The sequence below is a fragment of the Acinetobacter calcoaceticus ANC 3811 genome, assembly GCF_000399665.1.
GTDB classification, from domain to species: Bacteria; Pseudomonadota; Gammaproteobacteria; order Pseudomonadales; family Moraxellaceae; genus Acinetobacter; species Acinetobacter calcoaceticus_B.
Genome location: NZ_KB976986.1, coordinates 2,834,300 through 2,891,970 on the forward strand (window position 1 = coordinate 2,834,300; position 57,671 = coordinate 2,891,970).

Here is a 57,671-nt window from a genome sequence, read left to right on the forward strand (position 1 = left end):
TGCAAAGCTTCCAGTGGGAAACTCATCTGAATATCAGCAAACGAAAAATCACCTGCGAAATATTCATGCTCTGCCAAATAGTTTTCTAAAAAACTAATATGATCTTTCATACGTGGGCGAACAAAATTTGCCTTCACCCCTTCCGTGATTTTTTTTGCTACTGGTTGAATTAACCATGGTACATGCTTGTTTACACTATTCATGACCAAAGTCATGACTAATAGTGGCATAAGTGAGCCTTCAGCATAGTGCATCCAGTAAATATACTGCTGTAAATCTTGGGGCTGTGTAGGTTTAAATTGCTGCTTCTGATCGTAACGCTGTTGTAGATACTCCAAGATCACAGCCGACTCTGCGATGACTTGGTCATCATCTGTCAAAATTGGAGCTTTACCTAAAGGGTGAATACATTTCAATGTTTCTGGAGCGGAATAGTTAGGTAAGCGTTGATAATAATGAATATCATAATCTAAGCCTAATTCTTCTAAAGCCCATAAAATTCGAAACGATCGCGAACATTCCAGGTGGTGTACACTAATCATGTTATTGCCTGCTTTTATTTTTCTTTTTACATAAAAAACAGCATGTGAACATGCTGTTTTATTCCATTTGTGGGATGGATATAAAATCATCCACCTCAACAAAATAGCATTTTTAAACTGTAACAAGCACAGTATGAATGTCTAAACTACGTAACAAAGTTTTAGTGACTGGCGTTTTACCACATACCGTTAAGATTTTTTGCTGAAGTTCTTCATCTGGCAAGTCTTTAAAAACAATACGACGTTCTATATGTTCTTCATGCTCTCTATTAGTATGAAAATCAATTTCAACCGAGAACTCACCCAAATCATAATCTTTATGCTTTGCATACATTCTTAAAGTAATGAGCGTACACGCGGCTAAACTTCCAGTAAGTAAATCATAAGGTGCTGGGCCTTGATCTTGCCCTTCAAGCTTTTCAGGCTCATCACAAAAATATTGATGGCGACCACTGGTGATTTCGCCCTTCCATTGCTCAGCAAGAGGCTTTGCTTTACTACTTGCGATTACTGCTGTCATTTTGATGCTCTCATTTGATCTGGAAGAACAGGGGCTTCTAAACGTGCACCCACATAATCTGGAATTTCACCAAAACGCGCATCATGGTTAATCCATTGCTCACGCGCTTCTTTTAAATCATCCATAGTACGTGCAACAAAATTCCACCAGAGTAAAATTGGCGTTTCAAAAGGTTCACCGCCAATCAAAAGAATACGATTGCCTTTTTTTACTTCAATCTCAATTTCACTCAGTCCAGTATCTAATACAACCATGTTGTCAGCAGTTAACTCATGACCATTCACATGGGCACTACCCTCTAATGCCATAAAACCATATTCATAATTAGGATTTAATGGAATACGAGTTTTAGTATCTTCGATAGCAATTAAGTCGACGCCAACTAATGGTGTATGTACCACTACTGGAGAAGTAGTTGCCAAATATTCACCCACAAGAACAGTAAATTCTAGACCATCTTTTTCAACAACAGGTAACTCTGGGTAATGTTCAAATTTCGGATCCATATTGCGCTTATGATCTGGCAAAGCAATCCAGAGCTGCGCAGCGTGCATTTGAGTTTCTGTGTCAGGTGCAACTTCTGTATGTGAAATGCCATGACCTGCCGTCATTAAATTAACTTGCTTAGGACGAATCAGTTGTTTTGAACCTAAGCTATCAGTATGCATCATGGTTCCTTCAATCATCCAAGTGAAGGTTTGCAAACCAATATGAGGATGAGGGCCAACATCTAAACCATCACCCGCTGGAAAAGACACTGGACCTGCATGATCTAAGAAACACCACGCACCAATCATTCGCTTTTGTCGGCTAGGTAAAGCCCGCTTAATGACTGTCCCTTGTCCAATTTCAGCAGAGCGAATTGGAAATTCCTGAAGAAACTGATTGGCAAATTTCTCACAATCCTTTGAATCAGAAATATCGTAATCATTATTATTGCTCATGATATTACTCTCTTTTACCTATGCTTTTGCAATGAGTTGTTTTAGTGATCTTAACAATACACTCATTATTCAATATAGTCTTTTAGTAATACACAGGGTGTTATGAATGAGACAATAATTTTTTAATTATAGAAAAATCAAGGCTGCATGAAAAATACTTAAGCAGATTGATCTTTCACGAGCTGTTTTAAATTTTTCATGAATTGTCCAAATTGTGGGAAAAATTCTTGAAATAGAGGATGATCTCGATTTTCCAACATAACCTCGCTAAAAAGCTTTAGCCCAACTCCAAAAGATTTTGTAGTTTCATCATCAAAAAAATCTGCTTTTTTTAAGCGCTCGACAATTTCAAAGATATCGTCATGATTTCCCGTATAGAACTCAAGACGTTCCGTATAGGTAGAGGCTTCTCCTTTCGCATTTTTTAGATGTTGTACAGTGACATGATATTGATGTTGTTTCATATATAAATTCTCTATTTAAAATTAATGACTTTGAATAATTTCAACCTGTTTAAGGTCGACTTGAAACTCTGTAAACACTGACTGTAAAGACGCTAAAAATTCCTCTTGTTTAGCGGCCGTTAAATCTGTACAGCGAATTTGCAATAATTGATTATTCTCGACTGTTGGCAGATTAAATTTAGCTTCGTCCCGTTGCGGCTGCCGATTTGAAATTAAACCTGCTTCTACTAAGTCATTCACCACCCGATAAACTGTGGCTAAACTTAATTTCTGTTTTTGTGCATATAACTTTTGGTAAATCTGTTTGACGGTCAGATCTTCTGTTTGTTGCTGAATTAAAGACAAAACAGCAAGTCTTGGATGAGTGACTTTTAGGCCCGCTTCTTTGATTTTATGCTGTAGCTCCAACATTCCACTTCCCCACTTATAATCGTCCAATCGCAACCGCAGCTTGATCAATTTTTTCAGCAATTTGATAAATCTGCTCTTGCTGTAAACCTGCCGAGTTCAATTTCAAACGTAAGGCAGTTTTTAAGTTTTCCATTGCACGGTGAATTTCGATTAATTCATCATTACTGTGGATTTCCCGCCTTAAGCGTAATTTTTCTAATAACTCTGTTAACTTGTCTTGTTGCTCAGTTAAGTAAGCTTCACCGATTTCAGTGATCTGATATTGCTTACGCTCTACATCTAGCAAATTAATCAAATTCATTTCTTCAAGACTGGTTAACGTTGGATAAATTGTTCCAGCACTCGGCGTATAGCCATCACCCACCAAGTCACTTATTTCTTTAATAATTTCATAACCATGCTTAGGACTTTTCTGAATGAGATGAAGTACTAAAAGTTTCATACGACCTGCTTCAAAAAGTCTTCCACGGCGCCCTGAACGGTGATGCTCGTTGTGTTCAGCATGATGATGTTCTGATTGTTGTTTCATCTTTTAAAACCTAAAAATGATCAATTTATAATTATTAAGATATATCTTAGTATATCTTTTATCAAGTATAAGTAATAAAAATAGATTTATCACCCTGATAATTATTAAAATTAATTTCCATCTTTAAAAGTTAAGTAATAAAAAAGAGTGCTTAAGCACTCTATCTACTAACAATACTCAACAAATATATTTATAAAACAACCAAATTATTTCGAATGCCACCTTTGTTCTTTTTCAGTATCCTGATAAGCCTATGACTATCTGAAAAATAATAATTTTAAATTCAGATATCAACCATTATGTTAAATGTGATGATTTTCTTCGATTAGCATATATACCAAATCAAGCTCAGGACAATCATATCCCATTGAGGTTAGGGCTACGGTGACTTGTCCTCTGTGATGAGTTCCATGATTAAAAACATGTAATAGTGTTTCAGCATATGGCAGGCTCATCTCTTTACCAGTAGATGTTTTGTACTGTAGATCATATTTAAATTTTTCAATATCAACACATTTTAAAAAACTTATCCAATTACTAGCCTTATCTTCTAACTGAAATATCAACTTGTCTTTATCATTCTCTATGATGGTATTTAGCTTTAATATCGGTGAAGGTTTACCTAAAAAACGAGGAAACCAAAGATAGTGTTCACCAACAAGTAAATGATTTAAAGTTCCGGCGATACTTTTGAAATAAAGTCCGCATTCAGCATTGAAGTCGTCATTAGAAACATTCCTCAAAACCTGATTTAATTTTTGAGTAGACCAAACGTTGTATCGAGCTAATAATTCAAAAGTATTTAAATCCATTAATAAAGAACCTGTTATTAATTTGCCTAAAATTAACATAACACGGCTTATATGAAATTAAGTTAAAGCCTTTAGTAAAAATCAAATATTTAAAACTTTCACTTCATTGTAAAACAGCAAAAAGCCGACTTTTCTAAGTCGGCTTTTTATTAATTCATTCTAGAAACTTTTCTACCGCGAGCATTTTGCACTTTACTTAAAACAATGCTTTAAGTTCGTTCATGGCATAAATTTAGCTAAAAGCTACTGCTTTTAGAGAAACCTCTGCCGCGAGCATAGCTCTTGGCGTAAAATCGGCCAAATGCATTGCATTTTGAAACTCCGATTCTACTCCCACTCAATCGTTGCTGGTGGTTTAGATGACACGTCATATACAACACGTGATACATCTTTAATTTCGTTCATAATACGAGTTGAGATTTTATCAACCAATTCGTATGGTAAATGTGCAAAACGAGCTGTCATAAAGTCAACTGTTTCAACTGCACGAAGTGCGATCACCCACGCATAGCGACGACCATCACCTACTACCCCAACTGACTTAACAGGTTGGAATACAGCAAATGCTTGAGCTGTTTTGTCATACCAACCACTGTCGCGAAGCTCTTGCATAAAGATGTCATCAGCAAGACGAAGAATATCTGCATATTCTTTTTTCACTTCACCCAAAATACGAACACCTAAACCAGGGCCCGGGAATGGATGACGGTAAATCATGCTGTGTGGCAAGCCAAGCGTTGTACCTAATTTGCGTACTTCATCTTTAAACAAGTCACGTAAAGGCTCAACCAATTCAAATTCTAAATCGTCTGGTAAACCACCCACATTGTGGTGAGATTTAATAACGTGCGCTTTACCTTGTTTGCTTGCAGCAGATTCGATCACGTCTGGGTAAATCGTACCTTGTGCCAAGAATTTCACGCCATCAAGTTTACGTGCTTCTTCGGCAAAAACTGCAATAAACTCACGACCAATGATTTTACGTTTTTTCTCTGGATCAACTTCACCAGCCAATGAAGTTAAGAAACGTTCTTCAGCATCTGCACGAATTACACGGATACCCATGTTTTCAGCAAACATTTGCATCACTTGGTCACCTTCATTTAAACGAAGTAAACCGTTGTCAACAAATACGCATGTTAACTGGTCACCAATTGCTTTGTGCAAAAGTGCAGCAACTACAGATGAGTCAACACCACCAGAAAGACCTAAAAGAACTTTTTCATCACCAATTTGTTTACGCAGCTGTTCTACACGTAAGTCGATGATGTGTTCAGGTGTCCAAAGACCACCACATCCACAAATTTTATGAACAAAATTTGCAATTAATTCTTCACCTTTTGCCGTATGCGTTACTTCTGGGTGGAATTGCACACCGTAGAAACGGCGTGTTTCGTCACTTACAGCAGCAACTGGACAACTTGGCGTGCTTGCAGTAATGCTAAAACCTTCTGGAATCTGGCTCACTTTGTCGCCATGGCTCATCCAGACATGAAGTTGGTCTTCACGGTCTTGTAAGTTGCCAATCAGTTGGTCACGTTTAACGATATCAACTTCGGCATAACCAAACTCATGTACAGTACCCGGCTCAACTTTACCGCCTAACTGTTCAGACATGGTTTGCAAACCATAGCAAATACCCAATACTGGAACACCCAACTCAAACACCACTTGCGGTGCACGTGGGCTGCCTTCTTCATGCACACTCTCAGGTCCACCTGACAAAATAATGCCATTTGGCTTAAAAGCGCGAACGTCTTCTTCAGACATATCAAAAGCATACATTTCAGAGTAAACACCGGCTTCACGTACACGACGTGCAATGAGCTGGCTATATTGAGAGCCGAAATCCAGAATCAGGATACGATCTTCAGTAATTTGAGTATTGGTAGTCATGACAAACCACTAAATGGCAAAAGAATTAAGCGCGCCATTTTAACATTTTTCACGCTTCGGCGCACCGCAAATCATCATATATCTTATTTTTTTCATTTTTGAATCATTTCTATTGTTGAATTCTTTGACACAAATCAATATTTAACTATATTTATCAATCATCTGGATTAGTCTTAAAAACTTCACACGTATTGATAAATTCATCACATTCTATTCAACATCACCATGAATTTGATGTTAAGATGAGCCGATAAAACAGGCATTACCATGGAAAGGTAAATACCATAAGCGATATTTGTCTGTGCTTAAACAATTATCCATTTTTATGGCTTGTTGCCCCCTATCAAAATCAATAGAAATCCAAGGAACAACAATGCTTCAAACTATGATTGCAGATTTCCAGCAACATTTTTGGTTGTATATCTCTATTCCTTTTATGAGTGGTTTAATTGGCTACATCACCAAGGTGATTGCCATTCAAATGATGTTTTCGCCACTTGAATTTAAAGGCATTAAACCATTTCTAGGTTGGCAAGGCATCGTGCCACGCAAAGCCGAGAAAATGGCAACAATTGCTGTTGAGCTCATGACAGCCAAACTCATTAAACCTGAAGAAATTTTTGCACGCCTAGATCCTAAACGTATTGCCAAAGAAATAGAAAAACCACTGCTTGCGGCAGCTGAAGATATTACCCGTGATGTTGCGCAAGAATATCAGCCGGGGTTATGGGAAGGCATGCCAGAGTTTGCGCGTCAAAGACTCATTCGTCGTGTGCAATCAAAAGCGCCCGAGATTGTTGAACACATCATGAGTGAAGTACAACGTGATGTGAACCGATATTTTGATATTAAACATCTTGTTATCAGCAACTTACTCAAAGACAAACGCCTACTCAACAATATTTTTAAGCGAGTAGGAAAACAAGAATTTAAGTTTTTCAGTAATGTCGGATTTTTCTTCGGTTTCGGTATTGGTGTAATTCAGATGCTGTGCTGGATTGTCACGCAAGGTAAATACCCTTGGATGCTGCCAATGTTTGGCGGTTTTGTGGGTTTTTTCAGTGACTGGATTGCATTACAAATGATGTTTAGACCACTTTATCCTAAGAAAATATTAGGTTATACGTGGCAAGGTTTGTTTATTAAACGTCAAAATGAAGTTGCAGCCGACTACGCAGCTTTAATTTCAAAACAACTTTTAACTTCACGACACATGATGGAAGAGTTATTTTCTGGTACACATTCTGCGCGTGTTATTGATCTGGTTAACCGTCATGTTAAACAAGAAATTGATATGCAAGCAGGTGTTATTCGCCCATTAGTTGTATACGCAATTGGCGGAGAAAAATATCAAGATATGAAATCGCAAGTTGCTGAACGCATTCTGCAACGACTTCCAGAGACGATGAAATACGTAGAGTCTTATGCAGAAGATGCTATGAACATTCGCAGTACCTTAATTGAACGTATGCAAAAATTAACACCATCTGAATTTGAAGGTATGTTACGTCCTGCGTTTAAAGAAGATGAGTGGGCACTCATTGCAGTAGGTGCAATACTTGGTTTTGTTGTTGGGGAATTACAAATTCAGTTCATGCTCTAATTTTACAATCCTGGAAATAAAAAAACCGGATGAATTGATCATCCGGTTTTTATTTTGTCTTGAATATTATTTCTCGATTGCATGATCCAGACTAATACGTCCAGCGCCATGAAGCATCAGGAAGAATAAACCACCCGCCATTGCAAGGTTTTTCATGAAATGGATGCCATTGTTATATTGTGCTGCCGCATCGGCACCACCTTGGTGGAATAAAAATGCAGTAAGAATACTAAAGATTCCAAGCCCAAAAGCTGCAAAGCGCGCTTGGAAACCAAATAACAAGGCTAAACCACCACCAAATTCAACCAAGATCACTAAAGGAAGAATTCCCGCTGGAACCCCCATTGCTTCCATATATCCAGCAGTTGCTGCATAACCAGTAATTTTCCCCCAACCCGCAACAAGGAAGATATAGGCGATAAGAAGACGCGCAACGAGGCTAATAAAACTATCTGCGCCTGATTGCGTTACGATATTTTTGACCACTACATTTGGATTAAACATATTGCCACCTTTATTTAAATACTTATTTATTGATGAGCTCATTCTAGGTTTAGGACATTGATAATTAAATAGTCAAAATCCATATATATCGTTGCATAAACGAGATGATCAATTTGTATTTTTTTGATGTTTTATACTGACTTTATATAGGCTCACTGCTAGGATTTGAGCACGGTTTACCACTTGCTCTTATCATGGAACTTCTTGATTTTATTCTACACGTTGATCAACATCTCGCCGAATTTATTATAAATTACGGGACGTGGATTTATGGCATTTTATTTTTAATTATTTTTGTTGAAACCGGTTTAGTGGTTATGCCCTTCTTACCGGGAGATAGTTTGCTATTCGCAGCTGGGGCTTTAGCTGCATCTACAGGTGCGATGGATCCATGGGTATTGGGTACTCTACTCTTCATTGCTGCCGTTTTAGGTGACACGGTAAACTACCATATTGGACGCTTTATTGGTCCACGTGTGTTTGAAATGAATTCCCGATTCATCAATAAACAGCACTTAGTTAAAACTCAAGAATTCTTTGCGCGCCATGGTGGAAAAACCATTATCTTCGCGCGTTTTGTTCCATTTGCCCGTACCTTTGCACCCTTTGTTGCTGGGGCTGGTAGCATGAACTATAAGTTCTTCCTAACTTATAATTTGATTGGAGCACTCTGTTGGGTCGCTTCTTTTGTAACTTTAGGCTACCTATTTGGAAATATGCCAATCGTTAAGGATAACTTTACCCATCTTATTTTCGGCATCATTATTATTAGTGTTTTACCAGGCATCATCGGATTTATACGTGAAAAACTCAAAAACCGAAAAGCCAATGTTCGAGACTAATTAAAAGAAACGGAATACCACCGGAAGCATACATAAAATGAGTAACATGGCCGATCCTTTATATAAATGATCGGCTTTTATTTTTTTAATTGGTCCCGCTAACAATGCCCGTCCAAAAATCATCCAGAAACTGGCAGCTGGAATTAGGATTAATGTAAAAACACCAAATACCATAAGAAAATTTTCAGGTGAATTCCATGCTTCAGCAGGAAAGATGCCAGCTGCAAACAGCAAAGCTTTAGGATTTTTTAAGGTTGATAAGAATAATTGACGAGGGCGAATATTGCGGTGACTTTGACTGAACTGTTGTAAATGCGTGTTCTTCCATAAGTGAAAAGCAAGCCAGAATACATAGAACACACTCGTAATATGCAAAATGAGCAGTAATGCTGGCCAAATTGGAGCAGCCAAATGAATAAATACAGCCCAAAAGCTAATACCGTAGGCATAGCCTAACCATTCCATTGGGATAAGCCAGAATGCTTTAGATAAACCTTGAGAATGAGCAGCGGTTGCAAGTAAAGCATTTGTCGGCCCCGGAATGAGCAAAACAGCCAACATTGCCAATACAAAAAACCAACTCTCAATCATAAAATTTCCACAACATCCAAGATGGGGCCACCTTAAACGAAATAGGCAAAATATAGCAAGTTTGTGAGGGCTTTTGATTATAGAAAATACAAGATTTATTAAGCTTTAAAATTTAAAATACATTGATTTATATTAATTTTATTATGAAACATTTTGCTAAACTTTATTCATCACAATATGCCTTCATTAGCATATTGTGATGCAAAATCGACTACTAATTAGTCTTTTTCCGTACAATAATTGGGCAATTCTTAAACTGAGCAGCCTGAACTATGGCTTCTTGCTGACCTAAAACACGTGAAAGTTCGGTATTTTTCGTTGAAGAAGATTGTCCCATATTTACAGAGATAGATGGACCGAATCCCCAACCGCCTCGTCCCCAACCACCGCCGAGTCCAAGTCCAACACCCATACCGGTACTTTTCGGAGTTTGTACGCCATTATCGATATATTGTTGGATACGGTTATATTCACTTTGTAGCTGCTGACAGCCCAAAGATTGATATTGAGTCGGAGACACGTAAGTCGGTTTTACTGTCGTAGCACAAGCGCCTAGCAATAAAGTGGCTGCCACCAAAGGCGCAATATATAAGCCTTTCATCATTTTTCTCTTATCGTTTTGGCTCAATTTCACCAAACAATGTCTCATAAGCTTGAGTCAATTTATGTTCTGGTGCCAAATGAGCCAAAGGTAAATTTTTCTGATGCGATTCTTTCATTAAAACCGAAGGCGGTAACATGCTATTAAGTACAGGCAACCCTTCATCTTTTAACTGCTGAACCACTTCCCGAGGTAATTTTGCTTGAGCTTGAAATTGGTTGACGACAATTCCTTCAATTTCCAAGCGATCATTATGATCATCTTGCGTTTCGAGAACATTTTCAATCAATGTTTGTAACGCGCGCTTTGAAAAGACATCACAATCGAAAGGAATTAAGACTTTATCTGCTGCTATGAGTGCCGATAAAGTAAAAAAGTTAAATGCAGGTGGTGTATCTATATAGATACGATCATATCGTCCAATTAAGTTTTGAATTGAATCACGTAATTTATAAATTTTATGTTTACTTTCAAGTGCATGCTCAAGAGCACCAAGTGTAGGGCTAGCAGGAAGCACATCTAATTTTGCAAAGGGAGTTGAGTGTACAAAGCTATCAATATCTTTATTTCGTGGGGCTTTTAAAATCGAACCTAATGCATTACCGATTAAACTCTTTTGTTGATTGTTTCCCAACACATCATCAAAGAAATTTTCAATATTTGGTTCTAAAATTGATTTTTCAGCAGAATAAGTTGCGTCATCCCCTAAAAGGTACTGACTAGAGTTGGCTTGAGGATCAAGATCAATGACCAGTGTCCTGAAACCATGTTTGGCACTAATTGCGGCCAAATTTACAGTAATACTTGATTTCCCTACACCGCCTTTTTGGTTAAACACCACACGAGTTAACATGTTTCCCTCTGCATATTTTTTTACTGTACGCAGTTTAACCTAGAGCTTAAGCAAAAAGGCAAAGAATGTAGAACAATTAAGCAAAAACAGGCTTCATAATCACTAAAATAATAATAGCAATAAATGCGATAGCGCTAATCATTAAACCCGCCCTACGCTGTGCCAATGAAAGAGTGTCATCTTTTTTAAAGGCTTTCATCAGAGAAGATAACAAGACTAAAAATAGAATAATTTTAGCGTAAAACCACGGCTGTACCTGAAAGTCTTTCATGACCAATAAAATTGCGCCAGTAATAAAAACTACGGTAAATGATAGATGCTGTAAGGCAACTAATATTTTGCGTCCCGCCGGATTTGGTTGCTCCCCTTGCACGCCCACAAACAGAGTTGAAGCGCGTAAGATAAAAACCATAAGTGCGGCAGCCACCGCAGTCATATGAATAATTTTAGTGAGTAAATGTGCATCCATGAAATTAGCCCTTAGCTTTTAGGTGCATGTGCACATTCTGGGCTAGCAGGTGCCTGACCTTGCCACTCACTTGGTAAATAAGCATGAATTGCTAAAGCATGAATTTGACCTGGATTCATTAAGTCGGAAGCTAAGGCATAAACTTTTTGATGGCGTTGAACTAAACGCAACCCGTTAAATTCTTCACTCACTACAATCACTTTAAAATGTGACTCTTTACCTGGGAAATAACCTCCATGTCCAGCAGACTCATTGATGACTTCCAAATGGCTGGGCGCAAGGGTTTGTAACCGTTCAATCAATTGTTGTTCAAGGCTCATAGCTTTTCCTTTACGATTATTCGTATATTTGAACCTAGTATACCCTGTCTACACACAAACAAAAGTTGCTCTTGTACGCTTTGACTCCAAACAAAATGTCTATTTATTCGGCAACTTAACGATAAAAATACATCTAATTGCTCATTTCTGTTTTTATTTTATGCAATCAGCATATTTATTTGCATAAAGTTGTTGACCCATGTTTCGCTTAATGTATTATAAGCGGCACGCGGGAATAGCTCAGTTGGTAGAGCATAACCTTGCCAAGGTTGGGGTCGCGAGTTCGAGTCTCGTTTCCCGCTCCAAATTGGTTTTTTTTTGAGAAAGTTTTCGTAAAAACTGCTTATATATGCGGGAATAGCTCAGTTGGTAGAGCATAACCTTGCCAAGGTTGGGGTCGCGAGTTCGAGTCTCGTTTCCCGCTCCAAATTGGTTTTTTTTTGAGAAAGTTTTCGTAAAAACTGCTTATATATGCGGGAATAGCTCAGTTGGTAGAGCATAACCTTGCCAAGGTTGGGGTCGCGAGTTCGAGTCTCGTTTCCCGCTCCAAATTTAAAAAGCCCTAGTCGAAAGACTGGGGCTTTTTTCTTTTTATTGATTCTTAATTTTTGCGATCTATGTATTCACAACATACTTTATTGAGAATGGCTCAATTCAAGGCCAAGTATTTCATTACTAGATTCACATTTTTAAATCATCAGTTATAACGATTCAATCTAGCTATATTTACAAGGCATTGGGGGTTATTTGATGCTTAGATATAAAAGGTAATAATTGAAAGCACTCCAAACTAAATCTTTCTAGGCTACTACTTTGTTGTAAACAAATAGAAAAGATGAAGTTAGAATCATATATATAACTTTCAAAATAATACTCTTCTGTCTTTTGAGCATCATTGGTTGAATCGAGAAACTGTATATGTTCAGGCAAGATATGAAAGTTGAACATTTTTAAATGACGGCTCATTCCTTCTCCAGTACATTTGATATAGGCTTCTTTTAATGTCCATATTTGAAAAAATCGCTGGTATACACTGGATGAATCAGTGAGTTCTTTCTCTTTAATCCATTCAATTTCACTTAGTTGTAACACACTATCGACACGCCTCCACTCGAACTCAGGATCCACTTGTTCAATATCGACTCCTATTTCCCCTTCTTCAGTCACAGCAAGAATAATAACGTCCGCTGAGTGAGTAAGATTAAAATACACAGCCTTGCTGCCTTGTACAAAAGGCTTACCGTTGGGATGTAATTGGAGCTTGATCTCGTAGGGTGAGATGCCTAGCTTATCCGCCAAGACAGTCTTCACTAACACACGAGAGATCAAGAAAAGACGAGCCGCCTTAGGGTGATATTGATCATATCTCAGCTTCTCTGCCGAACTGAGAAAGCCGAGATAATGACTCAATACCAAATGGTCTTGTGGTACCCGTGAAACTGGGCAGACATAAACCTGCACTTGGGCACGATCAGACATTAAGAAGCTGTGGTGCTGTTGTACTTCTTCAGAACTGGTGCGAGGTAGTCAGAAACCGCGTCTACATGTGTAACGTGTGGATTATGGCCTGCGCCTGCAATGATATGTACAGGGATATCTGAGCTTATTGTGGTAACAATTGGGTCGTTCTCCCCCACAATGATTTCAACTTTAGATCGAAGCTCATTTAACAAAGCTGTTTGAATTGCTCGCTGCTGCGGCAAACTAATGCGGTGCATATACTCACTAATATGCTTGGCTACCGACACTCGACGTAAAGAATCCATCGCATAACCAACAGACGGATTTTGTTGTCCATCTGGATGTAGATCTTTAGCAATCATATCTTTAGGCACAAAACGGAAAATCAGATTAGATATAGTTTTTATCTGAAACATTTTAGCGGCCTGCGCCTGAACAAAATAAGGCGATATTAAAATAAGGCGTGCAACTTTATCTGGATATTTCTTTGCAAGATTCAACGCAAAAAGACATCCTAACGAGTGTGCAACAACAACACTATTTGGCGCTAAAAGCTTTGAAGCAGCATCGATAAACTGACGGTTGTTATCTTCCATCACCTCATAACTACCTGAACGTCCAAGTCCCGGTAGGTCCATCATAGCGAGCTGATCATTTGTAATTTTATTGATGATTGGAGACCAACATGCGCTATCAAATGGAATCCCATGTAAAAATAATGCAGATGAGGTATCAGAACTAACCGGCTGTTTAGTATAGATTTCTGACCAATATCGATTCTGATAGCTGAAATGACTAGGTGTTGGTACTTGCATACGACCAAATCGTGTAAGCACTAAACGATCAATCCAGCGAGAGTAATAGGGACTGATATTGATTAGGTCCGCGATACCCATTTTCGCTGCCATCGCCTCTGCCCCAGCGACATTGTAGTGCTCGGTAGAAATGAAAGAGAGTTGCTCTTTGGAACCGTCAAGCAGTACCTCAGGCAATTTCTTTAATAGACCTTTGGGTAGTTGTAAATGTGGTGCGCTGACTCCTAAGTGCTCGGCAGCTAGGTGAACTAAGCTATGAAACTTGGGTGTCGCCGGATCAAGCAACATATACTCCTGAGCGATGGTCTCAGGATAAGACATCGTTCGGATCAGAAAGCTTACGATATACTGCATATTGCACAGTGGCAGGAATGTATCACGACCACCTGGCAATGCCAGCAGACGTCCCTGATATAGCTTATCAATCATGTCAGCGACACCAATATATTGCATGTCGCCATATGTATAGAAACCATCAATAACTGTCGCCGGATTTATTGCAGTCCATGGCACATTTAAACGCTTACAGGCCTCAATGAAAGCTTGATGACCCAAAATTTTTGAAGCTTCATAGCCACCGTGTTTGCAATACAACTCATCAGCCGACTCTTGTGGCGGAGCAGCCACACGATATCCACCAATCCAGATAAATCGCTCAAGCTGCTTCAATGTTGCAGCCCATTCAATCAAAGCGAGTCCTGACTTAATATTGGTACGCTCAGCTTCAGCTTTGCTAATGCCCCAATTAAAGGATGCGGCAAGATGATAAATCACATGGATCTTTGCCTGAGCATCGGCGAGCAGAGAGTCCAGTTTAAAGTCTCGGCTTAAATCATATTCGACAAACGAAATAGATGGATCAACCAACCCTTCTGTTGCAATAAAGCCTAACAGCTTATCTTTCTTGGTTGTGGCATTACGCAGCGCAGCAATCACTTGATGACCTTCACGCAGAAGATCAACGATCAACCTACTGCCAATAAAACCTGCTGCACCTGTTACTAATATGGTCTTCTGTGAAAAATTATCTTTTTTTGCGTTATTTAAATTATCCATAAATCACCTTATTAGGGACTGCAAACTCCAGCATTATTTGGAGCGAATTATCTTAAAAATTATATCGAACCTGAGCATACACCAGACTGTTATCTCTAAATTGCCCTAACACCGTGTCATTTCGGCCCCAGAAGCGATCTCCACCAGCATTCAATTGCCAGTGATCATCAAGGCTGTAATTAATGCGTACTCTCAATAATTCAGTAGGCTCTGGTGCAAAGTAGAATCCTGTTACTTCTAATTTCAGATTATCATTCAGTAAGTTAAGTGCATAGCGCAGCATAGCTCCATACTGATTCTGCTCATATTGGTTACTGATTGTTTGCTGATAACGGTAGACTGCACTCAATGATGGATTTGTTAGGCTGTCGGCAGATCTAAAGTCCTCCGTATGTTTGTATACGCCAACCAAACTTAGCGTGGAATTCTTCAATGCTAATTCTGGCCCCATGACCACGGTCAGATTATTTTTTTTATGCGTAATATCTTCGCTACCGTTCGAGTCAGTGTGTGTATATGCCGCTTCACCGCGCCACACGATATCGTTATGGTTATAGCTGAAATCAAATCCATAGACGGACATAGGATTATTTTTCAGTTGCAATGTAGCTTCCCCTGTTGGAGATGCTGAAAGAACTGAAAGATCAGGCATGTGATCCAAACCTGAGAAATACGATGCCCCAACATCTAAACCATCTACAGAGTAATCCCATCGCACTGCAAATGCAGGACGGCTCTTCTTATCTATTTCATACTGGACACCAGAAATCTGACGCAATGGAATTACATCTGATCGACTACGCGGATACCACAATGCTGTCCATTTATTGGTTCCTGATTCAGGAATATATGTCAATTTGAGAGCATCATTTCCAAGACGTTGATCTGTCTCCTCTGGCACCAGCCGCGTATAGTCACGGGGCGATAGATTATCCGTTGGGTTAATCCCATCAGCTCTCCCCCAGACTACAATCTGGCGACCAACGTCGACATAGACTGTCTGATCCCAGTTATAAGAAGCGTACAACTCGCGTAAGTTGCGATTCACTTTGCTCACCTGATCTGGGTTTACAGTATGGTCCGTTTCGTCTCCAATATTTATGTCGTAATGGATCTTAAACTCTGGATTAAACTTGAGCGTACCATTGGACCAGAAACTTGCTTGTCCAATGTTTTTTAATGAACTTAAATCACGATCCGATGACCACACATCGAATCTGGCCGAGTTCTGGCTCACAAAACTAATTTCGCTGTCATCTGCATAAGCATGCTGCAGTAGCATAAAGCTACTGCAGCATGCAAATACCCAAAAGGTACCTTGCGTCATTTTTCAAGACTCTGCGGTGAGAAAATCTTATCAGATAAGGTTTTTTCTGCGACAAAATCACTAACGATAACTTGTGTCATATGCTGAGTTTGTAGGTTCTTCGCCATAGATTTCATGGCCTGCCATCTTGGTTTCACTTTGCCGTAAGGGCGGATATCAGTGAACTCAATATGCTTTAATGGCTTACCTGCAGTATCCCAAATGTCGATGGTTGCTGTAACGAAGTTGTCTTTCATTATGCACATGCGACGTTTGCTATAACCAAAGTCACTCTTCACAGTATTATTGATTGGCGTTGCTTCAATCATGTAGCAATCTTTGCCATTAAATTTACCATCTGCCAGTTTAGTGTACTTCCAGTCACTTAGCTTATAACCAAGTACATCACCATAACTAAAGTCAGTACCAATAAAAGCATCGCCTTTATTCGCCGATGCCAAACGGCGTACTTTTTTCAATGCAGGCAAATAGACAAACATGCTATCGCTGCCTTTTGAGTTCTCAATCAACAGCGTCGTGGTTCCTTGTACATCTGCTGGTGAGATGAATTCAGTCAAACGCATATTGTTCTGAGTATTTCCAGCTAGCTTAGTCATATTTTTAGTCAAACGGACACGTTGCTCGCCGCTTTTAGACGTCAGCACAAATTTGGCACTAGCACTTGAACTCAAAAACTTAGAGGCGTCATCACTACGATTAACAATATCTTGAACTTCATCTGCATAAGATGTTTTAGGCATCGACATTGTGAGTGCCGTACCTAACAAGAGGCTTGTTACAACAGTTTGCGCAACGGTAATGCTCTTCTTATTTGAGGGAAAGATAAAACGAGGTTTCAAGATTAGAATCATTGTAGGTACCATAATTAAGGTTGCAAATACACTGAAAAGCATCGCAATTACAATAAACATCGCTAGCCATTGATGCACATGGAAGCCTTGCGATAGGGACAATACACCATACCCACCAGCAACAGCCGTCGCGACAAAAAGCGAAGCCTTACCAGCCGTACTTAACGTTTTACGAATAGCATCTTTGATATCACCACCCTCTTCACTCAAGATTTCACGCAAGCGATAGAGGAAGTAAATGGCATAATCGGCACCAATACCAACAGCCATGGCGGAGATAAGGGAGTTCGGAATATTGAGCGGAATGTCGAGCCAGCCCATCACACCAAAGATCGCAAGAATCGAGAATAGAAGTGGCGTCAGGACAATGAGTCCCGCAGAGAACGAACGGAAAACTAGCGCTGAGATAAAGAATACGGCAAATGAAATCTGTAGAATGTTCATGAGCTTGCCGTGAACCATCGTTTCAGTCAAAGCAATGGTTTGAGTCACATCGCCACCAAAACTTACGACAGCTTTATCACCCAATTGACCCGCCATATACGTTTTTAGCGACTCAAGGATTTCTTTAATACGGTGATTACTACCTGTTTTTAGCAGAATCGTGATCTTGGCATAACGCTGAGTCGTATCAATGTAAGATTCAAAATCAGTCGGCTCACCAGACATTGAATACAACAACAGATACTGAGCAACCACATCTTTGGTTGCTGGAACCTGAAATGCTTGTGGCTGATCGGCATTCATTGCCTGATTCATTCTTTTGATATAGTCCACAATAGAGATGGTTTTACCAACCTCTGGAATTGAATTCGCGAACTTCTCTGTATTATCAATTGCTTTTAGGATGTCTGGGTTTTCAATACCATCACGAACTTTAGTATCGACCATGATGTAGAGACTGTTTGTGCCACCAAGAGACTGATTCAAGAATCTGTCGTCTTGTTGCATTGGTAGATCGCGCGAGAAGAAGTTGCGGCTATCGTTATCTACCACAATACGGCTAGTACCTAGAGCAAGAAAAACACCCAATACTGCAATCGCAGTCATTAGCATCATTCGCGGACGAACTGACAAAATGACATCACCAATGCGTTTTGGAATCCAGTCCCAGATCGGCAAACCTTTGCGTGCAACCTTAGTAACCGAAGGCGGTGGTAGCATCGAGCGAAGTACAGGAATAAAAGTCATCTCAATGATCAGCGTACTGATGATCCCGATTCCTGTAAAAATACCAAATGAGCGAATAGTCGGAATATTAAAGGTCAACAGCGAGAAGAATCCAGCCGCTGCAATTCCGCCAGCCAATATCATAACCGGACCAACACGAACCATAGACTGCACCACGGCTTCGCTATTTGCAGCTTTAGGCTCCATCCCTTGGGCGATCAGACGATCAAAGTCTTCATAGTATCGCTTGAGCAACTGCACGGCGTGCCCTGCCGCGATGGCCAGAATCAGAATTGGTGTAGGAGAGTTAAAAATATCCATTGGCTGTTTGAATAGACCCATCATACCCATACCCCACGCCACAGCCAGTAAAGCTGTAACTAGTGGAAGGATCAAACCCTGCTTACTGCGGAATGCTTCGAAGTGCAATAACCCAATGACCAGTATAGCAATCGGGAACAAGATGTTGATACGCTTAGAGTAATCTTCGGCTTTATCTAAATAGACTGGATTACCACCAACACTGATGGTCATATCCTTAGACTGTTCAGCCGCTACGATTTTGTTGATCGGGCCCATCATCTTTTGGAAGCCCTCTGGACTTTCCTCAAGCTCAAGCAAAATAGCAGCAGTTTTCTGATCTTTAGATACTACCGAATTCATGTAGATTGGATTCAGTGCCAGCAGTTTTTTCAGCTGATCAACATCACTCTCGGTTACAGAACTGTTCGGCAGTAGTTTCTTGGCATCAAATCCATCTGAATTGGCGGTGATCCCTTTGGCCTGACGTGCAGCCAGACTCATTAGAGTAGATCGAACCACACCCGGAGCATTATCAACTTCTTCGGTAATGCGTTTGACTTTTTCTAACACTTGCGGCTGATAAATATCACCCTGCTTCGGGGTAATACCAATCACGACCATGTACTTAGAGCCGAATTTCTTTTCAATCAGCTTGGTCGAGGTGATATAAGGATGTCCTTTAGGGGCAAGCGCGTCTGGATCAATAATAATTTTTACGCCAGATGCAAGGTATGCTAAGGCAATGGTCAAGAGCATGACCACTGTCAGCACAATACGGCGATGTTTGAGAATCCAACGCGAGTATTGTTCCATCACCTGATGAGTCTTACGAAGTGGTTTAGTGGTCTCATGCGTTTGCTTACCATCTTTACCAGCCGACTCATAGGCTTCGCCCTTCTGAGCCAATGCTTCAAGATTAGCAACATCTTTCTTAAACTGAGCAAGAACCATCTTTTTAAGCAGCGCTGGAGGCAATACACCAAAAAAGCTGCCTGGCTCAGCCTCAAACACCCACTCAATCCATGTACCTTCAGGATGTGGTTTGAAGCGGTAAGTACCTGTGTAGAGGAAAGGTCCTTCCACGACTTTGAACGCATACAATTCGTTCGGTACTAGATGTGTGATTTCACCTTTAAAGGACATCTCACGTCCAATAAAGCTAAAACCGATTTCATACTTGCTGCCCACACGTGGAGTATTGTCTAGCAGTTCTGAATGCTTACACGACAATTGCCAGCCTGCATCATTGGCTGGGTTTGCAAGGTAGTTGAAAACCTTGTCAATCTCAGCCGGTATGAGGAAAGCATGTTCTATGGTCACCATAGTGGTTCTACCTTCTTGTATTTTTTATGCAGGAATTGGATACATCTGATCAATCGTCTGGGCAACAGCCACGACGTTCTCAGCGTACATAATTGATGAATGGTCACCAGGCAGATCCACCTGTGTAAACGTGTCTTTGACCAGTTGATCCCAACCTAGACTTTCGCCAAAATCTTCCAGCTCATCTTTGGCCTTAACCAAGAGAATCGGAAAATCTTCAGGCTCTGGGAAATAGGTCTGGAGTGCGATGCCATTCGCCAAATAGGTATCAAAGTAAAGTCGGAAATCTGATGGATCAGCATCCAGCGGTAGAACATTGATGGCCTTGGCTTCTTTAAGTACATGATCAAACATGTGATCCGGACTCAATTCACGCAAGTATTGCGCTGGTATCGTCAGCTTTTTGCCATATGGCGCAGCCAAATCTCGGGCAAACCAAGATAGGAGCATCGCATCGTCGGCATCTTCAGGCACATTCTCTGTAATCGGCGCTCGGGTATCGATCATGACAATCCCTGTGACCTGCTGCCCCATTTGACGCAACTGATGACTGATCTCGTATGCAATCGCACCACCAAAGCACCAGCCACCGAGGAAATAAGGTCCCTCAGGCTGAGTCTTTTGCATTTCAGCAATATAGAGTGTTGCCATGTCTTCAATCGCTACCTCAGCAGCATCTGCTTCAATCAGGCCCGGAGACTGAATAGCACGCAAGGTGCGACTCGGATTGAGATGGCGCGAAAGCTCCATATAACAGAAGGTACTACCACCAATTGGATGGAACAGCCACAGTGGTTGTTCGTAAGTTCCACGGCGCAGTTCGATTACGATAGAGGGTTTGACTTCTTTATTGTCACGAATGATCTCACCCAGACTCGCCACGGTGGAGTACTGTGCCAACAAAGCAACTGGTAGATCGGTACTGAATACCTTTTTAAGATGATTGATAAGTTTTACAGCCAGCAACGAATGCCCGCCCAACTCGAAGAAATCATCATATATCCCAACCCGCTTGACCGACAGGATCTGCTCAAAGGTAGTACACAGCTCGATTTCGATCGGATCGCGCGGTGCAACATAGTCATTGCTCTGCTCAAACACTGGCTCAGGAAATGCCTTACGATCCAACTTATTGTTGGCCGTCATTGGAAATTCATCCAACGTCATAAACGTATTTGGCACCATGTAAGCTGGAAGATGGATTTGCATCGTCTTTTTCAGATTAGCAATGTCAATCTCATGTCCAGTTAAATAAGCCACCAGTTTCTGATCGTTGCTGGCTGTCGTCTTAACCAGTACGACTGCATCTGTGATCCCATCGATCTGTTTGAGAACATTCTCGATTTCGCCTAGTTCAATGCGGAATCCACGAATCTTAACTTGGAAATCTAGACGTCCATGATGAGTCAAACTTCCATCCGTACGTAGACAGACTTTATCTCCAGTGCGATAGAGTCGACCAGCATTTGGAAGAGATGGCAAAGTTCTAAATTGTGCATCTGTCAGCTCAGGTCGATGCCAGTAATCAACTGCCAGACCATCACCTCCAATCCAAAGCTCTCCCATAACGCCCAGCGGGACTAACCGCTGTTGTTCATCTAGAACATAGAACTGTGTATTCGCAAGTGGTTCGCCTAAATCAATATTTTTTGCATCGGTGATACGAGCCGCACTCGACCAGACAGTAGTTTCGGTCGGGCCATAGACATTCCAGAGACAGCCGACTTTACCGAGCAGTTTTTCTGCCAGTATAGAATCTAGCGCTTCGCCTCCGCAGAGTGCAGTCAATCCTAGATTGCCGCTCCACTCGCTGTCTAAAAGCATTTTCCAAGAAGCAGGTGTTGCCTGCAACACATTGATAGACTTGGCATTTAGATAATCCACCAATTGATTGCCGTCTTGTGATACCTCACGTGGGCAAACATGCACCACACCGCCGTACATCAGCGGAATCAGTAATTCAAGAATTGAAATATCAAACGCATAAGTGGTAATTGCTAACAACTGAGTCTCAGTCGTTACTTGCAATCTATCATTCATCGACAGCAAGAAATTGATGATTGAAGGATGCCCAATACGCACGCCTTTAGGCTTCCCTGTTGAGCCTGATGTGTACATCACATAAGCGGTCTCACCAAAGGCAAGTGTCTCGCGTACTTGCTCAAGGGGCACAACACCAGCTTGGTTGATATCCAAACGCGGTACAGAAACTGTAAGAGCATCCATCAACTCAGCTTGAGTCAAGATGACTTTAGGTTCAGCATCTTCGATGATGTTATGTAGACGTTCACTTGGGAAGTTAGGATCTAGTGGTACATAGGCTGCCCCTGCTGCCCATATCCCGAGGATTGCTGCTGGCAATAAAGCTGTGCGATCTAACATCAGACCTACACGATCACCACGGGTAACGCCATGCGCACGCAAATATTCAGCGATACCAGCGATATGCTGACCTAACCCACGATAGCTAACCGCATGATCCTTCGAGGTCAAAGCATGATTTTCACCACGCTCATCAATCTGTTTTAGAATCATTGTTAATAGATCATGTTGAGGATAATCAGTCGCCTGTCCACGTAGGGCCTCGAACTGAATGCCATCTGCATAATCAGGTGCGATATCTAACTCAGCGATCTTACGTTCAGGGTGAGCCACTATCTCTGATAGTACAGATTGCAGCAGTTGCACCATATTTTCGGCAGACTGTGCAGAAAATAACTCAGAGTTATATTTCAACACGCCAACTAGTTCGCCTTGATAATCACCGCCCATTTCCAGCGTAAGATCTAATTGACCTTCTTGCTGGCGAACTGGGAAACTTCCTAACGTTAGGTCTTGACTGACCAAGGTTGCTGGAGTCTGAATTGGCAAGAGTAGTTCTTTAAACTCATCCATACCACCTAGACGTTCCCAGAACATTCCCACCTGAGCCAATGGGTTAATACTGCCATCGCGCTTTGGTGAAACAGCCTCAACCACTCTAGAAAAGGCAACTTTTTGATGCTTGAGACTTTGTCTTAATTGTTCCTGCACCTGCTGTGTAAACTGGCGCAAAGTCTGATCAGCGTCGATGTCCATGTGAATAGCAATCGTATTGACAAACTGCCCCAGTGCATTACGCAGAGAGCGTTCAAGTCGACCCGCTACTGGCGTAGCAATAACGAGATCATTTTCATTCGATAGTTTGTGTAGCAGGATATAGAAGCCAGACAGTACAAGACCGAACAATGTGATCTCATAATCTTTCGCCAAGTTCACAAGACCAGACGACACTGATTCAGGCACACGAAAAACCAGTGAACTGCCTTTGTGTTGCTGTACAGCCGGACGAGGATAATCAAGTGGAATGCTGTGCACGTGTGGTGCATGCTGCAATGCATTTTTCCAGAAAATTAGACTCTCATCAGTGGCATCATCGGTCACAGTGCTCTGCTGCTTATCGGCATATTGTGCGAACTCGATTCCGTTCACTGTATCCGACTCTGTAACTAGTCCAAAACGTTTGCCGACATCACGCAGCAAGAGACCAATCGACCAGAAATCCATGAGGGCATGATGAATTACAACCGCAATCACATAATGATTTTCACCACGTTCATAGCAATGAATACGCCACAACGGTGGCTGGGTCAGGTCAAAAGGTTGCTTAGTATCCTGCTCAACTAATTGTGTCAAATCAGATGCATCAACATGGCGAGCATCCGAGAACACGATATTAGGATAGATACGATCCCAAATGAGTTGCTCAATACCCTGATCATTGGCAGGCATACTTACACGCAATAGCGGATAATCATGCATTACCGCCTCTAGAATTTCCATCGGCTTGTTGCCCAATGGCTGGTTGACCTTCACATCAAAGGCCACCACCATATTGTAGGCACTGCAAGTTGACTCAAGCCGCTGGATATACCAGATGCCGAGCTGTTCTGCAGAAATCGCATGGCGCGATAAAATTGCAGGTTCCAGTCGTACAAGGTTGTTCACGAAGCAACTCCCTGCTGCAACTTAGAAACAATATATTCAGCCAACGCATTAATAGTCGGGTAATCCCATAATAATGTCGGCTCAAGTTCCAATTCTGTTAGATCTTCCAGATCCCCTGACACCGACAAAGCGACGATAGAATCAAGACCGTAACTGGTAAATTTTTTCTGTGGATCAAGAGTCGCAGGTTCGACACGCATTTCTTTGGCTACTAGCGTACGAATGATTTCGCTCCAGTAAGCTTTATCTTTATTCATGGGGTAATATCCTCTTTAACCGGTTGGGCATCACGCGGTGCCAGTGCAAAATCGATGACAGATAACATATGGTTGTTTGAAATTCGGTCTAGCAGATCTGCCAATGTATTTTCACGCAGTGATGTCATTGGAGGAGTCGTCTGCCCTTCAGCAGCATTTAGGAAAATAGTCAGCCATGCTCCATCCTGCAAAGCAGGTCTTAAGCCATGACGGTTAAAGATCCAGAAACCCAGCACAGCAATACGAGAAAATAACTCGGCATAGTCACGGGCCAAACTGAAACGCAAAGTTTCAAACTCTTTAGCCGCTTCTGAATTTGAGAAATAATCCTGAATTTTTTGATCTAGCTTGCGCTGCTCGATAAGAAGCTGATCAGCTCGCTCGCGTAGCGTGGACAGGGTCTCAGCAGTCAGTCCGACTGTAGCGTCAGCATCGTTGAACATTCCGATGATCGTTCCCAGTGACTCCATCACTAAGTCACCATCGCGGTTGAATATCTCAAGCTCGCGAAAATCAATAGCGTCCGTTTCCACCTGTAAGTCATATAACTGGCGATAGCGTGCTTTAGCTTCGGCTTGATTGAGATGGTCGGCTTTTTTACTACGCCCTTTATTGGCAGATTTGAGCTGAAAACTCAGACTGTCTAGACAGACGGTGCTACTGCCGTCAAACACACTAACGATCAGATGATCTCTGAAGGCTTTCTGGTACATTCCATCAGCATATGCATTTCTTAAGAAAAAACGCGACCCAAGCACAGAGGAAGTGATCTTAGCGAGTGACTCTACATACTCAGGCACTAGAACTTTGATGATCGGTGACCATGTGCTGAACTGATTGATACAAACGTGTAGCCCGCGCGCCCCAACGAGTGATAACACCTCAGCTGCTAACAGATAGGCATAGGCAGTAGCGAGTTGCTCACGCACGAGCGGAATGCTAATGACTTTTTTGTTATACAACTCACGCTCAATAGCAAACTCAGTCGCGATGCGTAGCATCGTATCGCCCGCACCCAGAGAGAAGCTACTGCAATATGCACGCGTCACCTGTAGCGTCTTGAGTCCAAGCTCCAACCCCTGACCTTCTTCACCAATCAGGGCATCTTTGTGAATTTCAGCATTGTTAAAACCAATACCGCTAATATCTAGCCCACGCATACCAACCGTTGGTAAGCGATTCAGGCTATAGGTTCCCTTAGAAACCATATGACGCTTATCAAGCCAGAATGCACTCAGGCTGCGTGGTCCACGGTCATCCGACGTTTTAGCAATCAGACTTAAAGAATCACCTAGAGTCGCGCGGTTAATCGACCACTTTTCGCCATTTAAGACGTACTTACTTTCAGTAGCTTGTGCCGTTACTTCACTAGATAACAGGTCAGCTCCATGCGCTTTCTCGCTATAAGCCAGCGCTGGTGCAGCACCACTCAAAATCCGACTAGCAATGTTTTGGCATTGATTAGGATTGCCGCCGATCCATACGATCACAGACCAAGCATTCGTGCTATAGGTCGAATTGATGGTTAGATCACGTCGTGCCAGCACACGATGCAGATATAGCAGCTCTTCACCAATTTCCATGCGACCTCCAAGCTCTGAAGGTACATAAAAACGGTTCATACCCACGGCATTCAGAAAGTCAACAGCACGCTGAGGGTACTGCTCTTTCTCATCACGCTCGATGGCAGCGGACCAAGAAAAATCATTATTGGTATCATGTACGGAGCCTAAAATTTGCTCCAGACGAGCAGCAGATTGAAACTGCCGCAAATTGGACGTAAGTGACATGAGTTTTTGCTCAAATGATTAAAGGGTAAGGATTAAAACAAAGCACTTTTCAGTCGATTAAAAATGAGCGCGCGCACTTCTCGTTCCTTGATCATTGAGTTGAGTAGATTGGAGCTATAACGAATCAGTTGCCCCCTCTGCTCACGATCACGGATGACTTCTAAGCCATTTTTGACATAGTTTCGAGCCATCACCGTTCTACGGTTTGGATGGGTTAAACAGATCAGTTGACCGCGCTCGATCTGCTCTTTAATTTTTCTTCTTCTGATTTTTCCGCTAGTGGTCTTGTTAATTCGACCTTGATGCAACAAATAAACACCTTCTACAGGTAAGCCGATATCAGCCGCCACTTGCTCTTTAACCTGAGTTCTGATGGTTTCAAAATTAAGAGTCTTGTCGATCGACTTCTTTTTGATCTCAAGTACAACCGTGACACCGTCAGAATTACCGAAATTCACTGCTGCAACACAGCCTTTACGGACAGCCGGATGCGCTACTTCAACAGAGCACTCGATATCTTGCGGGTAATAGTTTTTGCCACGGATGATGATCACATCCTTAAGGCGACCGGTCACATATAGGTCTCCATTTTTGACAAAGCCCATATCACCTGTTCTCAAGTAATGCACTTGACTAGGCTTATCTGCTTTATCGAGGATGGTTGCAGCAAAGGTTTCCTGATTGACCTCTGGTTTCTGCCAGTAACCTGCAGTAACACTCTCGCCTGCTAGCCAGATTTCACCGACCTCATCAGCCCCTACCTCTTTGTGGGTATGCGGATTGACAATACGACAATCAATGTGTGTAGAAATCTTGCCACAGCTCACCACTTGCACGGCTGTCTGGTCTTGACTGGTATGCACCAAGTTGGCATTCAACTTTTCACGATCGATTGAAATCGCATTGAGAGGACCAGTCACACCACTAACTAAAAGCGTAACTTCTGCCAAGCCATAACACGGCAAGAAAGTATCCAGTCTCAATTTGGACTGAGTATTGAACTTCTCCATGAAACGCTGCATGACGTTAGCCTTGATCGGCTCAGCACCGTTAAACATCACACGCACACGGCTCAGATCAAGCGATGCAGCCTCATCATCCGAGATGCGATGTAAACACAATTCATAGGCAAAGTTTGGTCCCCCACTAATCGTGACACCTTTTTCGCTAATGAATTGCAGCCACTTAAGAGGTTTGCGGATAAAATCCAGTGGTGACATTACATAGCAAGTCAGACCCACATACACGGTCTGCAAAACTGAGCCAATCAGTCCCATGTCGTGATAGACAGGTAACCATGTAAGACCGATATCATCGACTTGTGTGCCAAAAGCTTCAGCAATCATGACTTCATTTGCCATGATGTTTTTATGAGTGACGATCACACCTTTAGGCCAACCTGTTGACCCTGAAGTGTATTGAAGGAAGCAGATATCTTCTTCAGCAATATGAGGAAAATCCTTTTCTACCAAGTCACGCTGCAATTCGGCATCAACGGCATGCAATATTAAATTTTCATTTTGAGCTTTTAATGTAATAAGACCTGATAGCTCAAGAATCTTTTTAGTTGTGAGTACTATCTTTGGCTCACAGTCATTCATAATATTCAAAATATTAGAAAAACCGTTACGGTTAAAAGGCAAGCTAACAGGTACTGCGATAATCTTAGCTTTCAAACAAGCAAAGAACGAAACGATAAAGTCCAATCCAGGCTCGAACAGCAACACAGCACGATCGCCGCTATCGACAAGATTCATTAATATTTGGGCTTGATATTGAACCCGCTCGTTCAAATCTGTATATGTCAGAGATTGAATGCCACCAGATTGGCGTCCCAAATACTCAAAAGCAACCTTAGCTCCTTTTGAATTTGCGTGGGATTCCAAAGTTGCAATGATATTATCCGTACCCATTACAGCCATAACTTACTCCGATTATTTATAATTCATCCTTAAAATTCGCTAATTCAGAAATTACATTTCTAGCTGAGGGCTTTTAATAAAAATGAATATACTTTTCTTGTTTAAAATATAAATTCACATTATATTTTATGTGCGAGTGTTTTTTATTACACCTGTAAGGGTTTACAGGTTGGCTTGTTTTTATTAAAAATTAAGACACCGGATCTCTTTCATAAATTATTTTTATTCAGTTTAATATTATGAACTCTGGCGATTAAATTAAATCTAAAACTCAATCTTTCTTCTCTATTTAGATAATATTTAACAAGATTTAAAAAAATTTCTGCATGCTCGCTATAGGCACTGTTCGTATTCTTATTTTTATTGATCTCTTAATTTTAGATCTTGTATTCAGGGTCTAATTACTGTGTTTTTTCTTTTCTTAATGACAATAGATGCTTCAGATAAAATTCTCTAATAGCCTTTATCTACAAGGATAAAGCCCCTAAAGAAAGCAGCTTTAATTAGCATTTTAATAGCTTAAAATCATGTATGGCATCGTGACTGATATATAACCCTGTAAATCAATAAATTTTATATTCAAAAGATCCATAAAACACGAGTGCTATATTTTAAAACAAGAATATTAATTAAAAAATTTATTTATAAAATCAACCTATTCATTATTTTATCATTAAGTAAAAATATTTAACTAAGCCACCTTTTAAAATACAAAATTTTTATAAATAAGATTTTCTACATAAATTCAATTACAATTTAAATACTTTTAATTAAAAACATTTTCAATCAATCAATTAATTTTATTTTAAATATATACCCAATAATAATTAATTTCATTAAAATCAGGTATTAAATTTTTCTATTATTTATTTATCTCTATAAAAGCCCTAACATCACGGCTCGAATAGCCGCTGAAATTTTATTATTCACATTTAACTTCTGCATTGAGTTACAGAGGTGAAAATTTACTGTTCTTTCCGTCACCCCGATAATCTGGGCAATCTCTGCTGACGTCTTACCTTCCGCAGTCCAACGTAAAACCTCTTTTTCCCGATTCGTTAAATAAAGATTAAACTGAGCAAATTCAGCTTCATTCACAATTTTAGCGATACTGGAGTGCACTGTCTGTGACAACCAAAACATATTGGTATATTGAGATTTTTGCTCTTTTTCTGATAATTGATCAGTGGATCTTGCTAGCGTTAACATCCCCCTTGTACCAATAAAGTCACGGCTTGACTGCGCCCAACCGACATTTAAACCATAAGAACGCGCCTCCTCCCAAAAATCTTTTTGAGATTGTGTGTTCGCAGATTGGCTCGACCAGACAAGAGGTTGAAGTGACAGCATACAATGCTGTACGGTTGGATCGACCACCACATATTGCTGCTTAACATAACGCTTTTGCCATGCTTCGGGATAATTATTCAACATAATCATTTTTGGTTCAGCAATAGATAATGGCGACTGCATTCCATAAGCACAATAATCAAACCCAAGCTTTGAAGCTGTAGATTTGACTACTTCAAATAGCTGGTATTCATTTTTCACCATCAGAGATGCTGATAGTAGATCCTCTTGCCAATTTTCCATTTACTCTCATTAAGCCTCATGCATAAATGATTTTTTTAGTTGCATATAGTGAATTCATAATCCAATTAACAACATTTTTGAGCCTAAGAGGATGGTAAATTTTCTGGATAAACTGGTTTCAGAAAGCTTTTTAAGGTTGTTATATTGCATATGCGAATTATGCTTGAAAGCCTCAGATTTACAGGATGCATTTTATTCCAAAAATGAGTATTTTTTACTTTTAAATAGAGCCTATTATTTATTCTTATTTGTATATTTCTATTAATTTAACTAAAGAATAATTTCTATTAGTGACACAGTTAGTATAGTTTTACACTTATTATCTAGTGATAGCATAGAATAATTATAATGATTCCGAAAATATTGTTTTAATAATAGGATAGATATTATCTACAATGCACATGATAAAATTAACCTATTGATAATCTTGAAATAAGAAACTCTCATATGGAAGCTAGAAAAGGCTCAATTTCTGCATAAGTAAAACTCGCTGTCTGAAGTACTTTCTAAAGAACAGCTTAACGTTGTGTATCACCAGATTACGGTTAACCTGTAAAACCTAACAGTATTTTGTTGGCAATAATTTATGTTATTTATCTATAGAACTGCAATTCAAGTCACTTGAACAGGTAGCATGGTCACAATCCCCCCTGATTTCTCAATCTCAACAGATGGTTTTATTCGGATGAATGAAAACCAGCTTATGAATTATCCCCTCCAACACCTCATATCTATTGTTGAATCTACACAAATTGAGGACTCTCAAATTCTATATTATGGTTTTACTGAGTGGGCAACATCACTGACCCCAGCTTTAAGTACAGGATGGGACTGGGAATTTGTTGAGCAAAATGGAATTGCTAGCTTAAAGCGAATTGGGCTACCTCGAAGCAATATCATGATTGTTGATGTATCTGGTACAGATATTGGATTTGATGTCACTGAAACATTAATCGAGAAAAAAATAGATACTTTGTTTTGGGAACAGTTCATTTATGCGCAACTCAATACAACGCAAACAAAGTCTAAATTAAGTCCAAATTTCTCTTAGAAACCTGTAAATTCTTACAGTTACCACCTTTCTAGCTGTCAAGTAAAGTCGCCTGAAAAATAAGTGGAAGCACTTGTAATGAATATTATTGCTGGATTTCAAAACAATTTTTCAGAAGGCTTATATACCAAATTTAAAAGTTACCGCTACAGGGTATTTGTTGAACATTTAGGGTGGGAGTTGAACTGTCCACATAATGAAGAACTAGATCAATTTGATAAAGTCGATACAGCTTATGTCGTCGCTCAAGATAGAGAATCCAATATTATTGGCTGTGCCAGACTACTACCCACGATTCAACCCTACTTACTGGGTGAAGTATTTCCTCAATTAATGAATGGAATGCCTATTCCTTGCTCACCAGAAATTTGGGAATTATCAAGATTTTCAGCCGTAGATTTTTCGAATCCACCGACCTCTGCTAGTCAAGCAGTGTCATCTCCAGTCTCTATTGCCATTCTGCAAGAAGCGATCAACTTTGCAAGAGAACAAGGCGCCAAACAACTTATTACGACCTCACCTCTTGGTGTAGAGCGTTTATTACGTGCTGCTGGTTTTCGTGCTCATCGTGCTGGTCCGCCAATGGTTATCGACGGATATTCTATGTTTGCATGCTTGATTGAAGTGTAGTGGATTAAATCAAAGTCTACAAATATTGGTGATATTGCAAAGATGAGGGGCCGTAAGTTCAAATCTCATTTCGCTCACTCAATTTTAAAAGCCCTAGTCAAAAGATTAGGGCTTTTCTATGTTTAAAGCTTCGAACTTAGTATTAAGAATGCTCAGTAATTTTGGTTTTCAAATTTAAGTCTGCTTTCTTATGATAAGCCTCATCAGTTTTAGTACTCCAATCACGTGGCATAAATGAAGTCGATATAATTGCAACGATGGCCATAGATCCAATATAAATCATAATTAAGTAAGGATTGCCCTGCCCAACACTTAAAAGTTTTGTCGCAATTAACGGTGCTAAACCACCACCAAGTACCCCAGCCAACTGTACCGAAATTGAGATTCCGCTATAACGGATTTCTGCCGGAAATTGACGGGCAAAAAGCTGAGCTTGTGGTGCGTACATAATTGGAAAGACCACGCCAATGGCTAAAACAATTGCTGTCCAGACTAATACCGGATCTTTTGTGTTGAGCATGATAAAAAATGGATAGCAGTAAAGTGCTAAAACGCATAGACCAAACATAAACATATTGCGTTGGCCGACTTTATCTGACAAATGTCCACAGAATGGCGTCATAAATAGAATGACTATTGCACCGCAAATGGTGGCAAACAAAATGTCTTGGCGTGGAATTCCAAGTTGTGCAGTGGTATAAGCCAATGTAAAGGTTGAAGCAATATAAAACCATGCGTTCTCGGCAGCACGCGCCAAAATAATGGTGATAAGTTGCTTCGGATGATTTTTAAAAACTTGTAAAGCAGGAACTTTAACTTCTTCAGACTGCTGTTTTACTTTTTCAAAATCTGGTGACTCTGGTACTTTCACTCGAATGTACCAACCTACTACCAGCAAAATAATGCTGGCAAGAAATGGTAAACGCCAACCCCAGCTAAACAGTGCTTCTTCAGGTAATAACGACACCAGCCCGAGTGCAATTGAGGCTAGCATTAAACCGCCACCTGTACTGGCTTGAGGTAAACTTCCCCAAAAGCCCTTACCGCCTTCAGGTGCATGTTCAACGGCCATAAGCACAGCACCACCCCATTCACCACCCATTGCCATCCCTTGAATGAATCGTAAGACAACCAGACCAATTGCAGCCCAGTAACCAATTGATTCGTAAGTCGGTAATAAGCCAATCAGTACTGTTGGGATTCCCATGAGCATCAGAGTTAGCAGCAACATCGATTTACGGCCAATCTTGTCACCAAAATGACCAAAGACTAAACCACCTAGTGGTCGGCCAATAAACCCAACGGCATAGGTGGCAAATGCGGCAAGCACCCCCGTAAGGGCATCCAGATTTGGGAAAAATAATTTATTAAAAATCAGCGCCGCCGCCGCACCGTAAATAAAAAAGTCATACCACTCAATGGTGGTGCCGACCATGCTTGAGATGCCTGCTAATCGATGTGACGACTTTTTAGTATTTGAACCGTTTCCATGTACTGTTTGCATCGTAATATCCTTTTTAGATTTTCTTGTTTTGTCTTTTTTATGCTTATGACCAGCCCTGACCATAAGCATTTTCAGGTCTCGCTTTATCTCCTTAAGCTTTTTATGTTTTTGTAATGCGGTTTAGCTCAATTTTTCTAAAATTGGCTCAAATTTCGAATTACGTTCTTGCCACTGTGGTTGTTTGTCTTTATCGACAATGAGAGCGCGGACACCTTCAATAAAGTCGCCATGTTCAAACCAGATATCCTGTAAATCACGCTCAAGCTGCATACACTGAGGTAAAGAAAGCCCACGGCCTAAATGCTGTAGTTTCAAACTGGTTTGTTTGGCTATAAATGAGCGCTGCTGCAAAATACTAAGCATCTTACTTGCCCAAGTCTTTAAGCTTTCATCTTTTTCATTTTCAAGACTTTGCTCGATTTCATCTAAATGCTGATATCCGAAGTGTTTACGAATACCTTCTGCCAATTGTTTTAATTCACTTTCGGCAGGGCGAGTAATAAATCGGGTAATGATATGTTCAATTCCCTCTTTAGTTAAACTTGGTGCTTCAACAAGAGCATCTTGCAAAGCTTGTAACTGCTCGCTTGGCACATGGTAGTCAATTAAATCGAGGTAAAGCGCATCACTACTGCTGATCTGCTCACCCGTAATTGCCATATAAACACCAATATCATCAAGGCGAGAAAGGAAATGAGTTGCACCAACGTCTGGGAAAAAACCAATCGCTGTTTCAGGCATAGCAAATCTGGACTTTTCGCTGCTCACCACAATATGACAAGCCTGAGCCAAGCCAAAACCGCCACCTAATACATAGCCATCAAGTACAACAATGACTGGCTTTGCATATTCACGCAGTACATTCAGCATTTTATATTCGGCACTAAAGTAGCCTTTGTAGTCGGCCGTGCCATTTTTATAACTGTCGTAGAGATAGCGGATATCACCACCTGCACAGAAGGCTTTTGGACTATTTGATTTGATCAAAACTGCCTGAATAGCAGCATCATTTCGCCACAGTTCCAATTGGGCACCAATACTTTTGATCATATCTAGCGACAATGCATTGAGATGAGTCACACGGTCTAAGGTAATCACGCCAAGCTTACCTTGTCGCTCAATCATTAAGTGATTTTCTGTATTCATTTTATTGATCTCTTATTGATTTTTAAAATTTGGCTTTCGTTTTTCAACGAACGCCTGCATTCCTTCTTTTTGGTCAAATGTTGCAAATATTGAATGGAACATACGTCTTTCAAAACGTAAGCCTTCGGTAAGGTTTACTTCAAAAGCGCGGTTAATGGTTTCTTTAAGCATCATATTTGCAGTTAAAGAGCGTGCCGCAATTTTTTCAGCTGCTTGCAAGGTTTGTTCAAGTAATTCTTCTTTGCTAAACACTCGTGCAACTAAACCACTTTGTTCTGCTTCTACAGCGCCCATTTGACGAGCGGTAAAACACATTTCCATTGCTTTGGCCTTACCAATTGCATGGGTTAAGCGTTGTGTGCCACCAATACCCGGAATTACACCTAAAGTAACTTCAGGTAAGCCAAACTTGGCGGTGTCAGCACAATAAATAAAGTCACACATAAGCGCCAATTCACAGCCACCACCTAATGCATAGCCGCTGACCGCAGCAATTAGAGGTTTACGGCGCTGTGCAATACGGTCTGCAAGATGGAAAAAGTCATCAAAATAAATATCAGGAAATGCTAAATCAGCCATCTCTTTAATGTCTGCGCCTGCGGCAAAAGCTTTTTCAGAACCTGCCAATACGATGCAACCAATTTCGCGGTCTTTTTCCAGCTGATCTAATGCCTGATTAATTTCACTAATTAATTCGCTGTTTAAAGCATTGAGCGCTTGAGGGCGATTTAATGTAATCAGTCCAACCCCATTACGCTTTTCTAATAAAATACTTTGCCACTGCATTATTTATTCCTTGTTCTGGTTTTATAGACTACGTGCGATGACTAAACGTTGGATATCACTTGTGCCTTCGTAAATTTGACAAATACGCGCATCACGATAAATACGTTCAATTGGGAAGTCTCTGAGATAGCCATAGCCACCAAAGACTTGTAGCGCACTCGAGCACACACGCTCAGTCATTTCTGAAGCAAATAACTTGGCCATTGAAGCTTCATTGAGACACGGTTGACCTGCTTCTTTTAAACGCGCAGCGTAGTGAACCAGTTGTCTCGCTGCTTCAATTTCAGTTGCCATGCTAGCAAGGCGAAAAGCGATGGTTTGATGCTCAAAAATTGGTTTTCCAAAAGTAATACGCTCTTTAGCATAACGAGTCGCTTCTTCGAGCGCCGCACGTGCTAAACCGACTGCCTGTGCAGCAATACCAATACGTCCACCTTCTAAATTGGCAAGAGCGATTTTCAAGCCCTCACCTTCTTTGCCAAGCATGAGGCTTTTATGAATGCGCACATCGGTCAGCGCGATCTGACACGTATCTGAAGCATGCAGACCTAGTTTTTCTTCAACACGAATCACTTCGTAACCCGGTGTTTCGCGTGGAACTAAAAATGCACTAATGCCCTTTTTACCCGCGCTCGGATCAGTCACTGCAAACACAATAATGACACCTGCATTATCACCCGAGGTAATAAATTGCTTGGCACCATTTAAAATGTAATCATCACCATCTTTCACCGCTCGGGTTTTAAGAGCTGCCGCATCTGAGCCAGTATGTGGTTCGGTTAAAGCAAAAGCACCGATCATTTCACCTTGTGCCAACGGTTTTAAAAAACGCTCTTTTTGCTCATCGGTACCAAATTTTAAAATAGGTACACAGCCAACCGAGTTATGTACACTCATGATGGTCGAGGTTGCGCCATCTGCTGCCGCAACTTCTTCGAGTGCCAGTACATAGGCTAAGTTACCCGTGTCTGAACCGCCCCATTGCTCTGAAACAAGCATACCCATAAAACCGAGTTGCCCCATTTGAGCTAAGGTGTCTTTCGGGAATGTTCCGTCTCGATCCCAATCGCTGGCATGAGGCTTAATTTGTTCTTGGGCGAAACTTTTCGCCATATCACGAATGAGTAATTGTTCTTCGGTAAATTGCATTGTTATTTCCTTTACCCTGCTTTAGCTTGTTGTTTAGCAATTTCTTGATTACGCAATAAAAAGCGCTGAATTTTACCACTTGGAGTTTTAGGTAATTCACTCACAAATTCAACTAAACGTGGGTACGCATGTGCAGAAAGTCGTCTTTTAACAAATTGGCTGAGTTGTTCAGCAAGTGCATCTGAAGGTTGAGCATCGGCAGCTAAAATTACAAATGCCTTAACCACTTCGGTACGGTCTGGGTCAGGCACACCAATCACTGCTGCCTCAACTACTGCATCATGTTCAAGCAAAGCACTTTCTACATCGAATGGCCCAATCCGATAGCCCGATGTGGTGATCACATCATCACTACGACCAACAAAGCTCATGCTGCCATCAGCATGTAACTCGGCAGTGTCGCCAGTTAAATAGTAATGACCAACAAATGGTGATTTTCGGCTTTCTTTATAGCCGCCGAACCACATCATTGGAGACTGGCTAATATCGACCGCTAAAATTCCTGGTGTGTCTGCCGGAAGCTCTTCACCTTGTTCATTGACAATCGCAACACGGTAGCCCGGACTTGGGAAACCTGCTGAACCAGCATGAATTTCATGTTTTAAACCATGATGATTACACACCACCATGCCGACTTCAGTTTGTCCATAGTGGTCATAAATCGGAGCATCAAGCACTTGTTTAAACCAGCGAATCACTTCTGGGTTAAGCGGTTCACCTGCACTACTCACGACACGGAATAGTCCTTTTAACGGCGCCATTTGTGCTGGATCAGCCGCCATCATCATGCGGTAAGCCGTTGGTGCACCTGCCAAGTTGTTAACTTTATAATCTTTTACAATTTGGCATAGGCTATCTGTACTGAAACCACCTTCATAGAACAAAGTAGCGTGGCCTAAGAATAACGGCCCAGTAATCGCGTAGTACAGGCCATACGCCCAACCCGGATCGGCAATATTCCAAAACGAATCTTCTTCGGTTAAACCAATGGCATCTTGCATATATCGACCAAAGGCAATCAGTGCTTTTAATGGCACTTCCAATGGTTTCGCGGGTCCTGTAGTGCCTGAAGTAAACATGAGCAGAAAAGGATCTTGGATGCTGCGCATAACCAAATCACATTGATCGGACTGCTGCTTCACTTCATTCCAAAAGTTAAAATCACCTGCTTTAAGCGGAGTACCTTGTGCATCGGCCACCGTCACAATTGCAGGGCAATTTTCAATTTCATCAAGCTTGCTGCGGTTACCTACATCGGTCACCACCAGCTTACTTTGTGCAAGCTGAATACGGTGCTCAATCGCTTTTGGACCAAATGCAGTAAAGAGTGGTTGATAGACTGCACCAATGCGCCAAGCTGCAAAAATAGTCACGATCAGTTCAGGTGTTCTTGGCAATAACCCTGAAATACGGTCGCCTGCTTTCACACCTTGTGATTTTAAAAAGTTGGCAAACTGACTCGACCATTCCTTTAATTCACAGAAGGTATATTGCTCTTTTCGTCCGTCTTTTCCTTGCCAATACAGCGCAATTTTGTCGCCATCTGCATGTCTATCACAGCATTCATAACAAGCATTTAAGGCATCAAGTGAACCTGATAACATCTGTTTTGCAGTACTTTCCAAATCGAAAGCCTGTGCAGCATTTTGATAATCTATCATATCTTTTCCCTCAGTCCGGATTTGTTGTTATTCACGACAGGGTTTAATGTCTTTAAAGCCATCCTTTGGCTTTACCGTTATGCCTCTTGTGGCAGGTATTGCTGAATAATGCTCGAAAAATCGAGATTGGCATTCCCGCGCATGCACATTTGCTGATAAAGCTGCTGTACCATGCCACCTAATACAACTGGCTGTTTGACTTGGCCCGCGGCCTCTACAGCAAGTCCTAAATCTTTTAGCATTAACTGTGTAGCAAAACCATCTTGGTAGCCTCGAGATGCTGGCGCATTTTCATTAATATGCGGCCATGGGTTACATACATCTGAACTCCAGCAACGGCCACTTGAGGTATTAATGACACCTGCCAATGCTTGTGGGTCGATGCCCAACTTCACACCGAGTGCCATACCTTCAGCAACAGCAGCCATTGAAATACCTAAAATCAGGTTGTTGCAGATTTTGGCAATTTGACCTGCACCGACATCGCCACAATGAACAATATTTTTGCCCATATGGCTGAGCACAGGTTTCACTTCGTTAAAGGTGTGCTCATCGGCACCCACCATAAAGGTTAGGGTTCCTGCTTGAGCACCAATGGTTCCACCAGAGACTGGTGCATCACAGATTTTAATATTTTTGCTTTGCGCAACAGCGGCAATGTCTTTAATGGTTTGTGGGTCAATGGTACTGCTATCAATGCATAAGCTACCTGCTTTTAGCACTTCTAAAACACCATTTTCGCCCAAGTAAACTTCTTTAACATGCTTGGCCGCAGGCAACATGCTAATGACCACATCAGCTTGTTTCGCTGCTGCCTGTGGGCTGTCGCAGACCACACCACCTGCCTCGGCGAAGTGCTGAATAGCAACTTCACTGAGGTCATAACCATAAACATTGAGTCCGGCTTTAAGTAGGTTATGGGCCATTCTGCCGCCCATATTCCCTAGACCGATAAAGGCGATATTCATCCGTGATCCCCTTAACGTAAACTAATGGTTGTATTTACTGCACCAACTTCATGGCTATCTTCAAACCAGCGACTGGTAATAGTTTTAGTTTGGGTATAGAACTGCACAGCTTGTTTGCCGTATGGTCCCAAATCACCAAGTTTTGAACCTCTTGAACCCGTAAAACTAAAGAAAGGCACTGGCACAGGAATTGGAATGTTGATACCAACTTGCCCCACATCAATTAAGTTTTGGAAAGTACGTGCAATCGCGCCGCTTTGTGTAAATAGACCTACACCGTTACCAAATGGGTTGGCATTGATTAAAGCAATCGCTTCCTCAAGAGTGTCTACACAAATAATGGAAAGTACAGGGCCAAAGACTTCTTCTTTATAAATACGCATGTCGGTATTTACGCCGCTAAAAATCGTTGCACCTACAAAGTTGCCCGATTCATAGCCTTGAACTTGAACATCACGGCCATCGAGTAGCAACTCTGCCCCTTGCTCAACACCGCTATTAATTAAATCAAGTACACGCGCTTTAGCACGTTTTGAAATGACTGGGCCAATGTCAGTATTTGGCTCATGGCCTGCGTTTACTTTTAAAGTTTTCGCTTTTTCAACTAACTCTTGAATCCACTGTTTACTTTCACCCACCATTACCGCAACCGACAATGCCATACAGCGTTGCCCCGCTGCACCAAATGCTGCACCGACCAAGGCATTTAAGGTTTGCTCTTTATTGGCATCTGGCATGACAGCCACATGGTTTTTTGCACCCATCATCGACTGTACGCGTTTGCCATGTTGCCCTGCAAGGTTATAAACATGTGTTCCAACAGCAGTTGAACCCACAAATGAAATCGCTTTAATGTCTTTATGTGTACACAGACGGTCAACCACTTCTTTACCGCCATGCACAACGTTGAGCACACCTGCTGGAACACCTGCTTGAATCGCAAGCTCAACCAGCATCATGGTTGATAACGGATCTTGTTCTGATGGTTTTAAAACAAAAGTATTGCCGCACACAATTGCCATTGGGAACATCCAAAGCGGAATCATGGCAGGGAAATTAAACGGCGTAATACCGGCACACACACCCAAAGGTTGCTGCAATGTATAAGTGTCTACACCACGCGCCACGCCTTCGACATATTCACCCATTTGTAGAGTACCGATCGAACATGCATGTTCTACTACTTCTAGACCACGTTGAATATCACCTTCAGCATCTGCCAAGGTTTTGCCTTGTTCCGCAGTTAGTACTTGTGCAATTTCTTTCATGTTGGCACGGATTAAGTCTTGTAACTTAAGCATGATGCGCATACGTGCCTGAATTGGGGTTTGACGCCAAGAAGCAAACGCATCTTGTGCAGCCTGAATGGCAGCGTCAACTTCTTTAACCGTTGCAAATGGTACACGACCAATTACTTCCTGAGTCGCAGGGTTAACAATGTCTTGCCATTCCTGTGTTTCAGATTCGATAAAATTTCCGTTAATGAGTAATTTAGCGGTTTCCAATTCGATTTTTTGGATTGTGTTCATAACCTCTCCGTAGGCCGTATTTTTATTGTGTTCAATTATTAGAAAATACTTTTTGATCATATTTTCTTTATTTCAGTTTCAATTGAGACTAACAAAGAAAACTTTGACCACCAACGGAAATTCATGCACGATTGTTGTGCAAATATGCACAAGGATTACAACAAAAATGAAAGTGGATTGGGATCATCTACATTTTTTTCTAGTTTTAGCTCGGACTAAAACGCTGACCAACGCTGCGCGGATTATTGGTGTCGAGCACAGTACAGTGGCTAGACGGATTCAGGCCCTAGAACTTGCTTTGGGTACAACATTGTTTAAGCGTGAAGCGACTGGTTATGAGTTGACACTTGAAGGGATGGCACTAGTTCCTCGAGTTGAGCAAATGGAACAGGCTTTCTTACAAATTGAAAAACCACATCAACCTTTGCAAGGTCGTGTGCGAATTGGCACACCTGAAGGTTTTGGAACTGCATTTTTAGCCCGTTTACTGGCTGAGTTCTCTATTCAATATCCATTGCTCACCATCGACCTGATTCCAGTACCCAAAATGATTAAGCTCTCACACCGTGAGGCAGATATTGTGGTGTCGATTGATCGTCCAACGTCTGGACCCTACATCATTACGCGGTTATCAGACTATTGTTTAAAAATTTATGGCAGCCAAAACTATCTGGCGCAAAACCCACCCATTCGTGGTTTAGAAGATTTAACCCAACACCGCTTTGTGAACTATATTGATGATCTGGTGTATAGCCCTGAGTTGTATTGTTTAGAACGCTTACCTTTGAAGCTTAACGCCAATTTTCGCAGCAGCAGTATTTTGGCCCAACAAATTGCGGTGAGTGCTGGTGCAGGACTTGCGATTTTGCCCAAGTTTTTAGCAGATGATAAACCAGAACTTGATGTCGTTTTAGAGCAGCAAGTTCGCTTTACTCATACCTTCTGGATGCTGACTTTTGTTGATTTACAACATGAACCACGCATTAAGTTAGTTTGGGATTATTTGCGTAAACAAGCCGATAAATATCAACATTTATTAGTTGATTAAAGACCAAATAAAAAAGCCAATCATGGTTGATTGGCTTTTTTGAAATTATGAATAATTAATCAAAACTTTCTTGGCCTAGTTTTTTCATGCGCGGTTTATAAAACACATGATAGCTAACGCCTAAAACAACTAGCCATAATGGACTGACATATAACGCTTTTAAGGTATCTGGCTCGAGTGCCAAAATCACTAAAGTAAACAAGAAGAATGCGATGACAACATACGCCATTAACACGCCACCCGGCATTTTAAAGGTTGATGCTGTATGAAGCTCAGGACGAGTTCTACGATAACGTAAATAGCACGCCATGATTAAAATCCACACACTAATGAATAGAATCACACAAAGTGAACTTGCCAGAGTAAATGCTTCCATCGTGTTAGGCACGAAGTATTGAAGCACTGCTCCACCCATAATGAAAATACATGAGAAGATTAAACCATTTGAAGGTACGGCACGTTTTGATAAACGCCCCAATGCACTTGGCGCTTGACCATCTTTTGATAAACCAAACAGCATACGGCTGGTTGAAAACACACCGCTGTTCATAGAGGACATCACCGAAGACAGCACCACCAAGTTCATAATGATGGCAGAAACCGGAATACCTGCATTTAAGAACAACTCAACAAACGGACTTTTGTCTGCACGGATGTGGTCCCAAGGTGTTACTGACATCACTACAAAAAGTGCCAACACATAAAATAGGATAATACGTACTGGAATCGCGTTAATTGCTTTCGGTAGGTTCTTTTCTGGATCTTTCGTTTCAGCTGCTGTTGTACCAATCAGTTCAACACCAATAAAAGCAAACACGGCAATCTGGAAACCTGCCAAAAATCCGCTTACGCCTTTTGGAAATATACCACCATGCGACCACACGTTACTTACACTCACAACTTCACCATGTGGAGCTTGAAAATGAGTAAAGATCATGTAGCCACCCACACCAATCAGGCCAATAATTGCCAAAATCTTAATGAGTGCGAACCAGAATTCAACTTCACCAAACAACTTCACCGTAAGAAGGTTAAGCCCTAAAATGAATAGTACACAGCCTGCACTAATCATGGCTTGTTGTGTTGGTGAGAAACTGGCGCCTTCGGGCAGCCAAAAACTTAAATAATTAATGACCGCAGATAAATCCGCAATACCGACCAGCACCCAGCCTAACCAATAGGTCCAACCTATATAATAACCAGCCCATGGGCCAATCAAATCATATGCCATATCGACAAATGACTTGTAATGTAAATTAGCGAGTAGTAATTCACCTAATGCACGCATTAAGAAAAAAAACATGCCACCAATTAACATGTAGATAACGAGAATTGAAGGACCTGCGAGGGAGATGGTTTTGCCCGAGCCCATAAATAGACCGGTTCCAATTGCACCGCCAATTGCAATCATTTGTAGATGGCGATTATTTAATTTCCGTTGTAAATGATCAGGGGAGCCTGCCTCATCTGGATGATGAACCATTGTCATATTAGAAGTCCTTTTTATATTTTGCTTAACTTAAAATCAGCAACCTATAGGGAGAAAAACGAACCGTATATCGAGGGTTGCTGAGTCTATACCTCAGGACAAGATGTTCAAGTATATTTTTTCCTTAATTGATAAATCGTTTGTCCTGTTTTTTTAAGTCACATTATTTATGTACTGCCTTCACGGCAATTTTAATTAATCGATCTGGATTCTCCAGATTAGCCGGAGTTTAGCATGTGATAATGCTATATGTACTTTGCTAACACACTCCAAATTGCACTGATGATTTAAAAATAAACAATATTATTCCGATAAAAAATCTAATAAAAATAAAAAAAGCCAATCATGATTGATTGGCTTTTAATAAAACTTAATGATCGTTGACGAGTTCACGCCCTAGTTTTTTCATGCGTGGTTTATATAACACATGATAGGTAACACCTAAGATGACTAACCATACTGGACTGACATAGAGCGCTTTTAAAGTATCTGGCTCAAGTGCCAAGATGACTAAAGTGAAAAGCATAAATGCCAGAACCACATAGCTCATCCAAACGCCACCCGGCATTTTAAAAGTTGATTTTTCATGTAATTCAGGTCGTAATTTACGATAGCGTAAATAGCACACCATGATGAGACTCCAGACACTAATGAATAGAATCACACAGAGTGAACTTGCTAAAGTAAATGCTTCCATGGTGTTTGGAACAAAGTACTGAAGCACTGCCCCGCCCATGATAAAGATACAAGAGAAAATCAAACCATTTGAAGGTACTGCGCGTTTTGATAAACGTCCAAATGCACCCGGTGCCTGACCATCTTTTGATAAACCAAAAAGCATACGGCTGGTTGAAAACACACCGCTGTTCATTGAAGACATCACCGAAGATAGCACCACCAAGTTCATGATGATGGCTGAAACCGGAATACCCGCATTTAAGAACAACTCAACAAACGGACTTTTATCTGCACGAATATGATCCCAAGGTGTTACTGACATCACAATAAAGAGTGCTAATACATAGAACAAAATAATACGTATCGGAATCGCGTTAATTGCTTTCGGTAAATTTTTCTCTGGATCTTTCGTTTCAGCAGCCGTTGTACCTATGAGTTCAACCCCGACAAAAGCAAAGACAGCAATCTGGAAACCAGCCAAGAAGCCTTCTGTACCTTTCGGGAATAAACCGCCATGCGACCAAACATTACTAATGCTTGCTACAGCGCCTTGTGGAGCTTGGAAATGGCTGAAAATCATGTAGCCACCCACACCAATCAGGCCAATAATCGCCAAGATCTTAATGAGTGCAAACCAGAATTCAATTTCACCAAATAGGCGTACTGTCAGTAGGTTAAGACCCATCACAAACAATACACAGCCTGCACTAATCATGGCTTGTTGAATTGGAGAAAAGCTCGTGCCATCGGGCAGCCAAAAACCTAAATAGTTAATGACTGCTGAAAGGTCCGCAATACCAACCAGCACCCAACCCAACCAATAGGTCCAGCCCAAATAGTAACCGGCCCAAGGACCAATCAAGTCATGAGCCATATCAACAAAAGATTTGTAGTGCAGATTTGCAAGGAGCAACTCGCCCATTGCACGCATCATGAAAAAGAACATTCCTCCAATAATCATATAGATCAAAAGGATTGAAGGACCTGCGAGGGAGATGGTTTTACCCGAGCCCATAAATAGGCCGGTTCCAATTGCACCGCCAATTGCAATCAGTTGTAAATGACGGTTAGACAGTTTTCGTTGCAGATGATCAGGAGAATTTTCCGTATCTGAATGACGAGCCGTTGTCATATTAAAATTCCTTTTTGAATTCCTTTGTTAAGATCAGCAACCTATGGCGAAAATTGAACCGTATGCCATAGGTCACTGAATCTGTTCACCAAATAATGACTGGATAAACCGTATCTATCTTCCTTCTGTTAGATACATCATCATTTTTGGAGTAAAAACGAATTACTTTTGTGCTGCCGTCACGGCAATTTCAATTAACCAGTTTGGATTAACCAAATCGGCCTGAATTGTGGCACGCGATGGAGCAACACATCCTTTTAACCAGTCAACCCAAATTGCATTTACAGTTGAAAAGTCAGAAAGATTTTTTAAATAGAGCTGCGCAGAGAGCAAGCGAGATTTGTCGGTATTGGCTAATGCCAAAAGTTCATCAATCGTTGCAAGAATTTCTCGAGTTTGGCCTGCCACGTCTTGTTCGGTATTTTTAGGTACCTGACCTGACAGATAAACCACTTTGTTAAAAACAGTCACGGCGCTCATGACTTCGTTAGTGTTAATCTTTTGTATATCTGAATTCGACATTCGGATTTCCTTATACCTGATTAATAAATTGGACACGTGCGGTAACTGCACACATCAGCTCGTAACCCACTGTACCGGATGAAACTGCGACATCATCAATAGGTAAAACGACGCCTGTACTTGATTGGCCCCAAAGTACGACTTCACTGCCGACTTTGGCACTCTCAATGCCTGTTAAATCGACTGCCAACATATCCATGCTGACGCGGCCAATGGTACGAGTGAGGACAGAGTCCACCAAAACTGGCGTACCTGTTGGTGAAATACGTTGATAACCATCGGCATAGCCACAAGCGACAATCCCAATCGTTATGGGTTGCTCTGCGACAAAGTTTGAGCCATAGCCTACGCTTTCATTCGGCTCTAAATGCTGAACTGAAATAATTTCGCTGCGTAAGCTCATGGTCGGTTGTAAGCCCCAGTCCGCAATACTATGCGTCGGGTAGTCTGGCGAGCTGCCATAGAGCATGATGCCGCTACGGGCATAATCTGATTTGAGCTGGTCTTGATAGCGTAGAATTGCCGCGCTATTACTTACAGATCTTTCACCCGGTAAATCTTTAATAATTTCTTCAAATGCAGTGATTTGATAATCAATGCCTTGCTGGCCGAAACGATCACCATCTGCATCTGAAAAATGCATCATGTGCGTAATCGTGGAGACGTTTGCCAAGTTATTTAGACGTTCCCATGCCTGAACATACTGCTGTGGTTTAAAACCAAGACGGTTCATGCCACTGTTCATTTTTAGGCAAACATCAAATTGGGCTGGATAAGGATGCTTTTCTACCCACTCGATTTGCGCTTCACTATGAATGGTGAAACTGAGTTGATACTGCACACAATCAAATAAATCTTGAGGAGAGAAAATCCCTTCGAGCAACAAAATTGGACCCGTCCAACCTAAAGCACGAATGCGTTTTGCTTCATCAAGATCAAGTAAGGCAAAGCCATCTGCTGCTTTAAATGCTTCATAGACACGTTCAATTCCGTGCCCATAAGCATTGGCTTTTACAACGGCAAAGACCTTACTTTTTGGCATAGCCTTGCGTACCACCGCCAAGTTATTTTGTAAGGCTTGACGGTGGATGACTGCGGTAATAGGACGAGGCATGATTACTTTCCTAACGTCCGTTATGCAGCATGTGCGTGTGAATAACGCTGAATTGAAAGACCATCTGTACTGATCTCTGTCTTATGATTCAATACGATGTCACTGATTAATTTTCCTGAACCACACGCCATGGTCCAGCCTAAAGTGCCATGACCGGTGTTCAAGAACAGATTTTTAAAGCGAGTCGCACCAATAATTGGGGTACTGTCTGGAGTCATTGGACGTAGACCAGTCCAGAAAGACGCCTGTGCCATATCACCGCCTGGGAACAAGTCCTGAGTGACCATTTGCAAGGTTGCACGGCGGTCGTCGTTCAGACCTAAATTGAAACCACTTAGCTCTGCCATACCGCCTACGCGAATACGCTGGTCAAAACGAGTAATCGCAATTTTGTAGGTTTCATCAAGCACTGTAGATTGCGGAGCAAATGCAGGGTCAACAATAGGAATCGTCAACGAGTAACCTTTCACAGGATATACAGGCAACTGTAGATCGAGTGGTTTCAAGAAATCACGTGAATAACTACCAAACGCTAAAACATAACGGTCAGCAGTTAAAACTTTACCATTGACCTGAACGCCCTTAATTTCATCGCCTTCAACAATCAATTTTTCTACATTCTGGTTGAACTGGAAGTTAACACCCAACTCTTTGGCAATTTGAGCTAAAGCATTGGTAAACAAATAACAGTCACCTGTTTCGTCATTTGGTAAATGTAAACCACCAACCAGTTTATCTTGCGTATTTGCCAACGCTGGTTCTACACGACCAAGTTCGTTGCCATTTAATAATTCGTAACTTACGCCGCATTCTTGTAGCACGCTAATGTCGCGTTGAACCGCTTCCATTTGCGCTTCTTTACGAAATAGCTGCAAAGTACCTTTAGCGCGGTTTTCGTAATTAATGCCTGTATCTTTTCTAAGTTCACGTAAGCAATCACGGCTGTATTCAGCCACGCGCATCATACGTTCTTTGTTCACAGCATAACTTTGTGGATTACAGTTTTTTAGCATTTGCGCCATCCACTGTAACTGCCACATGCTGCCATCTAAATTAATCGCAAGCGGTGCGTGGTGTTGGAACATCCACTTCACAGCTTTAAAAGGAATTCCTGGTGCTGCCCAAGGGGTCGAATACCCAGGCGAAATTTGACCTGCATTACCAAAGCTTGTTTCTTCAGCAGGACCTGCCTGACGGTCAAGAACAGTGACCTCAGCTCCTTGTTGAGCTAGATAATAGGCACTTGCCACTCCGATAACGCCGCTACCTAATACAATTACGCGCATTTCTATTCCCTCACGCACACCAGTTTATTTAACTAGTATATTTCTGCTTCAATAGTTTATTTCACTGTTTTTCAGGCTATAATCTAGGTAAATTTATGTTTTTTTCACGAGAATTTAAAAAAAAGAGGAAATATCTATGCGTCCCTTAGATCGTATAGATCGCATGATTCTGGACATTTTGCAGCGTGAAGGACGAATTGCGATTAGTGAATTGGCTTCGAGAGTCAACCTATCGACCACCCCCTGTTCAGAGCGTGTAAAGCGTCTTGAACGCGATGGCATTATCATGGGTTATTACGCACGGCTAAACCCAGCCTATGTGGACCGTAATCTGCTCGTTTTTTTAGAAATTAAGTTATCTGCCAAATCAGGCGATGTATTTGATCAAGTTGCCAGAGACTTAGTTGAGATTCCTGAAGTACTCGAATGTCACCTCATTTCAGGTGAGTTTGACTATCTTGTAAAAGCGCGCTTAAAAGAAATGAGTGCCTACCGCCGCTTGTTAGGAGATTTGTTAAAGAAACTCCCCGCTTCAGCATCGTCACATAGTTATGTAGTCATGGAAGAAGTTAAAGAAACTTTATATCTAGATGTGAGCAAGTAAAGCGAGTCCTTTACCGAATTCGCTTTACTCACATTTTGAACATTAGAAATATTTTAAAATCGAAATATGTTTATTTTGATGTTTGAATTTCGAGAACCATTTAACAGCAGGATAAAGCGCAAAAGACAACACAATCGTGATGAACCACAGCATCCACACATGATTAACCGATAAATAATTGCCATGGTTGGCTCCCCATACACTTATTGCAAACACATACATCAGTTTCAACACATATAAATGCAGTAAATAAAAGAACATAGGCACAGAGCCAAACACCACCAATGGTTTTAAAAATGAATATTGCTGCATACGTTCAAAAGCAACCAGTACAATCAAACCGATTCCAACATTCAGCAAAATAAACAGCAAAGACGGTGGATACTTGGTGAGGTTAAAAAAGCTCATTAAAGTGAGTTGTAATGACTCAAAATGCTGCCACGGCTGGTCGCCATAGATATTGATAAAACGCAGTAAAACAAACAATCCAATACTTGCCAGACCGATACTCAATAAATAGTGGCTTCTTTGCTTTGCAGTATATTTTGAACTAAAGAATTGGCCTAAAACATAACCCAGCAAAATAACACCAATCCAAGGCAAAACAGGATAGCTTGTGCGAAGCTTGATGTCTGCAAACTCAATCCAGCCACGCTCGTGTAAAACGAACCATACATTCTGTAAAAAACCATTTGTAAAATGCACAGAATCTAATAAGTTATGCCCAAAAATAATCACTAAAGCTGCGCCAGCAATGACAGGCAACGGTAAACTCACACAACCTGCCAACACTACCATGCTGATACCAATCGCCCAAATCACTTGTAAATAAATGACTTCTGGTGGAAAAGTTGCTGTCCAAGCAAAGTTCACCAATGTCAGCTCTAACACAATTAAAAATAGACCACGCTTCAATAAAAATGCACGGGTTTGCTGTAAATCCTGTTTTTTTGAATGAAATAAAAAAGCCGAAATACCTGTTAAAAGAACAAAAACCGGAGCACAAATATGTGCCAATAACCGACTACCAAATAATGCAGGTTCAGTTACTGTTACATCCATTGGATCTATGACCTGCTTATGCAAATAGAAAGTTTCTCTTACATGGTCGAGCAACATAATCAAGATGACCAAACCACGTAAGGCATCAATCGACTGTAAACGCTCAATATTTTTTTCTAAAGACATAGCGATAATCAACAAAATAATGTAACGTTATACTATTACATTTAATTCCTTTTGTCTTTCATGGCTGCTCATTTATGCAACACAAATTAGGTTTGTTATCTTCCTTAGGTCTATCGTTTATATCGACACTCAGTTGGGGAGAAGAAACGTCAACGGTACTGGCAACCATACGCGTTCAGGCTGAAACTACCCAAGAAGATGTAAGTCAAAATAGTTCAGCGACTAAATTTTCCCACGATGTTTTAGATGTACCTTTTAATCGTGCTTTTGTTTCTAAGCAGGTGATGGAACAACAAGACGTTCAGCGCATTGATGATGCATTAACCTTAGTCAGTGGGGTTTTTCATCAGAATAATTATGGTGGTGGTTTTTGGGATAATTACTCTTTCCGTGGTTTTAGTGGTGATCCAAACTTAGGGGCTACCATGATCCGTAATGGTTTGAGTGTAAACCGAGGTGTTAGTGCTCCCAAAGACATCATAAACATTGACTCTTTAGAATTTTTGAAAGGACCAATGGCTGCGCTATATGGCCGTGGGGAAACAGGTGGTTTGCTCAATCTAAATAGTAAAAAACCACAGTGGGAAAGCGAAAGTGAAATTAACTTACGCGCCAATAGCCAAGAACAATATCGAATAAGTCTGGAACACACCGCGCCGATTAACGATCAACTGGCCTATCGTTTAGCAGTTGCCCACGAAGATAATCAAAGCTTCCGTGATCATGTCAACAGTGAACGCTGGTTCTTTTCGCCGCAGCTCACATGGAAAATTTCAGACCTGACACAAATCGACTTTGACAGTGAATTTACTCAGCACAAAGGAACCTTTGACCGTGGGGTAAGCACCGTTAATCACCAGTTTGTGATGGACCCGAAAACCTTTACGGGGGAACCTGCTGATGGCGATATGAAAGTAAAAGATTACTTTTACCAACTACGTCTTAGTCATGAATTTAACCCTGACTGGAAACTGAATAGTGCCGTCAGTTATAAAGATGCTCAAATGGTCGGCTTTTCGACCGAACCACGACGCCTACAAGCCGATGGCCGTACTTTAGAGCGTCAACGCCGCTATCGTGATTATCAAAGTGAAGATGTGCTGGCTCAAACAGAATTGCTTGGTAAGCTTGATACCTCATGGGCTCGACATGAAATTTTACTTTCAACTGAACTTGGTCAACTCGACTATCAACAATATCAGCTGCGTCGTAACCACAGCTCAGGCATGCCAAATACAATTGATATTTATCAACCTGAATATGGAAAATATTTACCAGATTTAGCACCGTTCACCAACACCAAAGAACAGCAACGTTACTTTGCTCTTAATGTACAAGATCAAATCTTTTTTAATGATCAATGGAGTGTGCTTTTCGGCAACCGTTTTGATCAGGTCGAACAAGACTTTAAAAATCACCTGACTCAGACCGAAAGTAACCAGACCCTTCATCAAAATAGTCCGCGTTTCGGAGTAAATTTTAAAGCTTCTGACCAATGGGCTTTTTATACGAACTATGGTCGTTCATTTGCGATGAATAGTGGTATGAACCGAAATGGTCAAACCTTTGCTCCTGAAAAAGGTGAAAGCTACGAGGTCGGCACCAAATATAAAATGAATGACCAAAGTGTGCTGAGTCTTGCTTTGTTTAAAATGAAAAAACAGAATGTACTGACAACCGATCCAATTGACAGTAACTTTCAAACCGCAGCAGGCGAAGTCAGCAGCCAAGGGCTTGAATTTGATTTAAATAGCCAGATCAATGACCGTTGGTTGGTTAATGCCAATTATAGTTATACCGATGCTCAAATTGAAAAAGACCAAGACCTTGCCAAAGGTGCACGTCTGAGCAATGTGCCAAAACATCAAGGTTCAGTAAGTACCAACTATGAGTTTCTACAAGAAGGCTTAACAAAAGCAGGCGTAGGTGCCAACCTTACCTATGTGGGTGAACGTAGCGGACATAACCTTGATAATGGCTTTAATTTACCAAGCTATACTCTGGTGAACTTAAGTGGCTACTATGCCCCATCTGATCGTTTACGCTATCAACTTAATGTGAATAATTTGTTTGATAAAACTTACTATGTTTCAAGCTATAGCGATTTGTGGGTTCAACCAGGTGAACCACTCAATGCCTCAATTTCAGCACAGTGGAAATTTTAATTCATCTATAAAATAAAAAGCCCGAAAACTTTCGGGCTTTTCATTAAAACATACCGTTTTCATTGACGAGTGGATCAGGCTGTATTTGCCCAATGTCCCAAAACTCAGCAATTTTTCCATTTTCAAAACGACAAATGTGAACCACTGCCAAGGTTGTTAACCCGTTCATTTGCATTTCAATTTTAGAATGCACAGCAACTAAATCACCATCTTCAATGACATGTTGAACTTCAAAGAATTTATTTGGAGTTTCAATTGCACTTTCACGCATTCCCTCCTTCAAAGAAGTTACATCACCCGCATAATAAGGGTTGTGATGCTTGAAGTTAGGCGCGGTGTAATTGCTATAGGCTTCATCGACTTCACCAGCTGCGGCAAGCTCTAAAAACCGTACAGCAATTTGTTTTTGAGATAAGTTCATGATTATCTCCTACCCGTTATTTTAGACCTTACTGTAACAGGTCATCTTCTTCGTCGCCTTCCTCGAAGACGTAAGCCATACAGCCCCATCCATCATATTCACCCTGAAATTTTTCAGCGATGCTGGCAAACCATTGTTCTAAGTCAACAATGTCTGAATAGTCGGGTTCCATATTAACGAAGATCGTAATAATCCATTCATTTGGCTCAACTGCATCATCTTGAAAGAGTGAAACCTTTTGTTCTTGGTACAGTAAATAGAGTGCACATTGCTCTGCATTTTTCTGATCTTGAAAAGCAATAGAAAATTCAATTTCATGTAGATCTGTTAAATCATCCCCGTCTTCAGCCATTTGCCAAAGTACATTGCCGTTATCGTCATCTGGAAATTGTTCGTAATCACGAGTCATAATATGATCCCTTGTTGTTGTTGCCGTATTAATATTATTCGGCATTAAGAATACCCGACTTTTATTGCAGTTTGGGTATATATTCCGTTCCCAATTGCATCAAATTAATTTTTTTAATTATATAAATTTTAAAAAGGCACCTGCGATTCAATCACTACATCGGTTCCATTTAATGGATGCTGAAAAGCCAGATATGCAGCATGTAGCGCCATACGGTTTAAGTGAAATTGCTTTGGTTCAGGGTGATATAACTTGTCACCCATAATCGGATGTCCAATATGCATCATGTGTACACGTAGCTGATGCGAACGCCCTGTCACCGGCTCTAGTAAAACGCGGCTTTGATCTGTTTTTTCATCATAGATGAGAGGCTGAAATAAGGTTTTGGCATGTTTGCCCAACTCAAAATGCACGATTTGTCTCGGGCGATTTTCCCAATCGGTAATGAGTGGAACTTCAACACTACCCTCTTCTGCAACTTTGCCTTGCACCAAAGCCATATAATGCTTTTTGACTGTTCTGGCCTGAAACATTTTACTTACCGCAACTTCTGCATCGCGATGCTTGGCAAACATAAGTAAACCCGAAGTCGCCATATCTAAACGATGCGTAACCTTAGCCAAAGGGAACTTTTCAAGTATGCGTAAATAGGCACTATCATGATGTTCAGGCAACCTCCCCATAACCGACAATAGACCCGCAGGTTTATCAACCACGATCAAATCGTCATCTTCAAATAAAATTGAAAGCGGATCTTGTGGCGGAGCATAAACAAAGTGGTCGTTTAAAGGCATTATCGTAGAAACAGCAAGGGAGCATGGCGGCAGATCATAAAGAAATTTCCAATTTACCGCAAAATAATCTATACAGCTCATCATGTTCCACGTGAAACTCAGATTCAGTTTTTACCGTTTTTTATTCATTTCAGATAAAAGATCGAGCTGAATTTCTTGAATATGTGCAAGTCTTTCCCATTGATGTGATAAAAGATGATCCATTTTTTCATGTAAATGTCTAATTTCAAGCTCAGCTTTTAAATTAATTTGATAGTCATGTTGAGCGCGTAACCGATCTTTTACCTCTTGTCGATTTTGACTCATCATAATGACAGGTGCCTGAATTGCAGCTAAACATGACAACACCAGATTAAGCAGAATAAATGGATAAGGATCAACAGGATGTACAACCATCACTACGGTATTTAAAATGATCCAAGCCACTAAAAATAGTCCAAAACAAGTTAAAAAGACCCAACTTCCGCCAAAAGAAGCTATTTTATCTGCTAGTTTTTCACCCAAAGTCCAATTCTGATCGAACTCTGTCTCTGTATTTCGACTAATCAGCTCGTGCCTTTGCATACTGCCAATCACTTCATTTTCTAGCGTAGATAACTCACCCTTTTCCGAGCGTAATAGTGATTGCACATATTTAATCCGGTAGTCCGCCAAATCAGCACGACAAATAAAGGTTGAAAAAGACCAATCCGGATAATCTTTCAAGATTTCTTCTCCAATCACATCTCGAATGACTTCACCAGAGACCAGATCTTTTAAGGGAAAACTCTTTCCACAAACGGCGCATTGGCGACACTGGTTTTTATTGTCCATTTTATTCAGCTCGCAATTGATAATACGTATATTATATAAACGATTTCAATGGATAACATCGTAAATAAAAATAGTACTCTAACCCAATATCTGTAAAGTGGCTGGTACTATTTTTCGGTGGGCAGGAATCACAGGCAACATGTACAGCCGCCCAAGTAAATTTTTAATATGGACTACTGTGGTTATGGTCAGTACTTGAGTCTTTTCATTTTTATAAATAGATAAAGTCACATTTAAATGTTTATCGTCATCGCCAACCACTAACTCATTTTCGGTACGTTGCAATAAGGTAAAAATTCCAATCCGATCACCAGCTACATATTCATTTTCTTTTTTATGCGCATCAATTTGCTTAAAACTTCCTAAATCTTTAAGCCCAATCTTTGAAGTAATTTTATTACGTAGATTCATACTCCATTCTATCCATTGAGGCGTGTGATGGAACAGTTTAATAAGCTGCTGAAATACATTCAGGTCTGGTTGGCCAAGCACAATACTCCACGAGTCGTGGAAGTAAGCATTGTTCAATTGAGATGAGATTTGGCTGTCATGCGGCAAGGCAGAAAGATAAGGCTTATTCATAAATTATATTCTTGTAAGTATCGTTTTTATTATAGAGAATTTTTAGGGTGTCAAGGGAAAACATCTATGGTTTACTTCAACAATTATAACTTTGTAAGTTAGAACCTTATGCCTATAAACTTTTGATCTATAGCGTCCTAAGCCGAATCGAGACCTTTTGGGTGAGTACACACTAACGTTATACGTTTTGGTGCATGCTACTCTTTTCGATCCCTATCACACCCTTGAGATATAGTTTAGCCAGTACCCTGCGGGATTGTTTTTCTAAGAACAGCTAATTTTCATTATTTTTGGAAATTTTTACGCCATTAAGTAAATTAAAAGGAATTTATTACCATTTCAACATAATTAGTTAAATTTAAATTCCACTTTATTTGTATTTTACGGTTTATTTTACCAAGCCATTAAACTTATATAGTCAAATTAAAAACTACTTCACTAGCAACCGTTTAGCCGATTCTATAATCATTGCTCTACGCTTTTCATGAGGATTATCAATATCCTCGACCGGGGTAAACATTCGGGCAACTTGAGGCAACATAAACCAGCTATTTGCAAGTGCTAAAATCAGGAAGGTTAAATAGCTTGCTTCAATTTCATCGGTCACTCTTCCTTCATCTTGTTCTTTTTTAATTGCTTCAATTTTACAGTTATAATTTTCGCAGCGGATGTTTTCATTTGGCACTTCTTGTGAAGAGTAAATCAGCCCTTCCCAAAGCAATAAACGACTCAGTTCAGGGTGTACACAATGATAGTCATACACACGCCCAGCATATTCAGCAATATCTTCTTCTTCAAAAGATTTAAGAGGTACAGACTGGGCAACTTTAATTAATTCATTACTTAAAACGACCGCAAATAAATCTCTTTTAGCCCCAAAATAATTATAAATGCGCTCTTTGTTAACACCTGCAATTTTTGCAATTTTATCAACAGTGGTGCCATCTGGACCATGCAAAGCAAACTCACTAATTGCAGCTTTCAAGATTTTTTGTTTTGTTCCTTCAGTATCCCACGACATAATTATTTTTCACTTGCATATATTATTAAAACATATTATAAAATATTTCCAACCAAATAGTTGGTTTTTTGGAACTTTATAATGAACAACAATATTATAATTTTTGGCTATGGAACAGGTATTTCCAAAGCCGTAGCACATAAGTTTGGTAAAGAAGGCTATAAAATCGGGTTAGTGGCAAGAAATGCTGAAAAACTCGAGAAGGCCATTCTAGAACTTAAAACACAAGGTATAGAAGCTTATGCTTTTACATGTGATTTAGCAGTTCTGGAAGACATACCAAATCTCGTAAAACGTATTAAAGACCAATTCGGAGAGATTAAAAATATTCATTGGAACGCTTTCCATGATATTGAAGGCAACATCTTAGAAACCAATCCGTTAGATCTCACCCAAAGCTTCCATATTCGTGTTTCAAGTTATATTGCTACGGTACAAGCTTGCCTACGTGATTTAGAAAAGAATAACGGTAGTATTTTATCAACCAATGGAATTTTTGCGTTCGATGCCGTGGGAATAGATTTGGTTGCCAAAGAATATTCATCTTTAGCAATTGCTGCTGCCGCTCAATATAAAACCACCAACTTACTTGCTCATAGTCTCGCTGACTCAAATGTTTACGTGAGCCAAGTCATTGTGAATGGCTTTGTTGATGGAACACCGGGCGCACAAGATAAAAGCTACACGGTACATCCAGAAACGATTGCAGAGCAGTTCTGGTACTTACATCAGCATAAACAAGAAACGGTTTCTCTTTGTGGAGAAGCAATTCAAGCTGCTTAAATAATTTTCTTATGGCAGAAGAAGCGTAATCAATTACGCTTCTTCTACTTTTTAAATTTATGCTTATATACCGCAAAATTATTTAACTATTTCTCATACTCTGAAGGATCAATTTTGTATTTTTTAAATAAAATTGAGCGTACAGAGTCATTTATACTGTCATCATATTTAATGATTAAATAAATATCTTTCTTAGTTAAAGGAATAGTTTTTAAAATATCACTTAGCTCTGTGCTTCTAATAGAGCGTACTTCACTTGGTTGTTTAGATATTTCTGGATCTTGTTCTTCAAACTTAAAATCAACACCTTGCAAGTTGAAATAAACCATAACTCTTCTATTTAAAGAATCACTATCATCATATAAAACTGTCCCTGCTGGAAGAATTGTATATTCTGAATAATTATCACCATTTGAAGAAATTTTTAGAGGCTTCTCTAAAATATGTATCTTAGGCATTTCTCTAAAGCTCCACAGATAAAAATTTAAAACTAATTGAATTAAAAACAAAATTCCTAATATGATTATTACCAGATTTTTTTTCATATATCCCTACTTTTTAAGATGATATGTATTTTTAATATCTACTTTTACATCAGGAGACTTCATTAAATAATCATTTAAATTATCGGGTAAAAATAGGTATTTTGGCATTTCATATTTACTTGCTTTAAATGCTAGCTTTACTGTAGTAGATAGTACTTTCTCAGCATTTACAAACATATGGCCTGATTTCGCCATACTTGGAATTGCTTTTTTCGTTGCTTCTAAACTTTGAGTAGTGCAATTAGGGGCCAAAGCAAAATAGTCCTGAGATAAAGCATAACTTTTATAGTATTTTTCATTTCGTCTTAATGTGGCTGTTTTCAATAAATTATTATAATAATTTAATACCAACATAGCCTGACTATCAAAAATTCTATAACCATAAGCATGGGTTGTCCTAGTTTTTGAAGTTCCTACCCCTTGGCTGTTTTCATCAGCAATATAAGCGTCAAAGCTACTCCAAATCCTTAATATTCCTTCTCCGCGGGGACTACTAGCTCCCTCTAAAGTAAAAATACCAAAACTTTCAGGTTTCGTCTTTCCATATCTACCAAAATCATAAATATAATCCTTACCTTTCAATTTAATATAAACAGCTGTATGACCATAGGGCGATTCTTTATCTCCTTCTCCATAAGCACTCCCTACTAATAGATGTAACTCAGCTTCTGGTTTCAAAGGAACTTTCTGGGTCGGTGGATTAGCTGTATTTGTTGTAGTACTTGTTGTTGAATTATTCGCCATTTACCCTATCTTCCTGTTCGAACCAATTAACAACTAATTCATCATTTTCAGCTGATTTTATGGTTTTCGTCATTCCTTTCTTATTAGTAAAACCATAGGATTTTATTCCTGTTCTTTTATTCAAAATTGAGTAAGGTATTCCTTCTAATGGTT

The 57,671-nt window shown here is 40.6% G+C and carries 52 protein-coding genes, 3 tRNA genes and 1 pseudogene (2 of these 56 running past the window's edge); 11 read left to right on the top strand and 45 right to left on the bottom strand.

What is annotated here, in order from left to right:
* The 8 genes from F935_RS14585 to guaA form a co-directional block, all read right to left on the bottom strand.
* Positions 1 to 542: the 5' portion of a glutathione S-transferase family protein gene (locus F935_RS14585; RefSeq protein WP_016139589.1), read on the bottom strand. The gene continues 127 nt to the left of window position 1, outside the view; the window shows 542 of its 669 coding nt (coding positions 1–542); its start codon is at positions 540 to 542; the stop codon falls past the left edge of the window.
* A 112-nt stretch (positions 543 to 654) separates the two neighbouring features.
* Positions 655 to 1,062: an OsmC family protein gene (locus F935_RS14590; protein WP_016139590.1), complete on the bottom strand. Its 408-nt coding sequence runs from the start codon at positions 1,060 to 1,062 to the stop codon at positions 655 to 657.
* Positions 1,059 to 2,006, bottom strand: coding sequence for a pirin family protein (locus F935_RS14595; protein WP_016139591.1), 948 nt, complete (start codon positions 2,004 to 2,006; stop codon positions 1,059 to 1,061). Before F935_RS14595 ends, F935_RS14590 begins: the two co-directional genes overlap by 4 nt.
* Positions 2,007 to 2,164: 158 nt before the next feature.
* Positions 2,165 to 2,470: a DUF3861 domain-containing protein gene (locus tag F935_RS18915; RefSeq protein WP_016139592.1), complete on the bottom strand. Its 306-nt coding sequence runs from the start codon at positions 2,468 to 2,470 to the stop codon at positions 2,165 to 2,167.
* A gap of 21 nt (positions 2,471 to 2,491) precedes the next feature.
* Positions 2,492 to 2,881, bottom strand: coding sequence for a transcriptional repressor (locus F935_RS18920; RefSeq protein ID WP_016139593.1), 390 nt, complete (start codon positions 2,879 to 2,881; stop codon positions 2,492 to 2,494).
* 13 nt (positions 2,882 to 2,894) lie between these two features.
* On the bottom strand, positions 2,895 to 3,410 hold the full coding sequence (locus F935_RS14610) for a PadR family transcriptional regulator (RefSeq protein ID WP_016139594.1): 516 nt from the start codon (positions 3,408 to 3,410) through the stop codon (positions 2,895 to 2,897).
* Between the two features lie 302 nt (positions 3,411 to 3,712).
* Positions 3,713 to 4,222 (bottom strand): DinB family protein, encoded by a 510-nt coding sequence (locus F935_RS14615; RefSeq protein WP_035366544.1) that lies wholly within the window; start codon positions 4,220 to 4,222, stop codon positions 3,713 to 3,715.
* Positions 4,223 to 4,549: 327 nt separating this feature from the next.
* A complete protein-coding gene (gene guaA / locus F935_RS14620; protein WP_016139596.1) occupies positions 4,550 to 6,118 on the bottom strand; it encodes a glutamine-hydrolyzing GMP synthase in 1,569 nt (522 codons plus the stop codon).
* Positions 6,119 to 6,503: 385 nt separating this feature from the next.
* Here guaA and F935_RS14625 point away from each other — a divergent pair, with 385 nt between their 5' ends.
* The gene (locus F935_RS14625) at positions 6,504 to 7,721 is read left to right on the top strand and encodes a DUF445 domain-containing protein (protein WP_171068146.1); all 1,218 of its coding nucleotides are present in this window, start codon (positions 6,504 to 6,506) and stop codon (positions 7,719 to 7,721) included.
* Positions 7,722 to 7,787: 66 nt separating this feature from the next.
* On the opposite strand, the gene F935_RS14630 is transcribed toward F935_RS14625, so the two are convergent.
* Entirely contained in the window at positions 7,788 to 8,225 is a 438-nt protein-coding gene (locus F935_RS14630) for a DoxX family protein (protein ID WP_003655588.1), read from the bottom strand.
* 194 nt (positions 8,226 to 8,419) lie between these two features.
* Here F935_RS14630 and F935_RS14635 point away from each other — a divergent pair, with 194 nt between their 5' ends.
* Positions 8,420 to 9,067, top strand: a complete 648-nt coding sequence (locus F935_RS14635; RefSeq protein WP_016139598.1) for a DedA family protein — start codon at positions 8,420 to 8,422, stop codon at positions 9,065 to 9,067.
* On the opposite strand, the gene F935_RS14640 is transcribed toward F935_RS14635, so the two are convergent.
* The 5 genes from F935_RS14640 to F935_RS14660 all read right to left on the bottom strand — a co-directional run bounded on the left by F935_RS14640 (position 9,068) and on the right by F935_RS14660 (position 11,901).
* Positions 9,068 to 9,658 carry a LysE family translocator gene (locus tag F935_RS14640; RefSeq protein WP_016139599.1) on the bottom strand — a complete coding sequence of 197 codons (591 nt, stop codon included), beginning with the start codon at positions 9,656 to 9,658 and terminating at the stop codon, positions 9,068 to 9,070.
* A gap of 214 nt (positions 9,659 to 9,872) precedes the next feature.
* Complete coding sequence (locus F935_RS14645) at positions 9,873 to 10,259, bottom strand: hypothetical protein (RefSeq protein ID WP_004795328.1); 387 nt, start codon at positions 10,257 to 10,259, stop codon at positions 9,873 to 9,875.
* A 10-nt stretch (positions 10,260 to 10,269) separates the two neighbouring features.
* Entirely contained in the window at positions 10,270 to 11,112 is an 843-nt protein-coding gene (locus F935_RS14650; protein WP_016139600.1) for a ParA family protein, read from the bottom strand.
* A gap of 76 nt (positions 11,113 to 11,188) precedes the next feature.
* Positions 11,189 to 11,581, bottom strand: a complete 393-nt coding sequence (locus tag F935_RS14655) for a SirB2 family protein (RefSeq protein WP_016139601.1) — start codon at positions 11,579 to 11,581, stop codon at positions 11,189 to 11,191.
* Between the two features lie 11 nt (positions 11,582 to 11,592).
* Complete coding sequence (locus F935_RS14660) at positions 11,593 to 11,901, bottom strand: BolA family protein (protein WP_000051228.1); 309 nt, start codon at positions 11,899 to 11,901, stop codon at positions 11,593 to 11,595.
* Between the two features lie 229 nt (positions 11,902 to 12,130).
* Between F935_RS14660 and F935_RS14665 the strand changes: the two genes are divergently transcribed.
* The 3 genes from F935_RS14665 (at position 12,131) to F935_RS14675 (ending at position 12,450) form a co-directional block, all read left to right on the top strand.
* Positions 12,131 to 12,206 (top strand) — tRNA-Gly (locus tag F935_RS14665).
* A 46-nt stretch (positions 12,207 to 12,252) separates the two neighbouring features.
* Positions 12,253 to 12,328, top strand: a tRNA-Gly gene (locus F935_RS14670).
* A 46-nt stretch (positions 12,329 to 12,374) separates the two neighbouring features.
* Positions 12,375 to 12,450, top strand: a tRNA-Gly gene (locus F935_RS14675).
* A gap of 167 nt (positions 12,451 to 12,617) precedes the next feature.
* On the opposite strand, the pseudogene F935_RS14680 reads toward F935_RS14675, so the two are convergent.
* From F935_RS14680 to abaR, 9 genes and pseudogenes are all read right to left on the bottom strand, one after another.
* Positions 12,618 to 13,380: pseudogene (locus F935_RS14680) on the bottom strand (4'-phosphopantetheinyl transferase family protein).
* Positions 13,380 to 15,233: an alpha/beta fold hydrolase gene (locus F935_RS14685; RefSeq protein ID WP_016139603.1), complete on the bottom strand. Its 1,854-nt coding sequence runs from the start codon at positions 15,231 to 15,233 to the stop codon at positions 13,380 to 13,382. The pseudogene F935_RS14680 and the gene F935_RS14685 overlap by 1 nt, the downstream one beginning before the upstream one ends.
* A 52-nt stretch (positions 15,234 to 15,285) precedes the next feature.
* Positions 15,286 to 16,560: a DUF1302 family protein gene (locus tag F935_RS14690; protein ID WP_016139604.1), complete on the bottom strand. Its 1,275-nt coding sequence runs from the start codon at positions 16,558 to 16,560 to the stop codon at positions 15,286 to 15,288.
* The gene (locus tag F935_RS14695; RefSeq protein WP_016139605.1) at positions 16,557 to 20,207 is read right to left on the bottom strand and encodes an outer membrane lipoprotein-sorting protein; all 3,651 of its coding nucleotides are present in this window, start codon (positions 20,205 to 20,207) and stop codon (positions 16,557 to 16,559) included. The genes F935_RS14690 and F935_RS14695 overlap by 4 nt, the downstream gene beginning before the upstream one ends.
* A 24-nt stretch (positions 20,208 to 20,231) precedes the next feature.
* A complete protein-coding gene (locus F935_RS14700) occupies positions 20,232 to 24,194 on the bottom strand; it encodes a non-ribosomal peptide synthetase (RefSeq protein ID WP_016139606.1) in 3,963 nt (1,320 codons plus the stop codon).
* Positions 24,191 to 24,451 carry an acyl carrier protein gene (locus F935_RS14705; protein ID WP_016139607.1) on the bottom strand — a complete coding sequence of 87 codons (261 nt, stop codon included), beginning with the start codon at positions 24,449 to 24,451 and terminating at the stop codon, positions 24,191 to 24,193. Before F935_RS14705 ends, F935_RS14700 begins: the two co-directional genes overlap by 4 nt.
* A complete protein-coding gene (locus F935_RS14710) occupies positions 24,448 to 26,223 on the bottom strand; it encodes an acyl-CoA dehydrogenase family protein (RefSeq protein WP_080645788.1) in 1,776 nt (591 codons plus the stop codon). The genes F935_RS14705 and F935_RS14710 overlap by 4 nt, the downstream gene beginning before the upstream one ends.
* Positions 26,224 to 26,273: 50 nt before the next feature.
* Positions 26,274 to 28,163: a fatty acyl-AMP ligase gene (locus F935_RS14715; protein WP_016139609.1), complete on the bottom strand. Its 1,890-nt coding sequence runs from the start codon at positions 28,161 to 28,163 to the stop codon at positions 26,274 to 26,276.
* Between the two features lie 876 nt (positions 28,164 to 29,039).
* Positions 29,040 to 29,756: a LuxR family transcriptional regulator AbaR gene (gene abaR, locus F935_RS14720; RefSeq protein WP_016139610.1), complete on the bottom strand. Its 717-nt coding sequence runs from the start codon at positions 29,754 to 29,756 to the stop codon at positions 29,040 to 29,042.
* 634 nt (positions 29,757 to 30,390) lie between these two features.
* Between abaR and F935_RS14725 the strand changes: the two genes are divergently transcribed.
* Both F935_RS14725 and abaI read left to right on the top strand, forming a co-directional pair.
* Positions 30,391 to 30,807: a DUF4902 domain-containing protein gene (locus F935_RS14725; RefSeq protein WP_016139611.1), complete on the top strand. Its 417-nt coding sequence runs from the start codon at positions 30,391 to 30,393 to the stop codon at positions 30,805 to 30,807.
* A 63-nt stretch (positions 30,808 to 30,870) separates the two neighbouring features.
* Positions 30,871 to 31,437 (top strand): acyl-homoserine-lactone synthase AbaI, encoded by a 567-nt coding sequence (abaI, locus tag F935_RS14730; RefSeq protein WP_080645626.1) that lies wholly within the window; start codon positions 30,871 to 30,873, stop codon positions 31,435 to 31,437.
* Positions 31,438 to 31,579: 142 nt separating this feature from the next.
* Here the strand turns inward: abaI and F935_RS14735 are convergent, their stop codons facing one another.
* The 7 genes from F935_RS14735 to F935_RS14765 form a co-directional block, all read right to left on the bottom strand.
* Positions 31,580 to 32,941, bottom strand: a complete 1,362-nt coding sequence (locus F935_RS14735) for an MFS transporter (protein WP_016139613.1) — start codon at positions 32,939 to 32,941, stop codon at positions 31,580 to 31,582.
* Positions 32,942 to 33,061: 120 nt separating this feature from the next.
* Positions 33,062 to 34,087, bottom strand: coding sequence for an enoyl-CoA hydratase/isomerase family protein (locus tag F935_RS14740; RefSeq protein ID WP_016139614.1), 1,026 nt, complete (start codon positions 34,085 to 34,087; stop codon positions 33,062 to 33,064).
* Between the two features lie 12 nt (positions 34,088 to 34,099).
* On the bottom strand, positions 34,100 to 34,873 hold the full coding sequence (locus tag F935_RS14745; RefSeq protein WP_016139615.1) for an enoyl-CoA hydratase: 774 nt from the start codon (positions 34,871 to 34,873) through the stop codon (positions 34,100 to 34,102).
* Positions 34,874 to 34,894: 21 nt separating this feature from the next.
* Positions 34,895 to 36,022, bottom strand: coding sequence for an acyl-CoA dehydrogenase family protein (locus tag F935_RS14750; RefSeq protein ID WP_016139616.1), 1,128 nt, complete (start codon positions 36,020 to 36,022; stop codon positions 34,895 to 34,897).
* A gap of 11 nt (positions 36,023 to 36,033) precedes the next feature.
* Complete coding sequence (locus F935_RS14755; RefSeq protein ID WP_016139617.1) at positions 36,034 to 37,683, bottom strand: AMP-binding protein; 1,650 nt, start codon at positions 37,681 to 37,683, stop codon at positions 36,034 to 36,036.
* Positions 37,684 to 37,760: 77 nt separating this feature from the next.
* Complete coding sequence (gene mmsB, locus F935_RS14760) at positions 37,761 to 38,651, bottom strand: 3-hydroxyisobutyrate dehydrogenase (protein WP_016139618.1); 891 nt, start codon at positions 38,649 to 38,651, stop codon at positions 37,761 to 37,763.
* 11 nt (positions 38,652 to 38,662) lie between these two features.
* On the bottom strand, positions 38,663 to 40,180 hold the full coding sequence (locus tag F935_RS14765) for a CoA-acylating methylmalonate-semialdehyde dehydrogenase (protein WP_016139619.1): 1,518 nt from the start codon (positions 40,178 to 40,180) through the stop codon (positions 38,663 to 38,665).
* Between the two features lie 166 nt (positions 40,181 to 40,346).
* On the opposite strand from F935_RS14765, the gene F935_RS14770 reads away from it, so the two are divergent.
* A complete protein-coding gene (locus F935_RS14770) occupies positions 40,347 to 41,228 on the top strand; it encodes a LysR family transcriptional regulator (RefSeq protein WP_004640467.1) in 882 nt (293 codons plus the stop codon).
* A gap of 55 nt (positions 41,229 to 41,283) precedes the next feature.
* Here the strand turns inward: F935_RS14770 and F935_RS14775 are convergent, their stop codons facing one another.
* The 5 genes from F935_RS14775 to F935_RS14795 all read right to left on the bottom strand — a co-directional run bounded on the left by F935_RS14775 (position 41,284) and on the right by F935_RS14795 (position 47,449).
* Complete coding sequence (locus tag F935_RS14775; protein ID WP_080645789.1) at positions 41,284 to 42,711, bottom strand: amino acid permease; 1,428 nt, start codon at positions 42,709 to 42,711, stop codon at positions 41,284 to 41,286.
* A gap of 376 nt (positions 42,712 to 43,087) precedes the next feature.
* Positions 43,088 to 44,527 (bottom strand): amino acid permease, encoded by a 1,440-nt coding sequence (locus F935_RS14780; protein WP_016139621.1) that lies wholly within the window; start codon positions 44,525 to 44,527, stop codon positions 43,088 to 43,090.
* 162 nt (positions 44,528 to 44,689) lie between these two features.
* A complete protein-coding gene (locus F935_RS14785; RefSeq protein WP_000071348.1) occupies positions 44,690 to 45,049 on the bottom strand; it encodes a RidA family protein in 360 nt (119 codons plus the stop codon).
* Between the two features lie 10 nt (positions 45,050 to 45,059).
* Entirely contained in the window at positions 45,060 to 46,163 is a 1,104-nt protein-coding gene (gene alr, locus F935_RS14790) for an alanine racemase (RefSeq protein ID WP_016139622.1), read from the bottom strand.
* Between the two features lie 20 nt (positions 46,164 to 46,183).
* On the bottom strand, positions 46,184 to 47,449 hold the full coding sequence (locus tag F935_RS14795; protein WP_016139623.1) for a D-amino acid dehydrogenase: 1,266 nt from the start codon (positions 47,447 to 47,449) through the stop codon (positions 46,184 to 46,186).
* Positions 47,450 to 47,585: 136 nt separating this feature from the next.
* On the opposite strand from F935_RS14795, the gene F935_RS14800 reads away from it, so the two are divergent.
* Positions 47,586 to 48,053 (top strand): Lrp/AsnC ligand binding domain-containing protein, encoded by a 468-nt coding sequence (locus tag F935_RS14800; RefSeq protein WP_001247568.1) that lies wholly within the window; start codon positions 47,586 to 47,588, stop codon positions 48,051 to 48,053.
* 42 nt (positions 48,054 to 48,095) lie between these two features.
* Here the strand turns inward: F935_RS14800 and F935_RS14805 are convergent, their stop codons facing one another.
* Positions 48,096 to 49,241, bottom strand: a complete 1,146-nt coding sequence (locus F935_RS14805; RefSeq protein WP_016139624.1) for an acetyltransferase domain-containing protein — start codon at positions 49,239 to 49,241, stop codon at positions 48,096 to 48,098.
* A gap of 74 nt (positions 49,242 to 49,315) precedes the next feature.
* On the opposite strand from F935_RS14805, the gene F935_RS14810 reads away from it, so the two are divergent.
* On the top strand, positions 49,316 to 51,406 hold the full coding sequence (locus F935_RS14810) for a TonB-dependent receptor (protein ID WP_016139625.1): 2,091 nt from the start codon (positions 49,316 to 49,318) through the stop codon (positions 51,404 to 51,406).
* 43 nt (positions 51,407 to 51,449) lie between these two features.
* Here the strand turns inward: F935_RS14810 and F935_RS14815 are convergent, their stop codons facing one another.
* From F935_RS14815 to F935_RS14840, 6 genes are all read right to left on the bottom strand, one after another.
* Positions 51,450 to 51,827, bottom strand: coding sequence for a nuclear transport factor 2 family protein (locus F935_RS14815; protein WP_005037557.1), 378 nt, complete (start codon positions 51,825 to 51,827; stop codon positions 51,450 to 51,452).
* 28 nt (positions 51,828 to 51,855) lie between these two features.
* Positions 51,856 to 52,236, bottom strand: coding sequence for a ribonuclease E inhibitor RraB (locus tag F935_RS14820; protein ID WP_016139626.1), 381 nt, complete (start codon positions 52,234 to 52,236; stop codon positions 51,856 to 51,858).
* 128 nt (positions 52,237 to 52,364) lie between these two features.
* A complete protein-coding gene (locus F935_RS14825; protein WP_035366332.1) occupies positions 52,365 to 53,030 on the bottom strand; it encodes an RluA family pseudouridine synthase in 666 nt (221 codons plus the stop codon).
* A gap of 111 nt (positions 53,031 to 53,141) precedes the next feature.
* Positions 53,142 to 53,843 carry a DUF1003 domain-containing protein gene (locus F935_RS14830; protein WP_016139628.1) on the bottom strand — a complete coding sequence of 234 codons (702 nt, stop codon included), beginning with the start codon at positions 53,841 to 53,843 and terminating at the stop codon, positions 53,142 to 53,144.
* Positions 53,844 to 53,921: 78 nt separating this feature from the next.
* Positions 53,922 to 54,425 (bottom strand): DUF2867 domain-containing protein, encoded by a 504-nt coding sequence (locus F935_RS14835; protein WP_016139629.1) that lies wholly within the window; start codon positions 54,423 to 54,425, stop codon positions 53,922 to 53,924.
* A 430-nt stretch (positions 54,426 to 54,855) separates the two neighbouring features.
* The gene (locus tag F935_RS14840; protein WP_016139630.1) at positions 54,856 to 55,446 is read right to left on the bottom strand and encodes a TetR/AcrR family transcriptional regulator; all 591 of its coding nucleotides are present in this window, start codon (positions 55,444 to 55,446) and stop codon (positions 54,856 to 54,858) included.
* 81 nt (positions 55,447 to 55,527) lie between these two features.
* Between F935_RS14840 and F935_RS14845 the strand changes: the two genes are divergently transcribed.
* On the top strand, positions 55,528 to 56,229 hold the full coding sequence (locus F935_RS14845) for an SDR family NAD(P)-dependent oxidoreductase (RefSeq protein WP_016139631.1): 702 nt from the start codon (positions 55,528 to 55,530) through the stop codon (positions 56,227 to 56,229).
* Positions 56,230 to 56,315: 86 nt separating this feature from the next.
* On the opposite strand, the gene F935_RS14850 is transcribed toward F935_RS14845, so the two are convergent.
* The 3 genes in view from F935_RS14850 to F935_RS14860 are tightly spaced (at most 6 nt apart) and all read right to left on the bottom strand, a layout consistent with a single transcriptional unit that may run on beyond the window.
* A complete protein-coding gene (locus tag F935_RS14850; RefSeq protein ID WP_026070301.1) occupies positions 56,316 to 56,774 on the bottom strand; it encodes a hypothetical protein in 459 nt (152 codons plus the stop codon).
* A gap of 6 nt (positions 56,775 to 56,780) precedes the next feature.
* Positions 56,781 to 57,518, bottom strand: coding sequence for a hypothetical protein (locus F935_RS14855; protein ID WP_016139633.1), 738 nt, complete (start codon positions 57,516 to 57,518; stop codon positions 56,781 to 56,783).
* On the bottom strand, positions 57,508 to 57,671 hold the 3' end of the coding sequence (locus F935_RS14860) for a type VI secretion system Vgr family protein (RefSeq protein ID WP_016139634.1). 2,623 nt of this gene lie beyond the right edge of the window; the window shows 164 of its 2,787 coding nt (coding positions 2,624–2,787); its start codon lies beyond the right edge, outside the window; it ends in the stop codon at positions 57,508 to 57,510. The genes F935_RS14855 and F935_RS14860 overlap by 11 nt, the downstream gene beginning before the upstream one ends.

Coding starts and splice junctions, on each gene's coding strand:
- F935_RS14775 (WP_080645789.1), bottom strand. CDS start 42,711: ATGGTTCATCATCCAGATGAGGCAGGCTCCCCTGATCATTTACAACGG.
- F935_RS14750 (WP_016139616.1), bottom strand. CDS start 36,022: ATGCAATTTACCGAAGAACAATTACTCATTCGTGATATGGCGAAAAGT.
- F935_RS14655 (WP_016139601.1), bottom strand. CDS start 11,581: ATGGATGCACATTTACTCACTAAAATTATTCATATGACTGCGGTGGCT.
- F935_RS14695 (WP_016139605.1), bottom strand. CDS start 20,207: ATGGTGACCATAGAACATGCTTTCCTCATACCGGCTGAGATTGACAAG.
- F935_RS14840 (WP_016139630.1), bottom strand. CDS start 55,446: ATGTCGTGGGATACTGAAGGAACAAAACAAAAAATCTTGAAAGCTGCA.
- F935_RS14645 (WP_004795328.1), bottom strand. CDS start 10,259: ATGAAAGGCTTATATATTGCGCCTTTGGTGGCAGCCACTTTATTGCTA.
- abaR (WP_016139610.1), bottom strand. CDS start 29,756: ATGGAAAATTGGCAAGAGGATCTACTATCAGCATCTCTGATGGTGAAA.
- F935_RS14660 (WP_000051228.1), bottom strand. CDS start 11,901: ATGAGCCTTGAACAACAATTGATTGAACGGTTACAAACCCTTGCGCCC.
- F935_RS14785 (WP_000071348.1), bottom strand. CDS start 45,049: ATGTCGAATTCAGATATACAAAAGATTAACACTAACGAAGTCATGAGC.
- F935_RS18915 (WP_016139592.1), bottom strand. CDS start 2,470: ATGAAACAACATCAATATCATGTCACTGTACAACATCTAAAAAATGCG.
- F935_RS14705 (WP_016139607.1), bottom strand. CDS start 24,451: ATGAATAAAGATAAAGCTTACTGGAGCGAAATCATTCGTACGCTAGTA.
- F935_RS14690 (WP_016139604.1), bottom strand. CDS start 16,560: ATGACGCAAGGTACCTTTTGGGTATTTGCATGCTGCAGTAGCTTTATG.
- F935_RS14765 (WP_016139619.1), bottom strand. CDS start 40,180: ATGAACACAATCCAAAAAATCGAATTGGAAACCGCTAAATTACTCATT.
- F935_RS14630 (WP_003655588.1), bottom strand. CDS start 8,225: ATGTTTAATCCAAATGTAGTGGTCAAAAATATCGTAACGCAATCAGGC.
- F935_RS14735 (WP_016139613.1), bottom strand. CDS start 32,941: ATGCAAACAGTACATGGAAACGGTTCAAATACTAAAAAGTCGTCACAT.
- F935_RS14685 (WP_016139603.1), bottom strand. CDS start 15,233: ATGGATAATTTAAATAACGCAAAAAAAGATAATTTTTCACAGAAGACC.
- F935_RS14725 (WP_016139611.1), top strand. CDS start 30,391: ATGGTCACAATCCCCCCTGATTTCTCAATCTCAACAGATGGTTTTATT.
- F935_RS14610 (WP_016139594.1), bottom strand. CDS start 3,410: ATGAAACAACAATCAGAACATCATCATGCTGAACACAACGAGCATCAC.
- F935_RS14650 (WP_016139600.1), bottom strand. CDS start 11,112: ATGTTAACTCGTGTGGTGTTTAACCAAAAAGGCGGTGTAGGGAAATCA.
- F935_RS14770 (WP_004640467.1), top strand. CDS start 40,347: ATGAAAGTGGATTGGGATCATCTACATTTTTTTCTAGTTTTAGCTCGG.
- F935_RS14825 (WP_035366332.1), bottom strand. CDS start 53,030: ATGCCTTTAAACGACCACTTTGTTTATGCTCCGCCACAAGATCCGCTT.
- alr (WP_016139622.1), bottom strand. CDS start 46,163: ATGCCTCGTCCTATTACCGCAGTCATCCACCGTCAAGCCTTACAAAAT.
- F935_RS14615 (WP_035366544.1), bottom strand. CDS start 4,222: ATGGATTTAAATACTTTTGAATTATTAGCTCGATACAACGTTTGGTCT.
- F935_RS14625 (WP_171068146.1), top strand. CDS start 6,504: ATGATTGCAGATTTCCAGCAACATTTTTGGTTGTATATCTCTATTCCT.
- F935_RS14780 (WP_016139621.1), bottom strand. CDS start 44,527: ATGACAACGGCTCGTCATTCAGATACGGAAAATTCTCCTGATCATCTG.
- F935_RS14745 (WP_016139615.1), bottom strand. CDS start 34,873: ATGCAGTGGCAAAGTATTTTATTAGAAAAGCGTAATGGGGTTGGACTG.
- F935_RS14595 (WP_016139591.1), bottom strand. CDS start 2,006: ATGAGCAATAATAATGATTACGATATTTCTGATTCAAAGGATTGTGAG.
- F935_RS14740 (WP_016139614.1), bottom strand. CDS start 34,087: ATGAATACAGAAAATCACTTAATGATTGAGCGACAAGGTAAGCTTGGC.
- F935_RS14820 (WP_016139626.1), bottom strand. CDS start 52,236: ATGACTCGTGATTACGAACAATTTCCAGATGACGATAACGGCAATGTA.
- F935_RS14590 (WP_016139590.1), bottom strand. CDS start 1,062: ATGACAGCAGTAATCGCAAGTAGTAAAGCAAAGCCTCTTGCTGAGCAA.
- F935_RS14640 (WP_016139599.1), bottom strand. CDS start 9,658: ATGATTGAGAGTTGGTTTTTTGTATTGGCAATGTTGGCTGTTTTGCTC.
- guaA (WP_016139596.1), bottom strand. CDS start 6,118: ATGACTACCAATACTCAAATTACTGAAGATCGTATCCTGATTCTGGAT.
- F935_RS14715 (WP_016139609.1), bottom strand. CDS start 28,163: ATGGCTGTAATGGGTACGGATAATATCATTGCAACTTTGGAATCCCAC.
- F935_RS14805 (WP_016139624.1), bottom strand. CDS start 49,241: ATGTCTTTAGAAAAAAATATTGAGCGTTTACAGTCGATTGATGCCTTA.
- F935_RS14815 (WP_005037557.1), bottom strand. CDS start 51,827: ATGAACTTATCTCAAAAACAAATTGCTGTACGGTTTTTAGAGCTTGCC.
- F935_RS14635 (WP_016139598.1), top strand. CDS start 8,420: ATGGAACTTCTTGATTTTATTCTACACGTTGATCAACATCTCGCCGAA.
- F935_RS14755 (WP_016139617.1), bottom strand. CDS start 37,683: ATGATAGATTATCAAAATGCTGCACAGGCTTTCGATTTGGAAAGTACT.
- F935_RS14855 (WP_016139633.1), bottom strand. CDS start 57,518: ATGGCGAATAATTCAACAACAAGTACTACAACAAATACAGCTAATCCA.
- F935_RS14835 (WP_016139629.1), bottom strand. CDS start 54,425: ATGAATAAGCCTTATCTTTCTGCCTTGCCGCATGACAGCCAAATCTCA.
- F935_RS14800 (WP_001247568.1), top strand. CDS start 47,586: ATGCGTCCCTTAGATCGTATAGATCGCATGATTCTGGACATTTTGCAG.
- F935_RS14845 (WP_016139631.1), top strand. CDS start 55,528: ATGAACAACAATATTATAATTTTTGGCTATGGAACAGGTATTTCCAAA.
- F935_RS14850 (WP_026070301.1), bottom strand. CDS start 56,774: ATGAAAAAAAATCTGGTAATAATCATATTAGGAATTTTGTTTTTAATT.
- F935_RS14830 (WP_016139628.1), bottom strand. CDS start 53,843: ATGGACAATAAAAACCAGTGTCGCCAATGCGCCGTTTGTGGAAAGAGT.
- F935_RS18920 (WP_016139593.1), bottom strand. CDS start 2,881: ATGTTGGAGCTACAGCATAAAATCAAAGAAGCGGGCCTAAAAGTCACT.
- F935_RS14810 (WP_016139625.1), top strand. CDS start 49,316: ATGCAACACAAATTAGGTTTGTTATCTTCCTTAGGTCTATCGTTTATA.
- F935_RS14795 (WP_016139623.1), bottom strand. CDS start 47,449: ATGCGCGTAATTGTATTAGGTAGCGGCGTTATCGGAGTGGCAAGTGCC.
- mmsB (WP_016139618.1), bottom strand. CDS start 38,651: ATGAATATCGCCTTTATCGGTCTAGGGAATATGGGCGGCAGAATGGCC.